This is a genomic window from Neorhizobium vignae (assembly GCF_000732195.1).
Taxonomy (GTDB): Bacteria; Pseudomonadota; Alphaproteobacteria; order Rhizobiales; family Rhizobiaceae; genus Neorhizobium; species Neorhizobium vignae.
The window spans coordinates 435,062-490,222 of the sequence record NZ_JNNU01000002.1 but is presented as its reverse complement, the minus strand read 5'-3'; the positions used below and the strand labels follow the sequence as shown (position 1 = coordinate 490,222).

General features: G+C 61.9%; 58 protein-coding genes and 1 other RNA gene (1 of these 59 running past the window's edge). 39 read left to right on the top strand and 20 right to left on the bottom strand.

Annotated features, from left to right (window positions below):
* Positions 1-171: 171 nt before the first annotated feature.
* Positions 172-393, top strand: a complete 222-nt coding sequence (gene rpmE, locus GQ59_RS02605) for a 50S ribosomal protein L31 (protein ID WP_037077078.1) — start codon at positions 172-174, stop codon at positions 391-393.
* 105 nt (positions 394-498) lie between these two features.
* A complete protein-coding gene (locus tag GQ59_RS02600) occupies positions 499-1,005 on the top strand; it encodes a P-loop NTPase family protein (protein WP_037077076.1) in 507 nt (168 codons plus the stop codon).
* A gap of 50 nt (positions 1,006-1,055) precedes the next feature.
* On the opposite strand, the gene rcdA is transcribed toward GQ59_RS02600, so the two are convergent.
* The 3 genes from rcdA to GQ59_RS02585 all read right to left on the bottom strand — a co-directional run bounded on the left by rcdA (position 1,056) and on the right by GQ59_RS02585 (position 3,521).
* Positions 1,056-1,568: a protease adaptor protein RcdA gene (gene rcdA / locus GQ59_RS02595; RefSeq protein ID WP_037077074.1), complete on the bottom strand. Its 513-nt coding sequence runs from the start codon at positions 1,566-1,568 to the stop codon at positions 1,056-1,058.
* Positions 1,569-2,034: 466 nt separating this feature from the next.
* On the bottom strand, positions 2,035-2,226 hold the full coding sequence (locus GQ59_RS02590; RefSeq protein ID WP_037077072.1) for a DUF1192 domain-containing protein: 192 nt from the start codon (positions 2,224-2,226) through the stop codon (positions 2,035-2,037).
* The gene (locus tag GQ59_RS02585) at positions 2,223-3,521 is read right to left on the bottom strand and encodes an MFS transporter (RefSeq protein WP_051903746.1); all 1,299 of its coding nucleotides are present in this window, start codon (positions 3,519-3,521) and stop codon (positions 2,223-2,225) included. The genes GQ59_RS02590 and GQ59_RS02585 overlap by 4 nt, the downstream gene beginning before the upstream one ends.
* Before the next feature lie 188 nt (positions 3,522-3,709).
* On the opposite strand from GQ59_RS02585, the gene GQ59_RS32630 reads away from it, so the two are divergent.
* On the top strand, positions 3,710-3,877 hold the full coding sequence (locus GQ59_RS32630) for a hypothetical protein (protein WP_167336289.1): 168 nt from the start codon (positions 3,710-3,712) through the stop codon (positions 3,875-3,877).
* Here GQ59_RS32630 and GQ59_RS02580 read toward each other — a convergent pair.
* From GQ59_RS02580 to GQ59_RS02560, 5 genes are all read right to left on the bottom strand, one after another.
* The gene (locus tag GQ59_RS02580) at positions 3,874-4,791 is read right to left on the bottom strand and encodes a PhzF family phenazine biosynthesis protein (RefSeq protein WP_037077071.1); all 918 of its coding nucleotides are present in this window, start codon (positions 4,789-4,791) and stop codon (positions 3,874-3,876) included. The genes GQ59_RS32630 and GQ59_RS02580 overlap by 4 nt on opposite strands.
* Before the next feature lie 111 nt (positions 4,792-4,902).
* Positions 4,903-5,349 (bottom strand): DUF6841 family protein, encoded by a 447-nt coding sequence (locus GQ59_RS02575; protein ID WP_037077069.1) that lies wholly within the window; start codon positions 5,347-5,349, stop codon positions 4,903-4,905.
* A 209-nt stretch (positions 5,350-5,558) separates the two neighbouring features.
* Positions 5,559-6,455: a fructose bisphosphate aldolase gene (locus GQ59_RS02570; RefSeq protein ID WP_037077067.1), complete on the bottom strand. Its 897-nt coding sequence runs from the start codon at positions 6,453-6,455 to the stop codon at positions 5,559-5,561.
* Positions 6,456-6,631: 176 nt separating this feature from the next.
* Positions 6,632-7,834 carry a phosphoglycerate kinase gene (locus GQ59_RS02565; protein ID WP_037077065.1) on the bottom strand — a complete coding sequence of 401 codons (1,203 nt, stop codon included), beginning with the start codon at positions 7,832-7,834 and terminating at the stop codon, positions 6,632-6,634.
* A gap of 170 nt (positions 7,835-8,004) precedes the next feature.
* Entirely contained in the window at positions 8,005-9,852 is a 1,848-nt protein-coding gene (locus tag GQ59_RS02560; protein ID WP_037077063.1) for a potassium/proton antiporter, read from the bottom strand.
* Positions 9,853-10,641: 789 nt separating this feature from the next.
* Between GQ59_RS02560 and GQ59_RS02555 the strand changes: the two genes are divergently transcribed.
* Together GQ59_RS02555 and GQ59_RS02550 are read left to right on the top strand one after the other, a co-directional pair.
* Positions 10,642-11,832, top strand: a complete 1,191-nt coding sequence (locus tag GQ59_RS02555; protein ID WP_037077060.1) for an AAA family ATPase — start codon at positions 10,642-10,644, stop codon at positions 11,830-11,832.
* Positions 11,829-12,437 (top strand): hypothetical protein, encoded by a 609-nt coding sequence (locus GQ59_RS02550; RefSeq protein WP_051903745.1) that lies wholly within the window; start codon positions 11,829-11,831, stop codon positions 12,435-12,437. Before GQ59_RS02555 ends, GQ59_RS02550 begins: the two co-directional genes overlap by 4 nt.
* A gap of 475 nt (positions 12,438-12,912) precedes the next feature.
* On the opposite strand, the gene gap is transcribed toward GQ59_RS02550, so the two are convergent.
* Both gap and tkt read right to left on the bottom strand, forming a co-directional pair.
* Positions 12,913-13,923 (bottom strand): type I glyceraldehyde-3-phosphate dehydrogenase, encoded by a 1,011-nt coding sequence (gene gap / locus GQ59_RS02545; protein ID WP_037077058.1) that lies wholly within the window; start codon positions 13,921-13,923, stop codon positions 12,913-12,915.
* Positions 13,924-13,997: 74 nt separating this feature from the next.
* The gene (tkt, locus tag GQ59_RS02540) at positions 13,998-15,980 is read right to left on the bottom strand and encodes a transketolase (RefSeq protein WP_037077057.1); all 1,983 of its coding nucleotides are present in this window, start codon (positions 15,978-15,980) and stop codon (positions 13,998-14,000) included.
* A gap of 342 nt (positions 15,981-16,322) precedes the next feature.
* Here tkt and GQ59_RS02535 point away from each other — a divergent pair, with 342 nt between their 5' ends.
* The 10 genes from GQ59_RS02535 (at position 16,323) to GQ59_RS02495 (ending at position 25,292) form a co-directional block, all read left to right on the top strand.
* Positions 16,323-16,595: a DUF4164 domain-containing protein gene (locus GQ59_RS02535; protein WP_037077054.1), complete on the top strand. Its 273-nt coding sequence runs from the start codon at positions 16,323-16,325 to the stop codon at positions 16,593-16,595.
* A 22-nt stretch (positions 16,596-16,617) separates the two neighbouring features.
* Complete coding sequence (locus tag GQ59_RS02530) at positions 16,618-16,995, top strand: cell division protein ZapA (RefSeq protein ID WP_037077052.1); 378 nt, start codon at positions 16,618-16,620, stop codon at positions 16,993-16,995.
* A 65-nt stretch (positions 16,996-17,060) separates the two neighbouring features.
* Positions 17,061-17,219, top strand: a non-coding RNA gene (ssrS, locus tag GQ59_RS30870) — 6S RNA.
* Between the two features lie 168 nt (positions 17,220-17,387).
* Positions 17,388-19,196 carry a diguanylate cyclase gene (locus tag GQ59_RS02525; protein WP_037078116.1) on the top strand — a complete coding sequence of 603 codons (1,809 nt, stop codon included), beginning with the start codon at positions 17,388-17,390 and terminating at the stop codon, positions 19,194-19,196.
* Positions 19,197-19,339: 143 nt separating this feature from the next.
* A complete protein-coding gene (locus tag GQ59_RS02520) occupies positions 19,340-20,839 on the top strand; it encodes a sensor histidine kinase (RefSeq protein ID WP_084682947.1) in 1,500 nt (499 codons plus the stop codon).
* Positions 20,836-21,279 carry a response regulator gene (locus GQ59_RS02515; RefSeq protein ID WP_007751932.1) on the top strand — a complete coding sequence of 148 codons (444 nt, stop codon included), beginning with the start codon at positions 20,836-20,838 and terminating at the stop codon, positions 21,277-21,279. Before GQ59_RS02520 ends, GQ59_RS02515 begins: the two co-directional genes overlap by 4 nt.
* Before the next feature lie 9 nt (positions 21,280-21,288).
* Complete coding sequence (locus GQ59_RS02510; RefSeq protein ID WP_037077050.1) at positions 21,289-22,317, top strand: sensor histidine kinase; 1,029 nt, start codon at positions 21,289-21,291, stop codon at positions 22,315-22,317.
* Positions 22,318-22,582: 265 nt separating this feature from the next.
* Positions 22,583-23,866: a hemolysin family protein gene (locus tag GQ59_RS02505; protein WP_037077049.1), complete on the top strand. Its 1,284-nt coding sequence runs from the start codon at positions 22,583-22,585 to the stop codon at positions 23,864-23,866.
* Positions 23,863-24,456, top strand: a complete 594-nt coding sequence (locus tag GQ59_RS02500) for a 5-formyltetrahydrofolate cyclo-ligase (RefSeq protein ID WP_037077048.1) — start codon at positions 23,863-23,865, stop codon at positions 24,454-24,456. The genes GQ59_RS02505 and GQ59_RS02500 overlap by 4 nt, the downstream gene beginning before the upstream one ends.
* An 11-nt stretch (positions 24,457-24,467) precedes the next feature.
* Positions 24,468-25,292 (top strand): TIGR00282 family metallophosphoesterase, encoded by an 825-nt coding sequence (locus tag GQ59_RS02495; RefSeq protein WP_037077046.1) that lies wholly within the window; start codon positions 24,468-24,470, stop codon positions 25,290-25,292.
* 9 nt (positions 25,293-25,301) lie between these two features.
* On the opposite strand, the gene GQ59_RS02490 is transcribed toward GQ59_RS02495, so the two are convergent.
* Entirely contained in the window at positions 25,302-25,628 is a 327-nt protein-coding gene (locus GQ59_RS02490; protein WP_037077044.1) for an HNH endonuclease, read from the bottom strand.
* Positions 25,628-26,227 carry a hypothetical protein gene (locus GQ59_RS02485; RefSeq protein ID WP_037077042.1) on the bottom strand — a complete coding sequence of 200 codons (600 nt, stop codon included), beginning with the start codon at positions 26,225-26,227 and terminating at the stop codon, positions 25,628-25,630. The genes GQ59_RS02490 and GQ59_RS02485 overlap by 1 nt, the downstream gene beginning before the upstream one ends.
* A 202-nt stretch (positions 26,228-26,429) precedes the next feature.
* Between GQ59_RS02485 and GQ59_RS02480 the strand changes: the two genes are divergently transcribed.
* On the top strand, positions 26,430-28,364 hold the full coding sequence (locus tag GQ59_RS02480) for a DEAD/DEAH box helicase (RefSeq protein ID WP_037077039.1): 1,935 nt from the start codon (positions 26,430-26,432) through the stop codon (positions 28,362-28,364).
* 118 nt (positions 28,365-28,482) lie between these two features.
* Here the strand turns inward: GQ59_RS02480 and GQ59_RS02475 are convergent, their stop codons facing one another.
* Positions 28,483-29,214, bottom strand: coding sequence for a dienelactone hydrolase family protein (locus tag GQ59_RS02475; RefSeq protein WP_037078111.1), 732 nt, complete (start codon positions 29,212-29,214; stop codon positions 28,483-28,485).
* Between the two features lie 203 nt (positions 29,215-29,417).
* Here GQ59_RS02475 and GQ59_RS02470 point away from each other — a divergent pair, with 203 nt between their 5' ends.
* On the top strand, positions 29,418-30,263 hold the full coding sequence (locus tag GQ59_RS02470) for an MBL fold metallo-hydrolase (RefSeq protein WP_037077036.1): 846 nt from the start codon (positions 29,418-29,420) through the stop codon (positions 30,261-30,263).
* A 25-nt stretch (positions 30,264-30,288) separates the two neighbouring features.
* Here the strand turns inward: GQ59_RS02470 and GQ59_RS02465 are convergent, their stop codons facing one another.
* Positions 30,289-30,801: a pyridoxamine 5'-phosphate oxidase family protein gene (locus tag GQ59_RS02465; protein WP_037077033.1), complete on the bottom strand. Its 513-nt coding sequence runs from the start codon at positions 30,799-30,801 to the stop codon at positions 30,289-30,291.
* Positions 30,802-30,984: 183 nt separating this feature from the next.
* On the opposite strand from GQ59_RS02465, the gene GQ59_RS02460 reads away from it, so the two are divergent.
* Positions 30,985-31,731, top strand: coding sequence for a YebC/PmpR family DNA-binding transcriptional regulator (locus GQ59_RS02460; protein WP_007759789.1), 747 nt, complete (start codon positions 30,985-30,987; stop codon positions 31,729-31,731).
* 58 nt (positions 31,732-31,789) lie between these two features.
* On the opposite strand, the gene GQ59_RS02455 is transcribed toward GQ59_RS02460, so the two are convergent.
* A complete protein-coding gene (locus GQ59_RS02455; protein ID WP_037077028.1) occupies positions 31,790-32,791 on the bottom strand; it encodes an LLM class flavin-dependent oxidoreductase in 1,002 nt (333 codons plus the stop codon).
* A gap of 129 nt (positions 32,792-32,920) precedes the next feature.
* Positions 32,921-34,333 carry a methyl-accepting chemotaxis protein gene (locus GQ59_RS02450; protein WP_051903744.1) on the bottom strand — a complete coding sequence of 471 codons (1,413 nt, stop codon included), beginning with the start codon at positions 34,331-34,333 and terminating at the stop codon, positions 32,921-32,923.
* 191 nt (positions 34,334-34,524) lie between these two features.
* Between GQ59_RS02450 and ruvC the strand changes: the two genes are divergently transcribed.
* The 11 genes from ruvC (at position 34,525) to GQ59_RS02395 (ending at position 40,312) form a co-directional block, all read left to right on the top strand.
* Entirely contained in the window at positions 34,525-35,034 is a 510-nt protein-coding gene (ruvC, locus tag GQ59_RS02445; protein ID WP_037078104.1) for a crossover junction endodeoxyribonuclease RuvC, read from the top strand.
* A gap of 55 nt (positions 35,035-35,089) precedes the next feature.
* Entirely contained in the window at positions 35,090-35,353 is a 264-nt protein-coding gene (locus GQ59_RS02440; protein ID WP_037077024.1) for an AbrB/MazE/SpoVT family DNA-binding domain-containing protein, read from the top strand.
* Entirely contained in the window at positions 35,334-35,750 is a 417-nt protein-coding gene (locus tag GQ59_RS02435) for a type II toxin-antitoxin system VapC family toxin (RefSeq protein WP_037077022.1), read from the top strand. Before GQ59_RS02440 ends, GQ59_RS02435 begins: the two co-directional genes overlap by 20 nt.
* A 12-nt stretch (positions 35,751-35,762) precedes the next feature.
* Entirely contained in the window at positions 35,763-36,380 is a 618-nt protein-coding gene (gene ruvA, locus GQ59_RS02430; protein ID WP_037077020.1) for a Holliday junction branch migration protein RuvA, read from the top strand.
* Between the two features lie 66 nt (positions 36,381-36,446).
* On the top strand, positions 36,447-36,731 hold the full coding sequence (locus GQ59_RS02425) for an AbrB/MazE/SpoVT family DNA-binding domain-containing protein (RefSeq protein WP_037077018.1): 285 nt from the start codon (positions 36,447-36,449) through the stop codon (positions 36,729-36,731).
* Positions 36,728-37,132, top strand: a complete 405-nt coding sequence (locus GQ59_RS02420; protein ID WP_037077015.1) for a type II toxin-antitoxin system VapC family toxin — start codon at positions 36,728-36,730, stop codon at positions 37,130-37,132. The genes GQ59_RS02425 and GQ59_RS02420 overlap by 4 nt, the downstream gene beginning before the upstream one ends.
* A complete protein-coding gene (gene ruvB / locus GQ59_RS02415; protein WP_037077012.1) occupies positions 37,129-38,169 on the top strand; it encodes a Holliday junction branch migration DNA helicase RuvB in 1,041 nt (346 codons plus the stop codon). The genes GQ59_RS02420 and ruvB overlap by 4 nt, the downstream gene beginning before the upstream one ends.
* Positions 38,170-39,069: a metallophosphoesterase gene (locus tag GQ59_RS02410; protein WP_037077009.1), complete on the top strand. Its 900-nt coding sequence runs from the start codon at positions 38,170-38,172 to the stop codon at positions 39,067-39,069.
* A gap of 5 nt (positions 39,070-39,074) precedes the next feature.
* Positions 39,075-39,584: an NUDIX hydrolase gene (locus GQ59_RS02405; RefSeq protein ID WP_037077006.1), complete on the top strand. Its 510-nt coding sequence runs from the start codon at positions 39,075-39,077 to the stop codon at positions 39,582-39,584.
* A 148-nt stretch (positions 39,585-39,732) separates the two neighbouring features.
* On the top strand, positions 39,733-39,954 hold the full coding sequence (locus tag GQ59_RS02400; protein ID WP_037077002.1) for a hypervirulence associated TUDOR domain-containing protein: 222 nt from the start codon (positions 39,733-39,735) through the stop codon (positions 39,952-39,954).
* Entirely contained in the window at positions 39,947-40,312 is a 366-nt protein-coding gene (locus tag GQ59_RS02395) for a hypothetical protein (RefSeq protein ID WP_037076999.1), read from the top strand. The genes GQ59_RS02400 and GQ59_RS02395 overlap by 8 nt, the downstream gene beginning before the upstream one ends.
* Here the strand turns inward: GQ59_RS02395 and GQ59_RS02390 are convergent.
* Genes GQ59_RS02390 through GQ59_RS02380 form a run of 3 tightly spaced genes read right to left on the bottom strand, consistent with a single transcriptional unit; the run spans position 40,296 to position 43,226 of the window.
* Positions 40,296-41,183 carry an NAD-dependent epimerase/dehydratase family protein gene (locus tag GQ59_RS02390; RefSeq protein WP_037076995.1) on the bottom strand — a complete coding sequence of 296 codons (888 nt, stop codon included), beginning with the start codon at positions 41,181-41,183 and terminating at the stop codon, positions 40,296-40,298. The genes GQ59_RS02395 and GQ59_RS02390 overlap by 17 nt on opposite strands.
* Entirely contained in the window at positions 41,180-41,992 is an 813-nt protein-coding gene (locus tag GQ59_RS02385; protein WP_037076993.1) for a glycosyltransferase, read from the bottom strand. Before GQ59_RS02385 ends, GQ59_RS02390 begins: the two co-directional genes overlap by 4 nt.
* 13 nt (positions 41,993-42,005) lie before the next feature.
* Positions 42,006-43,226, bottom strand: coding sequence for an NAD-dependent epimerase/dehydratase family protein (locus GQ59_RS02380; protein WP_037076991.1), 1,221 nt, complete (start codon positions 43,224-43,226; stop codon positions 42,006-42,008).
* Between the two features lie 122 nt (positions 43,227-43,348).
* On the opposite strand from GQ59_RS02380, the gene ybgC reads away from it, so the two are divergent.
* On the top strand, positions 43,349-43,816 hold the full coding sequence (gene ybgC / locus GQ59_RS02375; RefSeq protein WP_037076988.1) for a tol-pal system-associated acyl-CoA thioesterase: 468 nt from the start codon (positions 43,349-43,351) through the stop codon (positions 43,814-43,816).
* Between the two features lie 7 nt (positions 43,817-43,823).
* Here ybgC and GQ59_RS02370 read toward each other — a convergent pair whose 3' ends face one another.
* On the bottom strand, positions 43,824-44,504 hold the full coding sequence (locus GQ59_RS02370; protein ID WP_051903743.1) for a lysozyme inhibitor LprI family protein: 681 nt from the start codon (positions 44,502-44,504) through the stop codon (positions 43,824-43,826).
* A 350-nt stretch (positions 44,505-44,854) separates the two neighbouring features.
* Here GQ59_RS02370 and tolQ point away from each other — a divergent pair, with 350 nt between their 5' ends.
* The 9 genes from tolQ to glmM form a co-directional block, all read left to right on the top strand.
* Complete coding sequence (tolQ, locus tag GQ59_RS02365; protein WP_037076986.1) at positions 44,855-45,574, top strand: protein TolQ; 720 nt, start codon at positions 44,855-44,857, stop codon at positions 45,572-45,574.
* Positions 45,575-45,604: 30 nt separating this feature from the next.
* Positions 45,605-46,060, top strand: a complete 456-nt coding sequence (gene tolR / locus GQ59_RS02360) for a protein TolR (protein WP_037076984.1) — start codon at positions 45,605-45,607, stop codon at positions 46,058-46,060.
* Between the two features lie 10 nt (positions 46,061-46,070).
* A complete protein-coding gene (locus GQ59_RS02355) occupies positions 46,071-47,291 on the top strand; it encodes a hypothetical protein (RefSeq protein ID WP_037076982.1) in 1,221 nt (406 codons plus the stop codon).
* Positions 47,292-47,375: 84 nt separating this feature from the next.
* Positions 47,376-48,689 carry a Tol-Pal system beta propeller repeat protein TolB gene (tolB, locus tag GQ59_RS02350; RefSeq protein WP_037076980.1) on the top strand — a complete coding sequence of 438 codons (1,314 nt, stop codon included), beginning with the start codon at positions 47,376-47,378 and terminating at the stop codon, positions 48,687-48,689.
* A 170-nt stretch (positions 48,690-48,859) separates the two neighbouring features.
* Positions 48,860-49,393 (top strand): peptidoglycan-associated lipoprotein Pal, encoded by a 534-nt coding sequence (gene pal / locus GQ59_RS02345; protein ID WP_024164010.1) that lies wholly within the window; start codon positions 48,860-48,862, stop codon positions 49,391-49,393.
* 175 nt (positions 49,394-49,568) lie between these two features.
* Positions 49,569-50,621 (top strand): tol-pal system protein YbgF, encoded by a 1,053-nt coding sequence (gene ybgF, locus GQ59_RS02340; RefSeq protein ID WP_037076978.1) that lies wholly within the window; start codon positions 49,569-49,571, stop codon positions 50,619-50,621.
* Between the two features lie 7 nt (positions 50,622-50,628).
* Complete coding sequence (tilS, locus tag GQ59_RS02335) at positions 50,629-51,990, top strand: tRNA lysidine(34) synthetase TilS (protein ID WP_037076976.1); 1,362 nt, start codon at positions 50,629-50,631, stop codon at positions 51,988-51,990.
* A 103-nt stretch (positions 51,991-52,093) separates the two neighbouring features.
* Positions 52,094-54,028 (top strand): ATP-dependent zinc metalloprotease FtsH, encoded by a 1,935-nt coding sequence (gene ftsH / locus GQ59_RS02330; protein WP_037076974.1) that lies wholly within the window; start codon positions 52,094-52,096, stop codon positions 54,026-54,028.
* 230 nt (positions 54,029-54,258) lie between these two features.
* Positions 54,259-55,161: the 5' portion of a phosphoglucosamine mutase gene (gene glmM, locus GQ59_RS02325; RefSeq protein WP_037076972.1), read on the top strand. It continues 450 nt past the right edge of the window; 903 of the gene's 1,353 nt are visible here — the first part of the coding sequence; its start codon is at positions 54,259-54,261; its stop codon lies off the right edge, out of view.

Here is a 55,161-nt window from a genome sequence, read left to right as displayed (position 1 = left end):
GAAAGGCTCAATTCTCGGCCTTACGGGTACTTGTACTTCCGGCGACCTTCCTGTATAGGCTCCGCATCGAATTGGGAAGCCGTGACCAGACCGGTCTGCGGCTTCATTTATTAAAGAGGCCTCTCGCTCGCAATTGCGACAAATGGACCTCGCAAGCGCAGGAATATCGACATGAAGGCTGGCATCCATCCCGACTACCACGTGATCAAAGTGGTCATGACCGACGGCACCGAATACGAAACCCGCTCGACCTGGGGTTCGGAAGGCGCGACCATGAACCTGGAAATCGACCCCAATTCCCATCCGGCCTGGACGGGCGGGAACCAGCAGATGCTGGACCGTGGCGGCCGCGTTTCCAAGTTCAACAAGCGTTTCGGCGGCCTCGGCCTCTAATACGCTTCTTGGCGGACGAAATAAGAGAGCCTGGCGCGAGCCGGGCTTTTTTCGTTTGCGGTGTTTTTGACAGGGGAGGAGCCCTTGAAAGAGCAATCCGATAGTATGACCACGTTCCGGCGGATCGTGATCATGGGGAATGGCGGTTCCGGCAAAACCTGGCTGGCGCGGCGGCTGGCAGAGCCGCTTGGCTTGCCGCTCGTTCACCTTGACGACGTGCATTGGGAGCCGGGTCGCTACGGGATTGCGCGCGACAGGGCGGTCGTGCACGAGGATGTCCGGACGATAGCAGCGGGTGAGGCCTGGCTGATCGAAGGCGTCTACGGCCTCTACGTCGGCATCGCCCTGCCGAGGACAACGACGCTGATCTGGCTCGTTCTGAGCGAGGAGGAATGCGTGGCGAATATCATGCGCCGCGGCATTCAGGGCGGCGAGAGCCAGGAGTCATTCGACGGGCTGGTCAAATGGGTTTCGGAATACAGAGTTCGAAAGAACAACTGGAATTCGTTCGACGCTCACCTGAAGCTTTATGAAAGCTTCTCAGGTCAGAAGGCGCGACTGACGAACAGGGACGAGATTACCGCGTATGCGGAGAACTTTCTGCGGTCGTGAAAAAAGCCGGCACAAAATGTGCACCGGCTGTAATTAGGCAGAGCGTCAGATCAGTTGCCGAAGGCGGTGCGCAGCAGGTTGAGCTGGGCGCGAACGCTGTTTTCGTTGTCCGGCAGAACTGCCGGGTCGGCCGGACGGTAGATTTCGCGGTCCAGAATGGCGACGCGGTTCTGGAGGCGCAGCGAACGCTCGACGAGATCGCGGAAACCTTCCGGCAGATCGAGCCAGCCCGGAGCATTGCGGTCGACGTTGAAGCCGTCGAGGCGAACCTTGCTCTTTTCCGACATGACCTGTTCGCGGCTCATCTCGCCATTGTTGACGGCGCGCTGCAGAAGCAGCCAGGAGGCCATCTGCATGAGGCGGGTGGTCAGCCGCATGGACTCGGCCGCATAGAGAACCGATGCCATGCGCGGCAGAACCTTCGAAGCCGCACGGCCCGTACCGTCGAGATAGCTCGCGGTCTCCTCGACCAGCGACATACCTTCGGAGTAGAGCGCCTTGAACTGCGAAGACGCAGCGGCACGGCCTGCAAAACTTACGGTATTCAATCCCTGTTCGGACATCGAAATCATCCTGCTCAACGCAATCACATTCAGGCAATGACAACGGCGGATAAAAGTTCCCATGCCGTTCTGACTGACCTGAAGATGATACTTATAATGGAAATCCGCAAGGCGTTTCTTAAGGAAAGGTTAATACCCACAGGAAGTGGTAAACAACGACCATGTTCCTGAAATGAGACGCATTTTGGCGTCCAATACAACAGTTTGTTTCTGTATGAAAGCCGGCTGAAACTGGTGCCAGGGCGGAGTCAAAGGCGTAGAGCCTGGTCCGGGCCGGCGTCGCTCCAAAAAAGAAGAGCCGCGGAAACGCGGCTCTCAAGGTAAAACAGGGAGAAATCAGACCATTCGCCGAATGGTGAAACTGTCTGAGTCCAGGAAGCCTGAACGTCTCCATATTCTCAGATGATGATTAATATACTCTTAAAGCTAAGGGGAAATACTTAAATTCCCTGAGGGAGCCCGACGTTCAGGAACGGAACAGACTGTCGGCTGCGCGCCGACCTGCGGCCTTTGCCTCCTTCTCGGCTTCCAACCGGAGGATCTCCTGCCTCAGCAGGTCGATTCGCGATTCGAGCTCGTCCACGGACAGCATGGAGAGGTCGCTGCCGAGTTCGTGGGTGGTGGGTTTCTTCGGTCGGTCATCGTCGATGAAACTCATGATGCCTCCTTTCCGGCACTGGTTTCCGGCCTTGCATTGTCCGGCGTCGAGCCGCCGGTCTTGGCGCGCGGGTCGAGCGACAGGCTCTCGGGCGTGGCAAGCGGCGAGGTCGAAGCCGCCGCGGTCGTATAGGCGTCGCGGTCGGCGATCGGAACCGGCGCCCGCTGGCGGCTGCGGATGATAGCATAGGCGGCCACCAGAAGATGCGCCCCGGTCGTCACCGCAAACAGCGCATGCGGACCGGCCCAGGTCATGACCGGGCCGCCGAGCGTCGGACCGATGATCGTGCCGATGCCGTAGAGCAGAAGCAGGCCGCCGGAGACCTTGACGAAGTCCTCGGGGGCCGCGAAGTCGTTGGCATGGGCGACGGCGATCGGATAGAGCGCGTTGGCGGCAGCGCCGTAGATCGCCACCAGCACGACGATCTCGTAGGTGCCGGAGGGTCGGGTTGCGACAATCGCCAGGCCCGCGAGGGCCGCTGCGGCCGAAAGGCCGGCAAGCACGTGGCGGCGGTCCATGCGGTCGGACAGCCGACCCGCTGGAAACTGCATGATGGCGCCCGCGAAGAGCGTGATACTGACCATCGCCGCCACCGCGCCCTGGTCAAGCCCGGCGCGCGTGCCGAAGACCGCGCCGAGCGTGCCGTAGGCGCCGTTGGCGACGCCGATCAGCAGGATGCCGATGCAGGAGATGGGCGAGTTGCGGAAAAGGCCGCGCAGATCGAGGCGGGCGCGCTTCAGGGGCTGCGGCGAGGCCGCCTTGGACAGCGTCGTCGGCAGTGCGGCGAGGCTGTAGAGGATGCCGCAGATCATGAACAGCGTCGGCGTCGCGATATCCGCGAACGGCACCATCAGCTGGCCGCCCACGACACCGAAAAGGGTGATCGAGATGTAGAAGGAAAAGATCGTTCCGCGGCTTTCGCTGGTGGCGCGTTCGTTCAGCCAGCTTTCGATGATCATCGATGTCCCGGCGGTGCAGAAGCCGGTGATGGCGCGCAGCACCAGCCAGGTATTCTGGTCGACCATCAGCCCGGTCAGCAGCACGTTCAGGCATATCAGCGACAGGAAGCCGGAAAAGGCGCGGACATGGCCGATGCGGCGCACCACGTTGGGCGCCACGAAGCAGCCGATGACGAAGCCGGATGCCCATGTGGTGCCGAGCAGGCCGAGCACTTCGTTCGAATAACCTTCCTGAGCGCCCCGCACCGGCAGAAGCAGGCTCTGCAGGCCATTGCCGAGGAAGAGGAGAAGCGTACCGCAAAGGAGGGCGAGGATTGGAAGGAGGTTTCGTCTCATCTTTGCTACTGTCAGCTCTTTGCGTGAATGCGATCAATCACGGCTCCGCAGGCAAGCTTGTTGCATGCTGATGAACCGGGCGTTAACGAAAGCGAAGCGGATTACCTATTCCCCGAATCCCCTCCACATCTATCTGTGGTGGAGCGCAAAAATGTCCAGCCTATGGCGGATAAGATCGGCAAGACCAAATGACGAAGACAATCGCGGTCCTTCTGATCTTCGCCATGCTGGTGCAGATCATCAAGCCGCTCAACCTTCCGGGCTTGAGGCGCCGGGGCGATTTCTGGAAGCTGGCGATCGTCACCTTCGCGGTCTGGAGCGCCGCGCTGATCCTGCGCGAATTCACCACTCTCTAGACGTCGATCGAGCCCCGCATGACGGGCACGCAGCGGCCGGTAATGGTGACGTCGGTAACTGTGCCGGCCGTCTTGGCCACATCGAGCTCGATGATGCTGCGGCGGCCCATCTCGACCCCCTGTTCGATCGTCACATGCACCCGGGCGTCCTTCTCCGGCGCACGCGTTACCAGGAAGGCGGAGAGGGCGGCTGAGGCGCTGCCGGTCGCCGGATCCTCCATGATGCCGTCGAGCGGCGCGAACATGCGGGCGCGGATGGCGAACGGATTTTCCGGGCTACGGACATAAAGGAAGATGGGGAAGTCACCTTCGGGACCGGTATGTTTTGCGGCTGCCTCGTGGAAGACCGTGATGTTCGGCCGGGCGGCGGCAAGTGCCTCGAGGCCATCGAGTTCGGTGATCGCGAAGGCGAGGCCCACCGAGGCGAAGACCGGCTTGTGGGTGGTGGTGCGGATGTGTTTCTCGTCGATCGAAACGCAGCCGGCGATGAGCCCCGGTTCGATCTCGACCCCGGTCTCCAGCGGTCTCGGAGCGCGGATCGTCGCGCCGATCACACCGGCTGCCTCCCGCAGCAGCTTGATCTCCACCAGACCGGCGATCTCCTCGAATCGGAGCGTATCGGCGAGCGGCTTGCCGAACAGTTCGCGCTGCTGACCGAGCACGTAGGCGGTGCCGACATTGGGGTGGCCGGCAAAGGGAATTTCCATTGTCGGGGTAAAGATGCGTACCCGCGCGCTGTTTTCAGGGTTTTCCGGCGGCAGGACGAAGGTGCTTTCGGCATAACCGAATTCGATGGCGATCTTCTGCATCTGCCGGTCGGTGAGCCCGCGCGCATCCGGCACCACGGCGAGCGGGTTGCCGGCGAAACGTTCGGTCGTAAAGACATCGACGGTGACGAAATCAGCGGTCGGCATGGCGAAACTCTCCGGATGCGATGCCGGATTTAAAGCCTCATCGACCTTTCTGACCAGCCAATGTTTTTGATCCCGGTCATCAACGGAATGAAAGCGGGGGGCATCATCGGCTCAGGCAAGACCGTGGTCACGCATCGCCTTCTCCTCGTCGCCGGTGATATAGGCGAAAATCCTGGGGTCGCCATCGGCGATCGTCACCAGATAGAAGTTGGTGAACCGAACATTGCCGGCTTCGCCCGCCTTGTTGACGTAGGAGAAATCCCACCCGACTTCCGCAAGCGCGTGAAGATCGTTGAGGCAGGTGATTTTCACGCCGGTAATGTCCATCCGCTTGCCGCCGGCATCGCGATATCGGGCGAAGCCTTGCGGGATCACCTCCCGGAATGCCGCATCATTGGCTCCACCGAACACCGCCTGTGGTGTCGAGCCGACAAAATAGGCGGCGAAGAACGCTGCGACGCCGGAGACATCCACCGATGCCGCGTCCTTCAGGGCGTCGTTGCTGGTTCGGCCGTATTCCTCGAAAAGCCTGCGGACCTTTTCTTCAATTTCCGTCATGGGCAACCTCCATCATGCAATGAACGCTGTTTTGCCCGTTCGGTTCACGGCCGCTTCAAGGTCGCAGCAGACAGAAAGGCCGCTCCGTTTCCGGAGCGGCCTTCTTCCTCCTCCTTGAAAAGGCGCTCCTCAAGCGGCCTTTTCTAGATTCCTCTCAACTTCCCCCGGTAACACGTTGCCCGAGAACAGAGCCAGGCTCCGCAACCGCATCAGGACTTGTTGACGCTTGCGGCGTAGATCTGATCGATCGTTTTGGCCAGGCTCGCATTGAAGTCCGCGTCACTCATCGAGGCACGGAGGTTTTCCGCCAGAGCGCGCGAGAAACTTGCGATCATGCCGTGGTTATGGCTGAGCTTTTCGCAGGCGTCCGCAGTGCTGTAGCCGCCGGAAAGGGCGACGACGCGGACGACCGATTTATGGGCGACCAGCGGAGCGTAGAAATCGGCAACCGTCGGGATCGTCAATTTGAGCATGACGGTCTCGCCTGCGGGAAGCTTGTCGAGCTGCTGTGCGATCTCGTCGCGCAAAATCGCTTCAGCCTGTTCCTTTGTCGGGCTCTTGATGGAAACCTCGGGCTCGATGATCGGCATAAGACCCTGGCCGATGATCTGACGGGCAACCTGGAACTGCTGCTCCACGACGGCAGCGATGCCGGCCTTGTCGGCATGGCCGATCACCGACCGCATCTTGGTCCCGAATATCCCTTTTTCGCGACCGCGGATCAGGAGAGCATCCAGATCGGGCATCGACTTCATCGTCTGAACGCCGTTTTCCTCGGCATTCAGGCCCTTGTCGACCTTGAGAAACGGCACGACGCCGCGCTTTTCCCAGAGATAGGAGGGAACGGCCTGACCGTCGACGTCGCCGTCCATGGTCCGCTCGAACAGGATGGCGCCGATAACCTTGTCGCCTGTAAAGGCGGGCGCGCTCATGATGCGGACGCGCATGGCATGGATCAGGCGGAACATCTCATCGTCGCCCTGATAGTCGGACTCGGACACGCCATAAAGCCGCAATGCTCCGGGTGTTGAACCGCCGCTTTGATCCAGCGCCGCGATAAACCCGGGCGCAGAACTCATCTTGTTCAACATCTTCGCGTCCACCATACTACACTCCTGTCCCTAAAGTTGGCGCACAAAGCGCTCGTCGCTCCCAAGCTGTCAGTCGCGGATAACAGAAGTTATTTTAAAGGGAAATCCTCCGGTAAGCTATTGAAACGATTGAAATGCTTTCAATCGTTTAAAAGATCTAAAATTTTTTAAACCGGTTAACTCGGGAAAGATCAGGCGGTCTTGATCAGCACCGAGACGCCCGGCAGGTCCTTGCCTTCCATCCATTCCAGGAACGCACCGCCGGCGGTCGAGACATAGGAGAAGTCGTCGGCGGCGCCTGCGTGGTTGAGGGCCGCGACCGTATCGCCGCCGCCTGCAACCGAGGTGAGCTTGCCGGCCCTGGTCTGCTCTGCCGCATGCTTGGCGGCGGCGACCGTGGCCCTGTCGAACGGCTCGATCTCGAAGGCGCCGAGCGGGCCGTTCCAGACGAGCGTCGAGGCCTTGGAAATCCATTCGTTGACGGCCGCCACCGACTTCGGCCCGACGTCGAGCATCATGGCGTCAGCGGGGATCTTGCCGATATCCACCACTTCGTTGGCGGCACCAGCCTTGAACTCGCGGGCGACGACGCCGTCGACCGGCAGCACGATGGCGCAATTGGACGCTTTCGCTTCTGCCATGATCTTGCGGGCCGTGTCGGCAAGGTCGTGCTCGCAGAGCGACTTGCCGACATCGATGCCCTGTGCCGCGATGAACGTGTTGGCCATGCCGCCGCCGATCACCAGCGCGTCGACCCGTTTCACGAGGTTCTGCAGCAGGTCGATCTTGGTGGAAACCTTGGCGCCGCCGACGATCGCGACGACCGGGCGGGCCGGATTTCCGAGGCCCTTTTCGAGCGCTTCGAGCTCCTCCTGCATGGTGCGGCCGGCATAGGCGGGCAGGTGATGGGCGAGGCCCTCGGTCGAGGCATGGGCGCGGTGGGCTGCGGAGAAGGCGTCGTTGACGAAGATATCGCCGTTTTTGGCGAGCGCCTCGGTGAAACCCGGATCGTTCTTTTCCTCGCCCTTGTGGAAGCGGGTGTTTTCAAGAAGCAGGATGTCGCCGTTCTTCATGCCGGCGACTGCCTGTTCGGCTTCCGGACCGATGCAGTCGGAGGCGAAGAGGATCTTGTGGCCGAGGACCTGGTTGACGGCAGAGACGATCAGCGACAGCGACATGTCGGCGACCGGCTCGCCCTTGGGACGGCCGAAATGGGCAAGCAGGATGACCTTGGCGCCCTTCTTGGCAAGTTCCAGGATGGTCGGGGCGACGCGTTCGATGCGGGTCGCGTCGGTGACCTTGCCGTCGGAAACGGGAACGTTGAGATCGACGCGCACGAGCACACGCTTGGCTGCGATATCGGTGAGGTCGTCAAGGGTTTTGAAGGCCGGCATGATGCTAATCCATTTACTCGGAAAGTTCGTAGCGGACCTTACTATGCCTGACCGGCGACGCAAGACGATTGGTCGCAACCATTTCCATTCCGTCTGTCGCGGATAGGCTGCATGCCGATTCCAACGCGACAACGCGGCGGGTGGAGGACTCTGTTTGAGCTTTCGCCACTCTATGCCGGGCCCTCGGGCGGCACGGCGCCCGGCTTCACCGGCACGTTCTTGCCACGGTATTTGCGGACCAGATCGCGGACGCGGTGGGCGATCTCGCGCATGTTGATGAAGATCGGCAGGTTGGTCGCCGGCTCCACCGGCTCCAGTGAGATGCCGATGCTGCGGACATGTTCGTGCTCGTCGAGTTCGCGCACGATCAGGATGATCGAGCCGAAGCGGATGCGGTCGGCATAGTCCGCGCGGCCGCCGAGCCGCGAGGTAACCAGGTCGCCGACGGTCATGTTCTGCTCGTTGGCGGAGAGCAGGCCGGGGCCGTAGGCGGCATCGAGTTCCCTGGCGGGCCTCGTCGGCGAGATCGCAAAGGCGCCGAAAAATTCCGCGTCGTCCTCGTCGACCGGCACCTGGCTTGCGAAGATGCGGTCGAGCAGTTTCGAATAGGCGGGCGATATGAACAGGTAGACCTGGTCGTTCTCCTTCAGCCGGCCGGCATACTGGTAACGCATGCTGCGGCCGTCGCGGATGACGAGCGAGGGCATCGCCCAGCGGGGAATGCGCTCGCCCTGCAGGATCGGGCTGTCCTTCATGACGCGGTAGGAGATCAGCTCGTGATGGGCGGTGCCCGGCAGGTCGAGCTCGATCTTGTCGACGGCGCCGATGCGCGGCGGAATGATGAGGCCGAGTTTCTGGGCGACCGGCTTGATGGTCCAGCCCTGGACGAGGAGGGAGACCAGCACGATGATGAAAGTGACGTTGAAGAAGAGCTGGCCATTTTCGACGCCGCTCAAGACCGGCATGATCGCAAGCAGGATGGAGACGGCGCCACGCAGGCCGACCCAGGCGAGGAAGCTGGTCTCCTGCTGGGTGAAATCGTAAGGCAGCAGGCTCAGCCAGACCGCGATCGGCCGGGCGACGAAGATCAGAAAGAGCGCCAGCCCGATCGCCGGCACAAGGATGGCCGGGAATTGCGAGGGCGTGGCGAGCAGGCCGAGCACCAGGAACATGATGATCTGCGCAAGCCAGGTCAGTCCCTCGTTGAAGCGGATGATCTGGGGTTTTGCGAACATCTTGCGATTGCCGGAATAGATGCCGGCCACATAGACCGCCAGGAAGCCGCTGCCGCCCATGGCGCCGGTGAAGGAAAAGACCAGCAGGGCGAGCGTCAGCACGAAGATCGGCGCCAGGCCCCGGTCGGAGGTGAAGCGGTTCAGCACCCAGACGATCATCATGCCGCCCAACAGGCCGCAGATGACGCCGAGCCCCATTTCCTCGACGAACAGGAACAGGAAGTGCAGGTCGAGGCCGGAAAGGCCCTGGCCGGTCGCCAGAAGCTCGGCGAGCGCGATCGTCAGGAAGATCGCCATCGGATCGTTGGTGCCGGACTCGACCTCCAGCGTCGAGCGCACCTTGTCGCGGATGTTGATGCCGCTGACACGCAGCAGGAAGAAGACGGCGGCCGCATCCGTCGAGGCGACGATCGATCCCAGCAGCAGGCCCTCGAGCCAGTTGAAGTCCAGGAGGATCGTCGCGCCGAGGGCGAAGATGCCGGTCGTCAGCAACACCCCGACCGATGCAAGCGTGATCGCCGGAGCCGCGGCTATTCGAAACGAATGGATGGGGGTCATGAAGCCGGAATCGAACAGCACGATCGCCAGCGCCAGCGAGCCCAGCATGAAGGTAAAGGAATAGTTCTCGAAATTGATGCCGAGGCCGTCGACGCCGGCGAGCAGGCCGATCGACAGGAAGATCAGCAGGAGGGGAGCGCCGAAGCGGAAGGCGAGGAGGCTGGACAGGGCAGCCGCCAGCACCAGGACCGTGCCGACCAGCAGGATGATGTAAAACGCCTCCACCGATAAGTCCCTTCCTTCGCACCTCTCGCCGACACGATCCCCGTCCGCAGCCCCGGAACCGGAACTGTGCCACGCCGCGACACGGCCATGCAAGAATGGGGCAGATCCCGGCCGAGGGCCAGGCGAATCGACTGATCGATTAGGCGGGAACAATTCCGGCAAGAGAAGGGCAGGGGCGGGAAAAAGATGGACTCGTGCCTTGGTGCCGCTGGCTTTTCACTTTTCTGCCCAGCGTCCTATCCCAAAACCGGTGCCCACTTTTGGGGACGCTGGATGATCGGAGAGCCCACACGAATGCGGAACCTCGATAGATTTTGATAGATGGCTCCGCATTCGCGTGGCCTTCGGCGTCTTGTCAGGGCTTCCGGCCCCTACAGGTGATCACCTCGCCTCGCTGCGCGGCTTCGTTCGCGATCTCCTTTCGGGAAACCTTGCCACTTGCACGGCTCAACCGAACCCGGCCCGGCGGCCAGGGGGAGGCTTGATAGGGTTGAGGTTGCCCTAACCCATGGCTTTCACCTCTTCCACCATCCTCGCACGTTACGGTTCGGGTGGAAGCGCCGGCCCCCGCCTGCCCGCGAACGTCTCGCGAAACACTCCGGTGGTGGGAGCGGAGGGGATTGTAGGCATGGGTCGGAGGGGTGGGGATGATCGAGGGTGAAAAAATCTGGTGGTGAGTTGTGCTGCGGAACTCTGCTTTGTGTCCTTGGCGCGCGGCGTCCACAAGCTGGATTGTAGAAATGGCCGAGGCTGTATAGGTTTGACTGAGTAACTTAAAGGGCCATCGCCTTGCGTATATCGAGAATTAAAATCAAGAATTGGCGGAATTTCCGAAGTGCCGAGGTAAAAAACATCTCGGATGTCGTTTACCTGTTGGGACCAAACGCGTCAGGCAAATCCAACTTTCTTGACGTGATGCGGTTCCTTCGCGATCTTGGAAAATCGAAAGGCGGTGGACTTCAAGAAGCTGTTGAGGGACGAGGCGGAATTTCGAAAATTCGGTGCTTGCACGCACGAAAAGATACAGAGGTTCTGATCGATATCGATGTTGTCCATAAAGAGGGATTAGGTGGTTGGAACTATGTTATAGGTTTCAATATTCCGAGCTCCGGGTTTGAAAAGAGTCGTCGCGCTTTCATCACAAAAGAGATTGTGAATCGTATCGGCGAAGATGGCGAGAAAACAAACTTACTACAACGCCCAAATTCTGAAGATGCGCGAGACGAGGATCAACGTCAACAAAGCTATCTTGAGCAGGTCAATAGCAACAAGGAATTTCGCGCTCTGGCGGAGTTCTTTGGATCAATAACATATTACCACCTCGTTCCTCAGCTTCTCAAGTTTGGGGACGAAATCAGCGGCCGAACGCTTGAAGATGATCCATTTGGCCAAGAATTCTTGTTGCGTGTCTCCGCGACGCAGGAGCGAACACGGAATTCTCGGCTGAAGAAGATAGAAAAGGCATTGCGATCAGTAGTCCCGCAAATGGAGGACTTGAAATTCCTAAAAGACGAGGTCACGGGTAGACCCCATCTGGAAATCAAGTTCAAGCATCATCGTCCGCGTGGTGCGCGACAGAGGGAGGATCAGTTCTCCGACGGAACTCTTAGATTGATCGCGCTTTTTTGGTTGCTTCAAGAAACGGGCGATTCACCATTGCTACTTGAGGAGCCCGAGCTTTCACTTAATGAAGAAGTGGTCCGGCAATTGTCGTATTTGATAGATACTGTGCGACGTCGGAGGTCGGGTGGTTTTGGACGGCAAGTCTTCATCTCTACTCACAGCTCCGCTCTTCTGTCGAATCCTGGAATTGATGCAGACGGTATAATCGTCATTGAGCCCTCAGACGACGGTTCAAATACCAGAAAGGTAAATGAGGCTGAAAACGCCGCGTTGTCGGCCGGACTCTCTCCGGCAGAGGTCGTGCTTCCCCATGCACGCGGTGTCCCTGTTGGCATGCAACTGAAGCTTGATCTATGATTGTGTACTACTGTGTCGAAGACCCTTTGAGCGGTGCCGTCATTGTTCGTCTGCTACGCGACTTGCTGGGCGAAGTGTATTTGACAGAACTGCAGCCAAACCAAGGTGGTTTCGGCTGGATAAGGAATAAGTTCGGCAATTACTGCAGGCTCGCTCAGCACTATCACGTGTTCATTCTAACCGACCTAGACCGTGCAGGCTGCCCACCGAGTCTTAGAAAAAGTTGGATAGATTACGCCAAACTGACTGAGCCGCTTCCAAACAAAATGAGTTTCAATATCGCGGTGACCGAAGTCGAAGCATGGTTGTTGGCAGATCACGGCAACTTAAGCAAATATCTCGGAGTACCGACTCACGCGCTGCCGAACGACACACAAATCGCCGATCCGAAAGAGTATCTGTTACATTGCGTTCAACAGCATGGAAATCGTCAAGCAAGGGCTGAACTGCTACCAACTGGTACCGCCAAGGTCGGCCTCGGCTACAACGCATACCTCAGCCGATTTGCTAGCGAGCATTGGGACTTTAATGGTGCTGCCCAACGGAATGCCAGTCTTCATCGAGCCGTGGAACGGATAGCGGCCACTCGGCGGGAAGCTTCATAATTGCTGGGCGAAACATATCGTTCGGGCGGTCAGAGGTGTTTCTTTGCACGGTTAGAAAGTATCCCGACGTAAGGCGTGATTGTAACGGCAAAATCTTGAGTTCTAAACAACAAACGCGTTGTGTCAAAGCCTCATGGTCCCGCTGCGCTGACCTCAACCAGGCCTAAAGCTCCCATCGCGCCCTCCCGGAAGTCGACGTTAGTATAGGCGTTGGCAACGGCAGCCTCAGGCCGGAAAAAAACTGGCGGGCAAGGCACAAACGAATGTCCGCTTTGGTGGGGCGGTGCCCCAAACGGACAGTCCCGTCACTGCCCAATGACGCCATGGGCGCTCCACGGCCGCTGACTTCGCTCCGAACGCACTTCTATCGAAGCCAGCATCACCGTCACCGACATCCCCGTAAACAAAAACCCCCTCCCTTGCGGGAGGAGGTCCATATCTTGCCGATGCCGCCCGAAGGCGGCCCGGTTAGGTTTCAGATCAGCTTCGAGAACGCAACAGCCGTGTCGGCCATGCGGTTCGAAAAACCCCATTCGTTGTCGTACCAGGTGAGGATGCGGACGAAATTGCCTTCGAGCACCTTGGTCTGGTCGATCGCGAAGATCGAGGAATGGCTGTCGTGGTTGAAGTCGCGGGAGACGAGCGGCTCTTCGGTGTAACCGAGGATGCCCTTCAGCGCGCCGTTGGACGCGGCCTTGATCGCTTCGTTGACTTCGGCAACCGTGGTCGTCTTCTTGGCGACGAACTTGAAGTCGACGACCGAGACGTTCGGGGTCGGCACGCGGATCGAGGTGCCGTCGAGCTTGCCTTTCAGGTGCGGCAGGACCAGGCCGACGGCCTTGGCGGCGCCGGTCGAGGTCGGGATCATCGACAAGGCGGCTGCACGGGCGCGATAAAGGTCCTTGTGCATCGTGTCGAGGGTCGGCTGGTCGCCCGTGTAGGAGTGGATCGTGGTCATGAAGCCATGATCGATGCCGATCGCGTCGTCCAGGACCTTGACCACCGGAACCAGGCAGTTGGTGGTGCAGGATGCGTTGGAGATGACCAGGTGTTCCCTCGTCAACTGGTCGTGGTTGACGCCGAAGACGACGGTGAGGTCGGCCCCGTCGGCAGGCGCCGAGACGATGACGCGCTTGGCGCCGGCGGTCAGGTGCAGGGCGGCCTTGTCGCGGGCGGTGAAGATGCCCGTGCATTCGAGCGCGATATCGACGCCGAGTTCGCCATGCGGCAGGGTCGCCGGGTCCTTGATCGCGGTCACCTTGATCGGCTTGCCGCCGCCGACGGTGATCGTGTCGCCCTCGACCTTCACATCGGCCGGGAACTTGCCGTGGATGGAATCGTAGCGGAGCAGGTGGGCATTGGTCTCGACCGGGCCGAGGTCGTTGATGGCGACGACCTCGATGTCGGTGCGGCCGGATTCGACGATTGCGCGCAGAACGTTACGGCCGATGCGGCCAAAGCCGTTGATGGCAACTTTCACAGTCATGTCATTCTCCCGAAAATGTGCGGTCTGTCTTGGCGGGGCGCGCTAGACGCGCCCCTTTCATGGTCAGTCTTTGCTCAGGCGAGCTGTTTTTCGGCTGCGGCGACAACCGCTTCCGCGGTGATGCCGAAATGCTTGAAGAGGTCCTTGGCAGGGCCCGAGGCGCCGAAGGACTTCATGCCGATGAAGGTGCCGCTCGGACCGATGAAGTGATCCCAGCCTTCGCGGACGCCCGCCTCGACGGCGATCTTGACCGGCGCATTGCCGATGATCGCGTCCTGGTAGGATTCCGGCTGGTCGAAGAAGAGCTCGACGCAGGGGACGGAAACGACGCGGGTCGCGATGCCCTTGCCGTCCAGCGTCGCCTGGGCCTTCAGCGCCAGTTCGACTTCCGAACCGGAGGCGAAGATCGTCACCTTGGCGTCGGCCGCGGAGACGAGTTCGTAGGCGCCCTGGGCGCAGAGGTTCTTCTCTTCATAGGTCTTGCGGGCCGGCGCCAGGTTCTGGCGGGTCAGCGCCAGGCCGGACGGGCGGTGCTTTTCCTTGAGCGCCAGCTGCCAGCATTCGGCCGTCTCGGTCTCGTCGGCCGGGCGGAACATCAAGAGGTTCGGGATGGCGCGCAGTGCCGCGACCTGCTCGACCGGCTGGTGGGTCGGGCCGTCTTCGCCGACGCCGATCGAATCGTGAGTCCAGACATGCACGACGCGGATGCCCATCAGGGCTGCGAGGCGCACGGACGGACGGCAGTAATCCGAGAAGATCAGGAAGCCGCCGGAATAGGGGATCAGGCCGCCATGCAGCGAGATGCCGTTCATGGCGGCGGCCATCGCATGTTCGCGGATGCCCCAGTGCATGTAGCGGCCGGAGAAATCGGTCGGGGTGATCGACTTCATCTGGCTGGTCTTGGTGTTGTTGGACGGCGTCAGGTCGGCCGAACCGCCGAGCGTTTCGATGACGATGCCGTTGATGACTTCGAGCGCGTCCTCGGAGGCCTTGCGGGTGGCGACCGTCGGGTTGTTCTCGGCGATCTTCTTCTTGAAGGCGTCGATGGCGCTGTCGAAATTGCCCGGCAGGTCGCCGGCGAAGCGGCGCACGAACTCGGACTTCTTGGCGGTTTCGGTCGAGGCCAGACGATCCTCCCAATCCTTGCGGGTCTTGGTCGAGCGCAGGCCTGCGAGGCGCCATGCATCGAGAACGTCGGCCGGAACGCTGAAGGCTTCCGCCTCCCAGTTCAGCGCCTTGCGGGCGGCGGCGATTTCCTCGGCGCCAAGCGGCGAGCCGTGGACCTTGTGGGTGCCCTGCTTGTTGGGCGCGCCGAAGCCGATGATGGTTTTGCAGGCGATGAAGGTCGGGCGGTCGGACTTCTGTGCGGCTTCGATCGCAGCCGAAATCTGGTCGACGTCATGACCGTCGATCTCGATCGTGTTCCAGTGGGCGGACTTGAAGCGCATCACCTGGTCGGTCGAGTCCGACAGGGAGACGGCGCCGTCGATGGTGATCGAGTTGTTGTCCCAGAAGAGCACGAGCTTGTTGAGCTTGAGGTGGCCGGCAAGCGCGATGGCTTCCTGGCTGATGCCTTCCATCAGGCAGCCGTCGCCGCACAGCGCATAGGTGAAATGGTTCTGCAGGTCGGAGCCGAATTCCTCTTCCAGCTTGCGCTCGGCGATCGCCATGCCGACGGCGTTGGCAATGCCCTGGCCGAGCGGACCGGTGGTGGTCTCGATGCCCGAGGCATGGCCGTATTCCGGGTGGCCGGCGGTCTTGGAACCGAGCTGGCGGAACTGCTTGATGTCCTCCATCGTCATGTCCTCGTAACCGGTGAGGAACAACAGCGAATAAAGCAGCATCGAACCGTGGCCGGCCGACAGCACGAAACGGTCGCGGTCCGCCCAGAGCGGGTTCTTCGGGTCGAATTTCAGGTAGCGGGTGAACAGCACGGTCGCGATGTCGGCAGCGCCCATCGGCAGGCCGGGATGGCCGGAATTGGCCTTCTCTACAGCATCCATGGCGAGGAATCGGATCGCGTTCGCCATCCGGTTATGTTTGTCGAGAGAGGTCATGGCTAATCCGCTTTTTACGGGTGTCGGTCACGGTCCTCGTGGGACCACTTGGAGGGCGGCCCGGGGACCACCTAAGAGCGGCTGATCCTTAGCAGGTGCAACGCGCAAGTCAACAAAAGCGCCGTCTTTCCGAACGGGTGATGACGAACTTTCCTGCAGCTGCCTGAATTCCATGCAGCATGTGGCAAGAGGCAGAAACATAGGGGACGATCCACAGTTAGGACGCTTTTGAAGGCCCTGGATTGATTGACCGGCTTGCGGGCGGTGAATAGTCTTCCGCCCTTGTTGGAGAGGCCGATCGTATCGATTCGGCGCATTTCGCGTATCGACAGGAAGCTTCGCATGCCGTCGGAAAAGACGATCGACATGGTGATTTCGGAACTCAGGACGGCGATCGGCGGTCTGGAGAGCGCCGTCGATGCGCGTATCGAACGCCAGCGTGAGACCCAGGATGTGGAAGGCGAGGTCCGCCGCGTGCATGCGGACCGGGCACGGCTCGCGCAGGAACTCGATCAGTCGCAGTTTCGCGCCAATCGCCTGGAAGAAGTCAACCGGGAGGTCTCCCGGCGTCTGGTGACGGCGATGGAAACCATCCGCGCCGTGCTCGACCGCTGATGCAGGATCAAAAGGGAATGCCATGGCCCAGGTAACGGTAATGATCGACGGCAAGGCCTATCGCATGGCCTGCGAGGAAGGGCAGGAAGACCACCTGACCGAACTCGCCGACCGGTTCGACCGTTATGTCGGCCACCTCAAAGGCCAATTCGGCGAGATCGGCGATCTGCGCATCACCGTGATGGCCGGCATCATGATCATGGACGAGCTTTCGGAAGTGACCCGCAAGCTCGGCCTGCTCGAGGCGGAGGTCGCGTCGCTCAAGTCCAATCGCGACGGCGCGCTCGAAACACAGCAGCGCAACGAGCAGCTTGTGGTCTCGGCGCTCGGCGAACTCGCCTCGCGGCTCGACGGACTGACCGCCAAGCTCAACGGCCGGATGCCGGCGCAGGTGAACTGATCCGAAGTCGATAATAAAGACTTTCCGCCACTGGTGCGGGCTGGCAATCCCACATATATTGACGACGCGGTCTGCGCCTCACGACAGGAACCACAATCCCTGGGGCCATACTCGATCCAAAGGGAGCTGTCCCTGGCCAGGCCCGTGGGCTTGGACACACGGCGCCCACCTACGTTTGTAGGCACCCAGGATCGTAAACATCCATCGGTTGCCGTGGATCGCACTTATTTCTTCCTCCGATTTCAGCCGTTGCTCGATCAGCCGCCTCCGCGCGGGCGGATGTATTTAAGGGAATTCTAATTTATTTACCATGCCGCAGACTTGGGCGGCCCGATCGCGGTTTGGGCGAGGCTCTTAATCCTCTTTTCAAACGACGGCTTTATCTTCCCGGCATGCGTATCAACGAGATCACCAACTGGGCTTATGGCGTCACCGTCCTCCTGACCGTGTTGTCGGGCACGGCCTTCCTGCTGTCTGCCGGAAGCGCCAACCAGGAGCGGATCGCCGTCGAGGAACACCTCTCCCTCAATGAGCTTTCGGAAGGGCTGGCGCTCGGCGCGGAAGTGCGCACCGATGAAGCCCGGCTTTACGTGATGCGCGGCGAGGATCGCCATCTCCAGGCTTTCCTGCGCAAGGAGGCCGAGGAGCAGGAGCTCGAACAGGCGATCAAGGGCATAAAGGCACTCGGTGCCTCGGATGCCGAGTTTGCCGCGCTGGTCGAGGTGGGGCAGGACGCGGACGCTCTCGACCGGCTCGAGAACGCCGCCATAGCCGCTTACCAGAACGGCGACCGGGCCGGGGCCCAGGAGGCATTGTTCGGTCCCGAGCATGACCGCCTGCAGACCGGGCTGCTCGAAACCGTCACCCGCTTCCGCGAACTGGTTAAGGCGCGCACCGAGACTGCGGTCGCGCTCGCACAGTCGCGCAGCGACTGGTGGGGGCTTGCCGCCAAGACGATGCTCGCCATCACCGCAGCGCTGTTTCTCGGGGTTCTCTATTTCGTGCTGAAGCGCCGCGTTGCCATGCCGCTCACCCGCATGACCAGCATCGTCACCCGGCTCGCCCGGCAGGACTATGCCGTGGAAGTGCCGCTCGACCGCCGGCGGGACGAGATCGGCGAGATGAACCAGGCCATCCACATCTTCCGCGAAAACGGGTTGGAGCGGGATCGTCTCGATGCCGAGCGGCGGGCCGACCAGCTGACCAAGGATCTCATTCTGCAGATGATGCATCGCCTGCAGGCCTGCCAGACGCAGGGCGAGCTGGCGGAGGTCGTCTCCCGTTTCGCGCCGCAGATCTTTCCGAACCTCGCCGGCCAGCTCTATGTGCTGAACGACAGCCGGACGATGCTCACCGAGATCGGCTCCTGGCTCGATCCGCAGCTTTCGGCCACATCCTTCCCGACCAGCGCCTGCTGGAGCCTGCGCCGAGGACGGCCGCACCTGAGCAGTCACGGCCATGGCGATATTCCCTGCCAGCATCTCGGCGAAAGCGATGTCGCCGGGCTCTGCGTTCCCCTGACGGCGCAGGGCGATACGATCGGCCTTCTCTATTTCGAAGAGCGTCCCGGTCATGAGATGGCGGCGGAGGGCTCGCGCCTCTATCTCGAACTGATCGCCGAGAATATCGGCCTTGCGGTCGCCAACCTGCAGCTTCGCGACAGGCTGACGAACCTTGCCGTGCGCGACGCCCTGACCGGCCTTCTCAACCGCCGCTGCCTCGACGAGACGCTCGCGCGCCACGGGCGCGACCACGCGAGCCAACCGCTCGCCTGCCTGATGATGGATATCGACCGCTTCAAGCGCTTCAACGACGAGTACGGGCACGATGCCGGCGACATGGTGATGCAATATGTCGCGCAGATGATGCTCGATACTGTGGGCCAGGCGGGGACCTGCTACCGCTTCGGCGGCGAGGAATTCACGATACTCCTGCCGGATGCGGCGGAACCAGCCGCCTTCGAGCTTGCGGAACGGCTGCGCCAGAAGATCGCCACCACGCCGCTTTCACATGGCGGACGCATCCTCGGCCTCGTGTCGGTTTCGATCGGCGTCGCGGGCGCGCCCGTCGAGGGGCCGGTGTCGACGCTGCTGACGCGGGCCGATGCAGCGCTTCTGGAGGCCAAGGCCGGCGGGCGGAATCAGACCGTTCTTGCAGGCGCTGTAAAACTCAAAGACCAAGCGACCCGCACTTCCGCGTGAACAGTTCGGCGGCGAAAGCTGCCGCGGCAGCCGATATCCACTCCCGATCGGTTCATTCTTCGGCCCTTGCTTGACAACGGACGTCGCAGCGACAAGTTCTCTCTCCCGTTCACTTGCCCTCCCGTTCTTGCCGCCCGGTATCCATGCCCTTTACGAATTCCACCTTCGCCCGATCCTCGCTGCTGATGCTTCTGGTCGGAGGCGTCGTCCTGGTGGCGATCGTGCTGTCGTCCTTTTTTCTCGCACGCACGACGCAGGTCTATTTCCAGGACGTGGTGAAGCTGCGCGAGCTTCGAAGCGCGGCGGCCGACATGCAGCTTTTCCTGCGTGCGGCCGAATCCGGCCAGCGTGGTTTCGTGCTGACGCAGGATGCCGAGTTCCTGAAGCCCTATACGACCGCGAGCGCGGTTATTCCGCGACTGCGCGAGCGGCTGAAGACATCCGCTGCCAATCTGGGCGGCATGCAGGTTCCCTTTGCCGAACTCGATCCGCTCATCGACGACAAGCTCGCCGAGATGCAATCGACTGTGGAGATGGTGCAGAAGGGAAATGCCGTCGGGGCGATCGAAGTCATCCGCGGCGCCTACGGTCGCCAGCTGATGGAGGGCATCACGGCGATCCTCGGCAAGCTGCTCCGCGACATGGACGGACGGATCGGGACGGGGATCGACGACCTCAACGATTCTGCGTCGGCGCTGCAATGGATCACCATTGGCGGCGGCCTGATGATCATCCTCGTCATCGGCGGCGCGATCCTGATCGTCGGGCAGCATGTCCGCGAGCTTCAGCGCGCGCGGTCGGAGGTCGAGGAGCTCAATGCCGGGCTGGAGGAGCGCGTCAACGAGCGCTCGGAGGATCTGATCCAGGCCAATCGCGAGATCCAGCGCTATGCCTATATCGTCTCGCACGACCTGCGTGCGCCGCTGGTCAACATCATGGGGTTCACCAGCGAACTCGAAACGATGCTGAAATCGATCCGCACCTACGTGCTGGCCGACGGCACGCCGCTTTCCGAGAGCGAGGTGAACGAGGCCCGTGTCGCCGTCGAGGAGGATCTGCCGGAGGCGATCGCCTTCATCCGCTCGTCCACCAAGAAGATGGACGGGCTGATCAACGCCATCCTGAAGATTTCCCGCGACGGGCGGCGCGAGCTGAAGCCGGAGAGGATCGATCTCGGGGCGTTGCTGGAAGCGACGGCCGCGAGCGTCTATCACCAGGTCAGCGAGGCCGGCGGCGAGGTGAATATATCGGTCGGCCAAGCGCGGGGCCTTATTACCGACCGATTTTCCATGGAACAGATTTTCGGCAATCTCTTCGACAATGCGGTGAAGTACAAACATCCGGATCGGCCGTTGAACCTTTCCGTCAAGGCCATGGCGATCGGCCGTGCCGGGATCAGAATAGAGGTTGCGGACAATGGCCGGGGCATCGCTCCGGAAGATCACGAGAGGGTTTTCGAGCTTTTCCGCCGCTCGGGAGTTCAGGACCAGCAGGGCGAGGGCATCGGGCTCGCGCATGTGCGGTCATTAGTCAGAAATTTAGGCGGTGAGATTACGGTCACGTCCACAATGGGCGGCGGGACGACATTCGTCATCCGGCTCCCCGCGGATTTGTCCCAGTATGTCAGGAGTAACGGGTCATGAAGGCTGCCGGTAAAGAAGTCACCATCGTGATGATCGAGGACGATGAAGGCCATGCGCGCCTGATCGAGAAGAATGTCCGCCGCGCCGGCGTCAACAACGAGATCGTTCCTTTTACCAACGGCAATGCGGCTCTCGATTTTATTCTTGGCGCGGACCGTTCCGGAAACTCGAATCAGGACCGCCATCTGCTGATCCTTCTCGACCTCAACCTGCCGGACATGTCGGGTATTGACATCCTCGAGAAGGTGAAGTCCAACCCACACTCGAAGCGTCTGCCGGTGGTCATCCTCACGACCACGGACGATGAGCGGGAGATCCAGCGCTGCTACGATCTCGGCGCCAACGTCTACATCACCAAGCCGGTGGACTACGACAGTTTTGCGCATGCCATCCGACAGCTCGGACTGTTCTTTGCCGTCATGCAGATACCCGGACAATAACGAGACGCGATGCCGCAGACCATACTCTATGTCGATGACGATCTCGCGCTTGCCCGACTGGCGGAACGCCATTTCAGGCGCGCCGGATATGAGGTTGTCCATGCCGTCAATGCGGCATCGGCAATGGACGCGGTTGAAAAGGGCGGTGTCGATGCGATCGTCCTCGATCACTATCTCAAGACCGAAACCGGGCTCGATATCCTTCACAGGCTGAGGGATCAGGGCTCGGCCATTCCTGTCATCTACGTCACCGGTTCCAGCGACGCGACGATCGCCATCGATGCGCTGAAGAGCGGCGCGTCCGACTATGTCATCAAGACGGTCGGCGACGAGTTCTGGCCGCTGATGGAGAGCGCAATCGCGCAAGGCATCGCCAATGCCGAGCTACGGCGCGCCCAGGAAAAGGCCGAGCAGGAGATCCGCCTCGGCAAGGAGCGCGCCGAGGTTCTGCTCGCCGAGGTGAACCATCGCGTCGCCAACAGTCTGGCGCTGGTCGCGGCGCTCATCCGCCTGCAGGCGTCCAGCAGCAAGAACGACGACGTGAAGGCCGCGCTTTCCGAGACGCAGGCGCGCATCAGCGCGATCGCCGGCATGCATCGCAGCCTCTATACCTCCGATGACGTCCGGCATGTGGAGATGGACAAATATCTGGGCACCCTGGTGCGCGAGGTGCAGGGCTCCGTCAACGACGACCAGGGCCCGTCGATCCGCCTCGATGCCGAACCGCTGTCGCTGACCTCCGACCGCGCCGTCTCGGTCGGCATGATCGTTACGGAACTGCTCACCAACGCGCTGAAATACGCCTATCCGGCCGGCACCGAAGGCGAAGTGCGGGTGCTGCTCAAGCGTCAGGACGAGGGCAGCGCGCTTCTTGCCGTCGAGGACGACGGGATCGGCTGGCGCGAGGGCGATGCGCCCAAGGGCACCGGGCTCGGCAGCCGCATCGTCAAGTCGATGGCCGCGACGCTCGGCTCGACCATCCACTATGTGCCCTCTCTTTCGGGCACCCGCGCCGAGTTGACGGTCAGCCTCCACTAGGCCGGGCGACAAGCAGCGGTGCGGGTTTTGCGACGGCCCGAGCCGTTCATTTTGTTCCAACCATTGCAATGCCCGAATGGCGACCCTATGATTTCGGGATGCGAGTGAAGGTGCATAGCTCCGAGAACCGGCCTCGGTTCTCTGAACTGTGCGCGAAACATCGCGGACGAAGCGCTTCGGCGCGGTCGTATTGAGGCGGGCCGTTCCTCGGAGCGGCACATTCGGTTTCGCGTGCAGGCATATTGTTCCAATCAAAGAGTTTCTCTTGTTAACCGAAATACTCATCGTCATTGCCCTCACCGTTTTGAACGGTGTCCTCGCGATGTCGGAACTTGCCGTCGTCTCCTCCCGCCCGGTGCGGCTTCGGATCATGGCCGAGCAAGGCAATCGCGGCGCAGCAACAGCCATAAGCCTTGCGGAAGATCCCGGCCGCTTCCTTTCGTCGGTCCAGATCGGCATCACCCTTGTCGGCGTGCTCTCGGGCGCATTCTCGGGCGCCACGCTCGGTGCGCGGCTGACCACCTGGCTGGAAGCGCAGGGGATGTCCGAAAATCTCGCCGACTGGCTGGGCGTCGGCACCGTCGTCGTTTTCATCACCTATCTGTCGCTGATCGTCGGCGAACTGGTGCCGAAGCAGATCGCACTGCGGGCCCCGGAGGCGGTTGCCGCCCGTGTCGCGCCCGCCATGAAGATGCTCGCGACTGTCGGCGCCCCGATCGTCTGGTTCCTCGATGTTTCCGGCCGGCTGGTGCTGACCGTGCTCGGCCAGCGGGGCGAGCAGGGCGAGCGCGTCACCGACGAGGAAATCCGCACCGTGCTTGCCGAAGCCCAGAGCGCCGGCGTCATCGAGACGGAAGAATCCGCGATGATCTCCGGCGTCATGCGGCTTGCCGACCGCACCGCCCGCGGCCTGATGACGCCGCGCCGCGATGTCGAGGTCATCGATATCGAGGACGGCCCGGACGAAATCCGCGAACAGCTTCGTGCCACGCAGCGCTCCCGCCTGCCGATCCGCAACGGCAGTTCGGACGAGATCATGGGCACGCTTTTTGTCAAGGACGCCTATGATTTCATCGCCGGCGGCAAGATGCTGGATATCCGCGGCATCATGCGCGAAGCGCCCGTCGTCTCCGATCTGACCGGAGCCCTCGACGTCATCCAGGCGCTGCGCCGCGCGCCGGCCCATATGGTGCTGGTCTATGACGAATACGGTCACTTCGAAGGCATCATCACCTCGGGCGACATCCTCGAGGCGATCACCGGCGTCTTCCAGGAGGAAAACGACGAGGAACCTGCGATCATCGCCCGCGACGACGGTTCTTTCCTGATCGCCGGCTGGATGCCGGTCGACGAATTCGCCGACCAGATGGGGTTTTCGCTCGGAGACGATCCCGGCTACGAGACGGTTGCGGGCTTCGTGCTCGACGAGATGAAACGCCTGCCGGAACTCGGCGAGAGTTTCACCAAGAACGGCTGGACCTTCGAGGTGATCGACCTCGACGGCCGCCGCATCGACAAGCTGCTCGTCAGGCGGTCGGACAAGGTATGACGGACGTCTTGAAGACCAAGGTGGAGCTTCGTGCCGCGCGGCTTGCCGCGCGGGACGCCATTGCGCCGGTCGAGCGCATCGAGAAGAGCCTGGCCATCGCGTCGTACGGGGCCGAAGCAATCAGCCTCGACGCCGGCGCGATCGTTTCGGGCTTCCTGCCGATCCGCTCGGAAGTCGACGTGCGGCCGCTGATGGCGCATCTGAGGGACCGCAGCGCGCGGCTCTGCGTGCCCGTCATTCTCGACAAGAAGACGATCATCTTTCGCGAACTGGTGCGTGGCGCCGAACTGGTGGCGGGCGTGTTCGGCACGTTCGGCCCGGGGCCGGATGCGGCTGAACTCGAGCCGCAGGTGATGCTGGTGCCGCTGTCGGCTTTCGATGCGGCGGGACACCGGATCGGTTATGGCGGCGGTTATTACGACCGGGCGATCCATCGCCTGCAGCAAAAAGGACTGAACCCGAAGCTGATCGGGATTGCCTTCGACTGCCAGGAAGTGGCATCAGTTCCCATTGAACCTCACGATATCAGACTAGACGCTATCCTGACGGAGAGCGGTTACCGGCCCTTTGAAGACATGGGCCGCGCATAGATTGGATAAGAATGCGCCTTTTGTTCCTGGGTGACATGGTGGGCAAGACCGGCCGCGTGGCGGTGTGGGAAAAGCTGCCGGGCCTCGTCGCCGACCTGAAACTCGATTTCGTCATCGTCAACGGCGAGAATGCCGCCGGCGGTTTCGGCATTACCGAGGATATCTTTCTCGAGACGATCAATGCCGGCGCCGACGTGGTGACCACCGGCAACCATGTCTGGGACCAGAAGGAGGCGGTGAGCTTTGCCGGCCGCCACGAGCAGTTCCTGCGCCCTGCCAACTATCCCGCCGGCACGCCGGGCAAGGGATCGGGCATCTTCTACGCCCGCAATGGCGCGCGCATTCTGGTCGCCAACATCATGGGCCGGGTGTTCATGCATCCCGAACTCGACGATCCCTTCAAGAGCGCCGAGACGATCCTTGCCGCGGCGCCCTTAAAGGAGCAGGCGGACGCGATCATCTTCGACTTCCATGCGGAGGCGACCAGCGAAAAGCAGTGCTTCGGGCATTTCGTCGATGGCCGCGCCAGCCTGGTGGTCGGCACCCACACGCATGTGCCGACGGCCGATTGCCAGATCCTCAACGGCGGCACCGGCTACATGTCGGATGCCGGCATGTGCGGCGACTACGACTCGTCGCTCGGCATGGATAAGGAAGAACCGCTCAACCGCTTCATCTCGAAAATGCCGAAGGGCCGTTTCGAGGCGGCGACCGGACCCGCGACCATCTGCGGCCTCGGCATCGAGATTTCCGATACGACCGGGCTTGCGGAAAAGATCGAGCCGCTCCGGATCGGGCCGCGGCTTGCGGAGACGATCCCGTCGTTCTGGCGGTAGGTTTCGACACTAACGACGGCGGTTGCTGCGTTTCGTGCCGTCGTAAAAGCCGGGCGGCTTCTTGGCGACCCAGTTGACGAATTTGCTGATCTCGGGATGGTCAAGGAGGGCCTCGATCGTCGAATACGACTTTTCGAGTTCCGCCTCGCTGAACAGGGCATGGATCTGCCGGTGGCAGATGCGGTGGAGAAATTGCGTCTGCCGCCCACCTCGGCTCTTGGGGACGAGATGATGCTCGTCGCGCTGATCGTCAGGGATCAGCCGATTGCACAAGGGGCATATTTCAGGTTCCGGCTGCTCGTACCACGAGACGACGTCGTATTTGCGCTTTCTCATTATCGATCACCGGTGCGGGCCATCCATCTCTCGAATTCCGCGGTGGTCTTCACACCATGATCCAGCACCGCGTCATAGACGAGTGCGCTCGGGGCCGGCTTGCCGCCCTTCGGTGTCATGGCGGCGAGGTCGGCCTTGATGACGAGGATCGTTTCCCGCATCGCGTCGGTCAAGCGGGGCAGGAGCGTCTTCAGATGTTTAAGGTCCGGCTGGCGGTCCGGTTCGTCGACGAACCAGATGTCAAGATTCCAGTCTTCGCCGGTTTCCGTCCGATAGGTGGCGCCGAGATAGAGACCGTCGGGATAGTCCTGCGGCGCGGTGTTCCAGAAGCCGGAGTCGTTGCGGAACCTGAGCGCGCCGATGCGTGGATGAAGCGTCAGGTCGCGGCCGATGCCGGCAACGGCGGCATGGGTCGCGCCATCGAGCGTCTCGCAGACGGTGGTGATGTCGATATCGCGGCGGACCATCACCCCAAGCGCGGAGCTTCCGACGCGCACCGGATTTCCCACGGCGCGCAGGATATCGTCGAGGCCGAGGGTGCTGACGACCGCATCGGCCTGTGCTTGAAGCTCGGCCTGCTGTTCCAGAATACGGGACATATTTTCTCCGCTCGGCTTCCCCGTGCACGGGTGGATCTACGTCAGATATTAAGCCTATGGCGTCAATAGCGGCCTTGGTCGGGGCCTCCCGCAGACATGCTCTTTGACATTTGCCCTGCAAATAAGTAGGAACGGCGCAAGTTCGGCTGCGAGTGTTGCAGCCACAGCGCTTTGCGCGCGAAAATCCGAAAGACAGATTTAGATGACCGACTACAACGGCGCCGTTCCGGCGATCGCCAAGGCATTGGCGAAACGGGGCTATGTTACGCTGACCCCCGTCCAGAAATCCATGCTCGACCCGGCTCTCATCCATTCCGATGCGCTGGTTTCGGCGCAGACCGGTTCGGGCAAGACCGTTGCCTTCGGCCTGGCTATTGCTCCGACCCTGCTCGGCGACGCGGAGAAGTTCGGCCCGGCGCGGCAGCCATTGGCGCTCGTCATTGCCCCGACCCGCGAACTGGCGATGCAGGTCACGCGCGAGCTGGAATGGCTTTACGAGATGACCGGCGCGGTCATCACCAGCTGCGTCGGCGGCATGGACATCCGCAGCGAACGGCGCGCGCTCGAGCGCGGCGCCCATATCGTCGTCGGTACGCCCGGCCGTCTCTGCGACCATATCCGCCGCAACGCGCTCGACATGTCGGAGCTCAAGGTCGCCGTGCTCGACGAGGCGGACGAGATGCTCGATCTCGGTTTCCGCGAGGACCTGGAATTCATCCTGGAATCGGCCCCCGCCGAGCGCCGCACCCTGATGTTCTCGGCAACAGTTCCGGCCGCCATCGCCAAGCTTGCCAAGAGCTACCAACGCGACGCGGTGCGCATCGCGACATCTGCCGAGGAAAGGCAGCATGTCGATATCGAATACCGCGCGCTCGCCGTCGCATCGGCTGACCGCGAAAATGCGATCATCAACGTGCTTCGTTATTATGAAGCGACCAATGCGATCGTGTTCTGCTCGACCCGCGCGGCCGTCAATCATCTGACGGCGCGGTTCAACAACCGCAATTTCGCCGTCGTCGCCTTGTCCGGCGAGTTGACGCAGAACGAGCGGACTCATGCGCTGCAGGCGATGCGCGATGGACGCGCCCGCGTCTGCATCGCGACCGACGTCGCCGCCCGCGGCATCGACCTGCCGGGTCTCGACCTGGTCATCCATGCCGACCTGCCGTCCAATCCGGAAACGCTGCTGCATCGCAGCGGCCGCACGGGCCGCGCCGGGCGCAAGGGCATCAGCGCCCTGATCGTACCGGTCAATGCCCGCCGCAAGGCCGAGCGCCTGCTTGGCGGTGCCGGCATTTCCGCAACCTGGGCCCGCCCGCCGTCGGCCGAAGAGGTGACGCGTCGCGACGACGAGCGTCTGCTGGCCGATCCGATCTTCACCGAAAAGCCGCGCGAGGAGGAGCAGGACCTCATCGCAAAGCTGGTCGAGAGCCATGGCGCAGAAAAGCTGGCAGCCGCGTTCGTCAGTCTCTACCGCACCAAATACTCGGCCCCGGAGGACCTGATCGAGATCTCCGTGCAGCAGGATACCCGCAAGCCGCGCGAGCGGACCGGCGGTGAGGGCGACTTCCCGATGACGCCGCGCCCGTCGCGCGACGAATTCGGCCCGGCCGTATGGTTCTCCCTGTCGGTCGGCCGCAAGCAGAATGCCGAGCCGCGTTGGCTGATCCCGATGCTCTGCCGCAACGGCAACGTCACCAAGCGCGAGATCGGCGCCATCAAGATGCAGCAGGACGAAACCTTCGTCGAGATCGCCGCCGATCACGCCGACGCCTTCATGCAGGCGATCGGCAAGGACAAGGCGCTGGAACGCGGCATCCGCGTCACCCGCCTGACCAGCGCCCCGGACCTCAGCCGTCCGGCCCCAGCCAAGCCCTATGTCAAGAAGTCCTACGACGACCGCCCGAAAGAGCCTCACGGCGATGACTGGTCGAGGGGCAAGCCGCGGAAGAATACGTCCAACGCGGCAGGCCCTGGCGGCCCCAAGGCAGCCGAGGCACGCGACGGAAAGCCCTTCAGCAAGGAAGCCAAGCCGTTCCGCAAGGACGCCCAGCCCTTCAAGAAAGACGACAAGCCTTTCAAGAAGAAGGACAAGCCGAAACTGGCCAACAGCAGCAATTTCGAGCGCCGGAAGTAGGCTGGATGCCACGCAATCCCTGTTTGGGGTGATGCTGCGTCACTGCCCGGATTGCTGGACATTCAGTGCTAGACGTTCAATGAAATCAGGGGCGGCCCGAAGCCGCCCCTTTGTCGTTTCAGAGGGTCTCTTCGAACAACGTCAGCAGGCGCTTGAAGTGGCGTTCGGAACCGTCCTTGTCGTAGACGCTGTGGTCCGGCACGGTCCAGCCATGCGCCATGCCGACATAGTTTTCGACCGCATGATCGACGCCGCCGATGCGAAAAGCTTCCGCGAAGCGGGCTGACTGTTCCGGCGGAAAACTGTTGTCGATGCCGGCGACGCCCACATAGACGCGTGCCTTGATCTCACCCGCCAGCCTGTGCGGGCTGTCTTCGGCGTCGCTTGCGAGATTGCCGCCATGGAAGCTCGCCGCCGCCTTGATGCGTTCCGGATAGTGGGCCGCGGCGGTGATCGCGCGGGCACCGCCCATGCAGTAACCGACCGTTCCGATCGCGCCGGTAACGCCTTCGGCCTCCAGCGCTTCGATGAAAGCGGCGCCGTCCTGCGCCGTCAGTGCCTGGGTGGCGGTCTGCATCATCGCCCTGATCCGGGTCTTCGAGGCTTCCTCGCTGAAGGCGGTCCGGGCGTTGAACGGACCATATTCGCCGGACCGGTAATAGAGGTCGGGAACGAGCACGGTGTAACCGGCATCGGCGATGCGCTGGCCCATCCAGTAGAGGGCCTCGCGGGGTCCGAAGGCATCCATGTAGAGGATGACGCCCCTGGTCGTCGCCGCGCCGTCTTTTGGCTTGATGACCGCGGCTTTGGCCACGCCGTCCCGGGTCTTGATTGCAATGTCGTGCTTCATGAAAAAATATCCCCAAGCTTTCTCGATCCGGCTGCCGGCGGGCTTATGTCGGGCGCTGCCGATACTTTTCAATAATCAATTCCATGACCTCCACCAATGACAGAATTGTGAGGCCAGCCTTCGCGATTGCGGCTGGACCGGCCTTTCGCGTTGCCGCATGTTTTCGCCGGGAATGAGCATGAACGCAGTTCTTTGGGATCAGCATGATGCTACGGGCTCTCGCACTCGGTCTTTCCGGCCTCCTCCTGTCGGCTTTCACAGCGCTCGCCCAGGACGGCCTGCCCATCAGCCAATGCCAGGCGATTGCCCAGAAGCTGCCCGGCGTCACCTTCGCAAGCTTCAGCCCCTCCGACCTGCAGCTCGTCCAGGCGAGGAGGAACCTGGCGCTGGCCGAGAGGGAAGAGGTGAAGATCACCTTTGTCGGTCATTCCACCTATTTCATAGAAACGCCCGAAGGGATCGGCATTGCCACCGACTATAGCGGCGCCTACCGACCGTCGCGGCTGCCTGACGTCGCGACCATGAACAAGGCCCATTCCACCCACTACACGCTCAGCCCCGATCCCGGGATCAAGCACGTTCTGCGCGGCTGGAGCGATGTCCCGGGCGAGAAGGCGCAGCATCGCGTCATGGTTGGGGATGTGTATGTCCGCAACGTCGTGTCGGATATCCGCAACTGGGGCGGCGGCATCGAGGAAAACGGCAATTCGATCTTCATCTTCGAGGTCGCTGGCCTCTGCATCGGCCATCTCGGCCATCTGCATTTCGAGCTGAATGAGGCGCAGTATACCGAGATCGGACGCCTCGACATCCTGATGGTGCCCGTTGATGGCGGCCTGACGATGGGGGCGGACAGCATGAGCCGGGTGGTTCAGAGGCTGCGTTCGTCGCTGATCCTGCCTATGCATCGCTGGGGGCCGCCGCTCGACAATTTCATCGCCATGTTCGACGCCAGGTTCGATATCGCCTACGCCAGGGAACCGACGATCCGGGTGTCGATGCGCAGCCTGCCGAAAAAGCCGACGATATTGGTGCCGCAGGGGCTGTGAACGCCCCCTGCGGCATGACCGTGACCTAGTGGAACTGCGGGAAGGCGAGGTGCTGCTTGACGCCGACGTCCGGCATCTTCTCGTCATGCAGGTTGGCCTTGGCGATTTCCCAGCCGAATTTCAGCGTGCTGTCGGTTGACGCCCAGATCTCTGCGTCGTCCACCCGGAAGGCGAGCAGCGTGAGAAGCGGATCTTCCTTGCCGTGCTCGAACCAGGCAGCCGTCACCGCACTCCAATATTCGTCAATCTTGGCGCGGTCGTTGCGGACTTCCAGCGTGCCGGACAGGCAGGCATGGTAGTCGTGGCTCTTGCCGATCACGACGAAATGCGCGCGGCTGCCGGCCTGGATGGCGCGCACCAGATCCGTGTCGGACTTGGTGAAGAACCAGATGGTGTTCGACTTCGGATCGGCATTCGGCGCCATCGGCTGGAAATGCATGTGCGAACCCTCGATGCCCAGCATGCCGGCATGGATATTGTTGATCTCGTCCCAGAGCTGGCGTTCGGGCGCTTCGCGGGCTTCGGTCAGGCTTGCCATGGATTATCTCCTTTGTTGTTCGTCTCGGTGAACAAACGGCAAGGCTTTGGCTTTGTTCCGGGCCTTGTCTCGGAGAGGCGGTATCGGGAAAAGCCTCGACTTAGCCAGGAAATGCCCTTGAACGGCTTCGGCTTCGAAATTATAAGGCGCCATTCCAGAACAAGTTAAAGTGTCAGGGGTGCCATGGCTGGCCATTCACAGTTCAAAAACATCATGCACCGCAAGGGCAAGCAGGATTCGATCCGGTCGAAGATGTTTTCCAAGCTTGCGCGCGAAATCACCGTCGCGGCCAAGACGGGTCTGCCTGATCCGACCATGAACGCGGCGTTGCGCTTGGCGATCCAGAACGCCAAGGCGCAGTCGATGCCCAAGGACAATATCGACAGGGCGATCAAGAAGGCCTCCGGTTCGGATGCGGAAAACTACGATTCCGTCCGTTACGAAGGTTACGGCCCGGGCGGCACCGCCGTCATCGTCGAGGCGCTGACCGACAACCGCAACCGCACCGCCTCCAACGTCCGCTCGATCTTCACCAAGGCCGGCGGCGTGCTCGGCGAAACCGGCTCGGTTTCCTTCTCCTTCGACCATGTGGGCGAAATCACCTACAAGGCGAGCGTCGGCGATGCGGACAAGGTGATGGAAGCGGCGATCGAGGCGGGTGCCGACGACGTGACCACCGACGAGGACGGCCACACGATCATCTGCGCTTTCGAAAGCCTCGGCGAAGTGTCGAAGGCGCTCGAAGCGACACTCGGCCAGGCCGAGACGGTCAAGGTGATCTGGCGGCCGCAGAACACGATCGAAGTGGATGAAGAAAAGGCTCAGTCGCTGCTGAAGCTCATCGACAACCTTGAAGACGACGACGACGTGCAGAGCGTCTATTCGAACTTCGAGGTTTCCGAAGAAGTCATGGCCAAGCTTTCGGCCTGATCCGTTCTCGACCTCACGGCTTTACCGGGCGGGCTGGCATGACCAGCCCGCCTTTGTTTCAGGCTCGAACTTTTTCCATCATCGGCAACGTCGCGAACAATTCGACCGATCGCAGCCGGGCGTCGACATCGTGGATCGGCATGGAGATGATCAGTTCGTCGGCGCCGGTTTCTCCCAGGAAATCCCTGAGCTTTGCCTCGACGGTCGCAACGGAGCCGACTGCTGCGTAACGCAGCGTGTGCTCGACGTTCATCTTTTCCATCGGCGTCCAGAAACCTTCCATGCTGTCGACTGGCTTGGGGAAGCGGGTGCGGACGTTCTTGCGCAGGTTGACGAACTGCTGCTGCGACGAGGTGAAGTGGCGCTGCGCCTCGGCATCCGTCTCGGCTGCAACGCCCATGACACCGACCATCATGTAGGGCTTGTCGAGTTCGAGCGACGGCTGGAAGCGGTCGCGGTAGATCGAGATCGCTTCCATCAGCATGTCGGGTGCGAAATGCGAGGCGAACGCATAGGGCAGGCCAAGCGCCGCGGCGAGGTGGGCGCTGTAGACGCTCGATCCGAGCAGCCAGATCGGCACATGCGAATCCATGCCCGGGGTGGCGAGCAGGCCCTGATCCTTTTCGGGCGTGCCGAGCAGGCGCTGTAGTTCCAGAATGTCGTGCGGAAAACTCTCGGCCCCGGCATCGAGATTGCGGCGCAGCGCGCTTGCGGTGCGCATGTCGGTTCCCGGCGCCCGGCCGAGACCGAGATCGACGCGCCCCGGCAGCAGCGCTTCCAGCGTGCCGAACTGTTCGGCGATGACGAGCGGCGAATGGTTGGGCAGCATGATGCCGCCGGAGCCGACGCGGATGGTCTTGGTGGCGGCACCCACATGGCCGATGACGATCGCGGTTGCGGCACTCGCAATGCCTGGCATACCATGGTGCTCGGCAAGCCAGACGCGTTTGTAGCCCTGCTCCTCGGCCTTGATCGCCAGACGGCGGGACTGGTCGAGCGCATCGCTCACGGAATAACCTTCACCGACGGGTGAAAGATCGAGAATGGAAAAGGGGATCATCGGCGCGTCCTGGAGGCGGAATAACTGACAGGGTGTTCCAGTTATTTAGGCAGCCTCGTCCAGGAATACGACCCCTGCGGCCGACAGAAAAAGAAGCGCCCGAAAACCGCGCGCAGCGGAGCCCCCATATCACGACTTGACCAGCCGCAGGTACGAACCGGGTTTCACCGGTTTGAGGCTCTCCGGTACCGTCACGCCTCCCGCATGGAGGATCGTGACGGGCGTGAAGCGCCCTGCATGATGATCGATCGCGCCGATATCACGGTTCATGCGGCCGAGCTTTGTCGTCAGCGCATCCAGCGCGCCGATCTGGTCGCGGCTCGCCCTGCCAAGCGTCGCCATCGTGGTTCTGACGGCTGCGGCCGCTTCGATCTCCTGGCTCGAGCTTGCCGCGAGTGCCGCGACGTGACCGTGCAAGGCATCCGCGTAGATCGTCATCGCATCCAGCTCTGCGCCCACCTTCTCGACAGACTTGCCTCCGAGTTCGGCCGCTTCGGCCGACCTTCGGGACAGGCCGGAGATTTCCTTTGCCGCCTCGGCGGCCCGCTCGGCAAGTCCGCGGATTTCCTCCGCCACGGTCTTGAAGTCGATCTCGGCCTCACCCGGATGGGCCGCTTCGAGGCCGGCATTGAGGGCGAGCATATTGGCCTGGAAGGCGATCTCCCGGATCGTAGCGGTGGCTGGCTCGATCCTGAGCGACGCCTGGCGGATGGCTTCCATCGCCGCCGTTGCGGCTTGTATTATCTCCTTGGGCGGGCGCATGTCGAGCCGGGCATTGTTGGCGATTTCGGCCGCGTGCCGGGCCTGCATCCTTCGCACGCTCAGCGTTTCGGCAAGCTTGCCGACATCCGCAGCTGTCTTGGCGATGGTTGCCGTCAGCCGGCCCCCGGCCTCGGCGGTTTTCGTCAGTTCGTCGCGAGCCTCGACGCAGTCCGTGTGAAGGCCGTGGGCGCAGCTGCCGATCATTCCGAGCACGTCTTCCAGGATCGTCAGGGCATGGTTGAAATCCGCACGCAGGCCCTCGTATCTCTCGGGGAACGGCATGTCGATCCGCACGGTCAGATCGCCGACCGCCAGGCGCCGCAGGCCGCCGTCCAGCGCCTCGACCACTGTCCTCAGCGCGCGTGCTTCCTCTCCGGCGGCCTCGAGATCGCGCAAGCGAGCTTGCGCCTCCTCCGCCTCCTGCCGCTCGCGCGCTTCTTCGTCCTTGACGAGCCGGGTGAGATGATTGCGGCAAAGCTGCTCCAGCGCCCTGTAGATCGAGCCGATTTCATCGGTGCGGGCCAGGTGTTCGCGCGGCACCGCGGTCCTGCCGGCGGCGACCTCCGAGACGGTTCCGGCGATGGTGCGCAACGGATTGATGAGGGCTCCGGCAAGGAAGATGGTGACGAGGGTCAGCGTTACCAGCGAAGCGGCGATGCATAGCATCTCGAAAGACGTCAGCTCGCCGGCGGCGTAAAAGAGGAGGCCCGCGAGAATCCCATTCTGCGCCAGCACAAGCCCGATCACCTTGACGGATAGGGAATGATGTCTGCCTGTCATGGCTGCCTCCTCACATTGCGTCCAAGCCGCGATTTGCAACGCGCGAGGCGCAGGGGCGTTGCCGACCGGCGACCCGAAAGGGGGCAAACCTTCCCGACATGGTTACCGGAGGGTAAACGGCCCTCCATTCGCGTTTTCGGTTTGTTCACATTCTCGTGGCACTGGTTGGGGCATCAGGATAGGGTATGGGCATGACAGGCACGATTCGCATCATCGGCATCGACCCGGGGCTCCGACGCACCGGCTGGGGCATTATCGAGACGCTCGGCAACAGCCTGAAATTCGTCGCGTCGGGCACCGTGACCTCCGACGGCGACATGGACCTCGCCTCCCGCCTCTGCCAGCTGCATGACGGGCTCGCGGAAGTGGTGCATGCCTACCAGCCGGACGAGGCGGCCGTCGAACAGACCTTCGTCAACAAGGACGCCGTCGCCACGCTGAAGCTCGGCCAGGCGAGAGGCGTCGTCATGCTGGTGCCGGCACGAGCCGGGCTGCCGGTTGCCGAATACGCGCCGAATGCGGTCAAGAAATCGGTGATCGGCGTCGGCCACGGCGAAAAGCAGCAGATCCACATGATGCTGAAGATCCTGATGCCGAAAGCGGAGTTCAAGGGCAATGACGCGGCGGACGCTCTGGCGATTGCCATCTGCCACGCCCACAATCGCGGCGGCCAGCGCATGCGCGCGGCACTCGCAGGCTAGTTTGTTCTTGACTTGTTCTGGGTTGGCCGATAAGTAATACCTCAGAGGTATTACCATGCGCGTGACGGAAAAAGGCCAGGTTACGATCCCCAAGGAAATCCGCGACCGGTTGAATATCGGGCCGGGTTCGGAGGTGGATTTTGTCGCGGACGACAAGGGAGCGAGGCTGGTCGTCGTCTCGACCGGCAAGATCGAATCTGCCGAAGATTTCGAAGCTTGGCTCAAAAGCCGATCCGGGATGTTCGACACGGACGGAATGACCACCGATGAATTCATGGAGTGGTTGAGAGGGCCGCGCGATGACCTCGGTCCTCGTTGATACGAACATCTTTATCGACGTCTTCGGACCGGAGACCTCATTCAAGGAATGGTCGTCGCGGATTATCCTGAACCTTAAACCGGACGTGCAGTTTATTTTGACGCCGATCGTCTGGGCGGAGCTCGCCAGCATGGCGCCGCGCGAGGAAGACTTGATGCTACTGTTGTCGCGCCTCAGTCTCGTGCGGGAGCCCGTGCCGTTTTCTGCCGCTTATCAGGCAGGCATGGCGCATGTGCAATATCGCAGGGCCGGCGGCCTTCGCGAGCGAACCCTGCCGGATTTCCTGATCGGCGCCCACGCGCTGGTCCGTTCCCATCGCCTCCTGACCCGTGATCCCGCCCGTTACCGCGCCTATTTCCCTTCGCTCGACATCATCTCCCCCGAAACCCATCCCTGACGGACATCTTTCATGATCGGCAAGCTCAAAGGCACTATCGACGAGATCGGCGACGACTATGTGCTCGTCGACGTTCACGGCGTCTGTTACGAGGTCTTCTGTTCGTCGCGGGTGCTGTCGAGGATGGGTTCGGTCGGCGAGGCGGTGGTGCTGTTCATCGAGACCTATGTGCGCGAGGACCAGTTCAAGCTCTTCGGCTTCCTGACGGCGCTGGAGCGGGAATGGTTCAACCTGCTGCAGAGCGTGCAGGGCGTCGGCGCCAAGGTGGCGCTTGCGGTGCTCTCGACCCTGACGCCCTCAGAGCTCGCCAACGCCATCGCCCTTCAGGACAAGACGACCGTCTCGCGTGCGCCCGGCGTCGGGCCGAAGGTCGCGGTGCGCATCGTCACCGAGCTCAAGAACAAGGCGCCCGCGTTTGCCGGCGAGGCATCGGGCAATATCGGCCTCAAGCAGGAACTCGGCGAGGGGGTGGCCGCGGCGCCGGTCGCCGATGCCGTCTCGGCGCTCACCAATCTCGGGTACTCGCGCGACCAGGCCGCGAACGCGGTTGCGGCGGCGCTCAAGAACGGCGGAGAGGGGGGCGACAGCGCCAAACTCATCCGGCTGGGGCTGAAGGAACTGGCGCGGTGATTTGCTGATCTGTCGGAAGTTTGATAAAATTTCCTTCGAATGGCAATTTGTCGGAACAGGTGATGTATGTGGTGGGAAGTTACGCTTTCGCCGAAGGGCCAGGTGACCATTCCGAAGGAGATGCGCGAAGCTCTCAACCTTCAGCCGGGAGACCGTATGATTTACTCACTGGTCAATGGAGAGGTCGTCATCACGCCTAAGAACGTCAACTTCAACGACCTCGCGGGGCTCCTTGGAAAACCGCCGAAAGGGCGGGCGACGCTCGATGAGATCGATGCCGCCGTGCTGGAAGCCGGCGGTGCGAATGCGGTCGATACGCAGGATGATAAAGAAGCGGATGCGGCCGCATGACCGTTTTTGGGCTCGACACGAATGTCGTTCTGCGGCTTTTCCTCGATGATGACCCATCGCAGCGGGCAGCAGCGCTCAAATTTGGGGAAGGCCTTGGAAGAGGTTATTCCGCTTTTATCACCCTGATTGGTCTGCTTGAGCTTGATTGGGCCCTCAGGTCACAATACGGATTCAGCAGGAAGCACGTGACACTTGCCATCGACAGGCTGCTTCACACGAGAGGGCTTATGGTCGAGAACCATACGCTTGTCGTAAAGGCGCTTCGACTTGTCGAGGCCAACAATGCAGACTTTGCCGATGCCGTCATCGCCTGCCGCTCGTTGGAGGAAGGCTGTGAATCGACAAAGACCTTCGATCAAAAGGCGGCACGCAAGGTGCCCGGAATGGAACTTCTCGCATGAGTGAACCCGCCCGCCTGATAACGCCGGAAAAGCGGGGCGAAGACCTGGATATGACGCTGCGCCCGCAGTCGCTGGACGAGTTCACCGGCCAGGCGGAGGCGCGCGCCAACCTGAAGGTGTTCATCGAAGCGGCGAAGAACCGCGGCGAGGCGCTGGACCACGTGCTGTTCGTCGGCCCGCCGGGGCTTGGCAAGACGACGCTGGCGCAGATCATGGCCAAGGAACTCGGCGTCAATTTCCGCTCGACCTCCGGCCCGGTCATCGCCAAGGCAGGCGATCTTGCGGCTCTGCTCACCAATCTCGAGGAGCGGGACGTGCTCTTCATCGACGAAATCCACCGGCTCAACCCGGCGGTGGAAGAAATTCTCTATCCGGCGATGGAGGATTTCCAGCTCGATCTGATCATCGGCGAAGGGCCGTCGGCGCGGTCGGTGAAGATCGATCTGTCGAAATTCACGCTGGTTGCCGCCACCACCCGGGCCGGCCTGCTCACCACACCGCTGCGCGACCGGTTCGGCATTCCCATCCGATTGTCCTTCTACACGGTCGATGAGCTGGAACTGATCGTCCGGCGCGGTGCACGGCTGATGAGCCTTCCGATGACCGACGCAGGCGCTCGCGAGATTGCCAGGCGCGCGCGCGGCACGCCGCGCATCGCCGGGCGGCTCTTGCGCCGGGTGCGCGATTTCGCCGAGGTGGCGAAGGCCGAGGCGGTGACGAAGGAGATCGCCGACGAGGCGCTGACCCGTCTTCTGGTCGACAATATGGGTCTCGACCAACTCGACAAACGCTACCTCAACATGATCGCCGTCAATTTCGGCGGGGGCCCGGTCGGCATCGAGACGATCGCCGCGGGCCTGTCCGAACCGCGCGATGCGATCGAGGACATCATCGAACCCTACATGATCCAGCAGGGTTTCATCCAGCGCACGCCCCGAGGCCGCGTTTTGACCGCAAACGCGTGGAAACATCTGGGAATGCAGCCGCCGAAGGATCTCGAGGCAGCACAGTTCCGGATGAATCTCGAGGATGAATGAGTGCTCACAAGGCGGACGTTGCTCAAGGCCTTTGCCGGAGGAGTTGCGACCCTGTTCGCTCTGGCCGCTTATCCTTTCGTGGAGGTGATGGCACGGCCGCGGCTGACGCAATATGCCGTCACGCCCAGGCGATGGACGCCGGGATTGAAGCTGCGCGTTGTCGTCCTTGCGGATATCCATGCCTGCGAGCCGAGGATGAGCCTTGACCGGATCGGGTCGATCTGTTCGGCGGCCAATGCGCTGAACGGGGATGTCATCCTGCTGCTCGGCGATTACGTGTCGGGAATGAACCTGCTGACCGAGCATATCCCGTCGGCGGATTGGTCGCGGGCGCTCTCGGTGCTGAACGCGCCCCTTGGCGTTCATGCGGTGCTCGGCAACCATGACCATTATGATGATTTGTTCTTCCAGAGAAATCCCCTCACTGAGAATATCGCGGCGGCTGCACTGAGGACCGTTGGAATACCGACCTACATCAACGAGGCCGTCAGGCTGGAGAAAGACGGGCAATCGTTCTGGCTGGCGGGCCTCGGCGACCAGATGGCTCCGCGTTCCGTCAAAGATTTCGAGCAGATAAGGACGAGGGGAATCGATGATCTTCCTCGAACGCTCGCGCAGATTGACGACGACTCGCCGGTGCTGCTCATGGCACATGAGCCGGACATATTTCCGCAGGTGAGCGAGAGGGTCAGTTTGACGCTTTCGGGTCATACACATGGCGGTCAGATCAATATTCTGGGTTGGCAGCCCGCCGCTGCATCGCAGGGCTCGCGGCGTTATCCGGCCGGACATTATCGTGAGGGGGAGCGTGATCTCATCGTGTCCCGGGGCCTCGGCTGTTCCATTCTGCCGGTGAGAGTGGGCTCGAGGCCGGAAATCGTCGTGATCGAACTGGGGTAGACCGCATGGGGCGCACTCGCATCCGCATCAAGACCAAGGGCAAGCGCATCTTCCAGATGCGGATCGCTGGGCTCGGGTTCCGTGATGGCCATGTGCTGGTGCATCGCGCCGTCGACGAAGCCTTCTGGACCTTTCCGGGCGGGAGGGCGGAGATCGGCGAGACATCGGAAGAGACGCTAAAACGCGAGATGGTCGAGGAAATCGGCGTCGAGGTGGCGGTCGGGCGGCTGCTCTGGTCGGTCGAGAATTTCTTCCACTACGAAGACCGTGACTGGCATGAGCTCGGTTATTATTATCTCATGGACATCCCCGAGACGTTTCCCTTTCATCCGACGGATATCGTCCACCGCGTCAAGGACGAGCACGATCTGGAATTCAAATGGGTGCCGGCGACGACCGCAGCGCTCAGGGCGCTCGACATCCCGCCCTACTTCATCGCCGAGGAGATCGAGAACCTGCCGGTCAGTCCGCGCCACCTCGTCTGGCGCGACGGCGACCTCGACTTGAAGTCTTAGATTCGATCTTTTTCCGCATTCGGCCGGACTTGAGAGGTCGCCATCGGCGCCCTTCGGCTGGCGCGTGCCGAAAACGCTTCCGCGCGCCGCCATTCCGGCGGGAACATCTGCCTGTTGCTTTCCGTTTCTCCCTCGAAAGGAGAATGCCATGCAGAAGATCGAGATCGGAAACGAGGTCGCGTGGACCTGGGGGCGATCCGAGGCCAACGGCAAGGTTGCCGAGAAATTCACCAGCGACGTAGAGCGCAAGATCAAGGGCAAGACGATCAAACGCAAAGCGGATGCCGATGAGCCCGCGTTCCTCATTCGCCAGGAAGACGGTGACCGCGTTCTCAAGAGCGAATCCGAACTGAGGAAGACCCATGGATAGCGAAATCCCCGATCATATCCCGCCCGCCGAAGTGGCGCAGGCCGCTGAAAAAGGGTTGAAGCTCCGCTCTCAATATCGCCGAGGCGGCACGATGGTGGGCGTGGCCAGAGCCCGGGATCTCAAGAACCGCAAGTCGATCTCGGAAAAGACGGTGCGGCGGATGGTGAGCTATTTTTCCCGTCACAAGGCGGACAAGCGCGCCGAGAACTTCGGCGACGATGACAATCCCTCGACCGGTTATATCGCCTGGCTGCTCTGGGGCGGCGACGCCGGCCAGAAATGGGCCGAGGAGCACAAGAAGGCGATCGAAAAGGCAAAGAACGAGGCGAAGATGCGTCGCTTTACGCAGTCGCATTGAAAGCGGCTGCAAGATCCGCGATCGTCTGCTGCAAGAGCGCCGCTCCGCCCGGCTGCCAGCCGAGCGCCCTCAGTTTGTTCGTCGACATGACGTTGACGGGGCCGTGATCGGCCGGCGGCGGCAGGTTGTGATGGGTGACCGGCAGGTGGCCGAGGATTTCGCGGGTATCCGTCAGAATGTCCGAGGCGTTGAACACCTGGCCGGCGATCTTGCCGGTCTCGGTTTCCAGCATGAGACGAACGGCGGCGGCGACATCGCGGCCGTGCGTCTCCGTTCCCGCACGCGACGGAACAGGCCGACCCGCCAGGTAATCCGAAAAGAGAGCGTCCCATTTGTTGGGGCGCAGATTGCCGTAAACGCCGGTGAGCCGCAGAGACGAGGTGGCAAAGCCGGGGGCCGAAAGCTCTGCCAGTGCTCCCTCGGCCCAGAGTTTGATCTCGCCGTAGAGCCCGTCCGGCTTCAAAGGCAGGTCTTCGTCAAGCACCGTTCCGGCGGGTTGCCCGTCATAGACGGCCCTGCTCGACAGGAAGACCGCCCGGCGGGTGCCGGCCTTCCTGGCGGTCTCGAACAGTTTGACGGTGCCATCGAGGTTCAGCCGCCGGAAGCGATCGGGATCATCGCCTTCGCCCCCGCGGTATTTTCCGGGCAAATGGTGGAAGGCCGCATGGACGAAGAAATAGGCATCGTCGAAAGCTTCGATCTGGTCGAGGTCGGGATCAAGCGAAAGGGAGGCGAACTCGACGGGTTTGGAAAAGAAGCCAGGCGCCGGCGGGCTGCGCCCTCCGACAATCACCTGGTATCCGGCATCGATAAGGCCTTCGACGATGTAGCGACCGACCAGGCCCGTCCCGCCCGATATCAGCACCTTCATGGCGTCTCTCCCGGCTTCGACAAGGTGGAGAGGGCGGGGATCTCGCGATCCTCGTAAAATGCATGCCAGAGGTCGATCAGTGGCCGCAGCCGCTCGGCCTTCGGATGGTCCTTCTCCCAAGGCTTCTCATACTGGTAATGCAGCACGCCGATGCTCTCCCAGTTCCAGAGATCCGGCATGTTGAACCAGACATATTGCAGCATGTTCATGAAAACCGATAGGCCGTGCCAATCCGGGAAGAAGCTCTCCAGAAACGTCTGGTCGGTGCGCCGCCAGAAGGCGTCCGGCCGGTCCAGCGCCGCGAGCATCCTGTCGAATGTCTCGTCGGAAGGTTTGGCGACGAAGACGCCGGAGTTCAGGCGATGGAAGTCGGAGAGGTTTTCGTAGACGTTCGGGGCGGCGGAAAATTCCGGGTAGGAAAACAGTTTGTCGATCGGCTTCAGCACCAGCGCGTCGGCGTCAATGAACACGCAAGTCTCGTATTCGGTGAGCTGCCAGAGCCGGAGCTTGCAGAAATTGTCGAGCGGTGTGTGGAAATCCGGCTTGCGGCCCTTGGTGAAGGGCGCGGTGCCGTGGAGGGTTTTTCGCTGATGCCGCTCGTTGAAGGCGTCGGAGAGGGGCAGGTGTTCCACCGCGATCAGGCGGCAGCCGAGGGCTTCGAGCGGGGCGAGGGCAGGGCGCTCAACGCCGCCGGTGTGGAGGACGACGATATCGGCCTCGGTCCCGGTGCGGCGGATGGAGCGCGCCAGCGCGGTTGCCCCCATGGCGTAGTCGGCGTTGGTGACGAGGGTGACGAACGCGTTGGTCATGGGGCGGGGTGCCTCACGACACAGACTTCAACCTCACACCCTCGGGATCATGCTCCACCTTCGCCGCAATATCCCTGGTCCAGGCGGAAACGGCCGGAACGCGTGATCTATCAACGCGATAGGCGTATTTCTTCGCGACGTCGACGATCTCGCCGAGCAGTCCCTCGCCGAGCGTTGTCGGTTCGAGACCGAGGCCGAGGAATTTTTCGTTCTTCACCACCAGCTCGTTTTCCGGCGCTTCCTTGCGGGGGTTGGGCAGCCAGGCGATCCTCGAACCGGTCATCTTCGAGATCATCTCGGCAAGGTCGCGCACCCGGTGGGTCTCGGTCATCTGGTTGAAGATCTCGACGCGGCTGCTGCGGGCGGGCGGGTTGTTCAGGGCGATCTCGATACAGCGGACCGAATCCTGGATGTGGATGAAGGCGCGGGTCTGGCCGCCTGTGCCGTGGACGGTGAGCGGATAACCGATGGCCGCCTGGATGAGAAAACGATTCAAGACCGTCCCGTAATCCCCGTCATAGTCGAATCTATTGATCAATTGCGGGTGGCGGCGGGTCTGTTCGGTATGGGTGCCCCAGACGATGCCCTGATGCAGGTCGGTGATCCGCAAGCCGTCGTTCTTCGCGTAGAACTGGAAGAGCTGCTGATCGAGGCACTTGGTCATGTGGTAGATCGAGCCTGGATTGCTCGGATAGAGAATTTCCTGGGAAACTGTGCGGCCGTCGGCCGTTTCGATGCCGACCGGGAGGTAGCCTTCCGGGATCGCCGCGCCGACCGTCGAATAGCCGTAGACGCCCATCGTGCCGAGATGCACGAGATGCGCGTCGAGATCGAGTTCCACCAGCGCGTTCAAGAGGTTATGGGTGGCGTTTACATTGTTGCTGACGGTGTAGTTCTTGTGCCGGTCGCTCTTCATCGAGTAGGGCGCGGCCCGCTGTTCGGCGAAGTGGATGATGGCGTCAGGGCGGTGCTTTGAAAGCCAGCCCTTCAGGAGCTCGTAGTCCCTGGCGAGATCGATCAGATGGAAATGGATGCGGCGGCCGGTTTCGGCATGCCAGATGCGGGTGCGTTCCTGGATGCTGTCCATCGGCGTCAGCGACTGGACGCCGAGCTCGGTATCGATCCAGCGGCGGGAGAGATTGTCGAGGATGTGGATTTCGTGACCGGCGTCGGACAGGTGAAGCGATGTCGGCCAGCCGACGAAACCGTCACCGCCCAGGACTGCAATCTTCATGGGTTACTCTCCGCTGGTTTTCGACTTATTTCCTGATAGGGAGGATATGTGACAGGACGTCAAAACTGGGGCGGCATTGCGCGCATATCCAGTGGAGTAGCGGAAATTTCCAAGGCAAGGCCATGAAGGAATACAATTTTTTGTTATCGGGCGAGTTGATGGAAGGCGGTCATCGGCTGGCCCAGCGCGTCTATTATGAAGACACGGATTTTTCCGGCCTCGTCTACCACGCCCGTTATCTGCATTTCCTGGAGCGCGGCCGTACCGACTATCTGCGGTGCCTCGGCTGCGAGCAGAGCGCGCTGCTTTCCGCCGACGAGGAGGGGCTGGTCTTCGTCGTCCACCGGATGGAGATCGACTTCAAGCAGCCGGCCCGCATGGACGACATCCTGATCATCCAGACGGTGACGGAAAAGGCGGGTGGCGCCAAGATGGTGCTCAGCCAGGAGATCCGTCGCGGCGACACGCTGCTGATCGCCGCGAAAGTGGTGATCGCCGTCATCAACAAGAACGGGCGTCCGCGCCGACTGCCGGAAAGCGTGGCGGAGAAGTTTCTCGGGCGCCCGGCCGAGCAGGTGGATCCGGTCTAGACGGGACCTATGGACCGCCGCAGGCATGCTGCGAATCGGCCATCGCCCAGCTCTGCCCGGTGCGAGCGTTGGTGACGAAATATTCGCGGCCCCGGTCGTCGCCCTGCGGGCAGCGTTTGGGAATGGAGATCAGGCACATGGTCACCTTGTCGCCGGGCTTGGAGGCGATCAGCCCATCCTCGCGGGCATAGGAAACCTGATAGCCCTCATTGGCGTATTCGATGCCGGTTCCGGCGTCGTAATCCTCGTCCTTGACGGAATCCTGGCCGACCCGCGGATGGACCGCGGTGACGTTGGTGACGGAGCATTGGCCGATCTTGGCGGGCAATGTCGGGGAGGGTTTGGCCCGGCCGCCCGCGATCGTGCTGGCGGTGATGTCTGCCGGGATGCTCTTAGGCCCGCCGAGCTCTCCCAGGACCGCAACATAGGTGCTCAGAACGCAGGATCGGTCGGAGCCGCAGGCTGACCGGTCGCTGGTGAAGTCGCGCATAACCTGGCGGGTCTCCGCGCTCTTCTCCTGTTTAGCCTTTTCCTCGACCCGCGGAAGCATCGTGTCGAGCGCTGAAAGCAGGGGATCGTTGCAGACGATCAGTTCATCAGGCGAGGGGACGCCCTTGCAGTCGAACGAGGCGGCATGGGCCGGCACCGCGATCAACATCGTCAAGGCTATCATCACTGCGCGCCACATGGTGTGCCCCCGGGAATCCGATTCTCACAGTGTCATAACCCGTGAATGAGAAAAAACTAAGTTGGAAGTTGCCGGCTTTCCTTGTTCCAACTTCAAGTGATCTGGGAACTCGCGATTGCAAGACCTGTCTAAACCTTTCGTTAACGATAATGGTGTCTTACTGAGACATGAGGAATTTGTGCAACGCACGCCTTCCTTTGACCAAAATTGAAAGCGAGAAGCCAAGCTTGAAGCTCAGGGTATCTTGGGGTTAGGGCTAAGCGCTTCCGGCGATCAAAGACATACTCGCGAGAGCGCGCTTTTGAACCGCCCGGTCCTCAAAGCCGGGCGTTTGGATTCGGGGATAGTAGATGGAACAGGTAGGTTTGGCGGCAGCGGCGAGCGAAGTGAGCCTCTGGTCGCTGTTCATGCAGGCCGGTCTGGTCGTCAAGCTGGTGATGATAGGTCTCATCGGCGCATCGATCTGGACCTGGGCGATCGTGATCGACAAATATATCAGCTTCGGCAAGGCCAAGCGCCAGTTCGACCAGTTCGAGCAGGTCTTCTGGTCCGGCCAGTCGCTGGAAGAACTTTACCGCACCCTGTCGGAACGGACGAACACCGGTCTTGCCGCGATTTTCGTCGCCGCCATGCGCGAGTGGAAGAAGAGTTTCGAGCGCGGCGCACGGTCGCCGATCGGCCTGCAGATGCGTATCGACCGGGCGATGGACGTCACCATGTCGCGTGAAGCGGAAACCTACGAGGCTCGCCTCGGTTCGCTGGCGACGATCGGCTCGGCCGGTCCGTTCATCGGTCTGTTCGGCACCGTCGTCGGCATCATGACCTCGTTCCAGGCGATCGCCGGGTCGAAGTCCACCAACCTCGCAGTCGTCGCACCGGGTATCGCCGAAGCGCTGCTCGCCACCGCGATCGGCCTCGTCGCCGCCATTCCCGCGGTCATCGCCTACAACAAGTTCACCGCCGACGCCGGCAAGCTCTCTGGCCGCATGGAAGGTTTCGCGGACGAATTCTCCGCCATCCTGTCGCGTCAGATCGACGAGAAGCTGCAGCCGCGCCAGGCGGCGCAGTAAAAGCCTCTCGGGCTCAAGGAGTAACGTCTCATGGGTATGTCGGCCGGAGGAGCAAAGTCATCGGGTGGCGGTCGTCGCAGGCGCGGCGGACGTCGCGGCGGTGCGATCAGCGAAATCAACGTGACGCCGCTTGTCGACGTCATGCTCGTGCTGCTCATCATCTTCATGGTGGCGGCACCGATGATGACCGTCGGCGTGCCGATCGACCTGCCGGAAACGCAGGCGAAGGCGATGAACGCCGACACCCAACCGATCACCGTCTCGGTCAATCCGAAGGGCGAAATCTACCTGCAGGAAACGCCGATCGGCCTCGACGAGATCGTGCCGAAGCTTCAGGCGATTGCCACCACAGGCTATAACGAACGTATCTATGTGCGCGGCGATACGACCGCGGCCTACGGCGTCGTCATGAAGGTCATGGCCCGCATTTCTTCTGCCGGGTACAAGAATATCGGCCTCGTGACCCTGCAGGAACAGGAGAAGTGATCGCGGCGCCATGAAGGTCAGTCTCGGCACATCGCTGGTCCTACACACGCTGGTACTCGGCTTGGCGCTCGTTTCGCTGAGCGCGCCCGCGACTTTCGACGTGGCCGAAGTCGACGCGCTTCCCGTCGACATCGTCTCCGTGGAATCGATCACCCAGACCCAGCAGGGTGACAAGAAGGCGCCTGCCAGCCAGAAGCCTTCGCCCAAGGAAACCAAGAACCAGAAGATCGTCGAGAACGCCCAGAACGCCGGCGAGAACGACGTCGACCTGAAGACGCCTCCGACGCCGACCACCAAGCCGCAGCCGACCGAAACCACGGCGGCTCCGAAGCCGGTGGAACGGCCGACGCCGACCCCGACGCCGGCACAGAACCAGGTCAAGGACATCGTCAAGGAGGAGACGGCTCCGAAGCCGACCGAGATGGCCGCCCTGCCGCAGCCCAAGCCGGAGATCACGCCTCCGAAGCCGGAACCTACTCCGCCGAAGCCCGAGCCTACGCCGCCAAAGCCGGAGGCCGCCAAGCCGACCCCCGCGCCGGTGCAGACCGAAAACGTGTCCGAAACGGGTGAACTGCCGCAAGCGGTTCCGACGCCTGTTTCGAAGCCGCAGCCGCCGAAGCCCGAACCGCCGAAGGAGCAGGCCAAGCCCGTTGAAAAGCCGGCCGAGACGAAGCCGGATACGGCCAAGGCAGCCGAGACGGCCAAGACCGACAACAAGGCGACCGCATCCGTCAAGCCGTCCGACAAGAAGGAAGGCAAGCAGCAGGAAACCGCCAAGTCATCGTCTTCCATGGCGAGCGATTTCAACGCCGACCAGATCGCCGCTATGCTCAATAAGCAAGAGGCCGCCGGCGGTGGCGCCAAGCGTTCGACGCAGGTCGCCAGCCGCGGCGATACCAAGACGATCGGCACCGGCCTCAGCTCCAGCGAGATCGACAACGTCAAGGGGCAGATCCAGGGCAACTGGTCGCTCGTCGGCGGGCTGACCGGCGTTTCCGAAGTGCGTGTGAAGATCCGCGTCCAGCTCGATCAGTCCGGCAATATCGTCGGCGAGCCGGAGGTGACGGCGACCGGTGGACCGGAAGGAACCCGGCGTGCGGTCGAGGGCAGCACGCGCCGCGCCCTTCTGAAATCCGCGCCGCTCAAGAATTTGCCCGCCGCAAAATATGAAGGCGAAAAAGGTTGGAACGTTTTGGTGCTGAACTTCGATCCGTCGGAGTTCGCATTGTGAGCCGGCAGGTATGGAACCGATGCAGAAACAGATGACGCGGAACCTGCCCCGAAACTCTCGTGTTAAGCTGAAAGGCTTGTGTAAATGATCAAGAGCTCTTTTTTCCGCGCCGTGATGGTGGCCGCGGGGATGTTGACGGCCTTCATGGCCGCCACCCCGGCCAACGCTGTTGTCGAGATCAACATCAACAAGGGTAATGTTCAGCCGCTGCCGATCGCGGTGACGGATTTCCTGTCGAACAACGAGCTCGGTGCCCAGATTTCCCAGGTGATCGCCGCGGACCTGCAACGCTCCGGGCTTTTCGCGCCGATCAACAAAAGCGCGTTCATCGAAAAGATCGCCGACCCCAACAAGGCACCGCGCTTCGAAGACTGGAAGGTCATCAATGCGCAGGCGCTGGTGACAGGCCGTATCACCCGCGAAGGCGACGGGCGCCTGCGTGCCGAGTTCCGCCTTTGGGATACGTTTGCCGGCAGCCAGATGACCGGCCAGCAGTTCTTTACCCAGCCGGAAAACTGGCGCCGCGTCGCGCATATCATCGCCGATGCGATCTATAAGCAGATCACCGGCGAGAACGGCTATTTCGATACTCGCGTCGTGTTCGTTTCCGAAAGCGGGCCGAAGACCGCCCGCCAGCGCCAGCTGGCGATCATGGACCAGGACGGCTTCAACGTCCGCATGCTCACCAACACCAAGGATATCGTGCTGACGCCGCGCTTCTCGCCGAGCCGGCAGGAAGTCACCTACATGTCGTTTGAGGGCAACCAGCCGCGGGTCTACCTGCTGCAGCTGGAGACCGGACAGCGCGAGGTAGTCGGCAATTTCCCGGGCATGACGTTTTCGCCGCGGTTCTCTCCGGATGGCCAGAAAGTCATCATGAGCCTGCAGCAGGAAGGCAATTCCAACATCTATACGATGGACCTGCGGTCGCGCACCACGACGCGGCTCACCTCCACGGCTGCGATCGACACCTCGCCGTCCTATGCACCGGATGGCGGCCGCATCGCGTTCGAAAGCGACCGCGGCGGACGGCCGCAGATCTACGTGATGAATGCCGATGGTTCGGGCCAGACCCGCATCTCCTTCGGCGACGGCTCCTATTCGACGCCGGTCTGGTCGCCGCGCGGCGATCTGATCGCCTTCACCAAGCAGTCGGGCGGCAAGTTCTCGATCGGCGTCATGAAGCCGGACGGTTCAGGCGAACGCATCCTGACCAGCGGCTTCCACAACGAGGGCCCGACCTGGGCGCCGAACGGCCGCGTGCTGATGTTCTTCCGCCAGAATGCCGGCGCCGGCGGTCCTCAGCTCTATTCCATCGACCTGACCGGCTACAACGAACTCCAGGTCAAGACGCCGTCCTACGGTTCGGACCCGGCCTGGTCGCCGCTGCTTGAATAGGTAATTGAGGCAAAAGAGGCGTATTTGCGCCTCTTTCCCGCCCCAATCTGCTGAAAATGAACGAAAATGGTCATCGGGAATATTTTGTTAACCATAAGAATTTGATCATGGTTAACCGAACCCGGTTAGAATCTGGAAACTCTGAAATACTGATCAAGGAGAGACCGGCCATGAGCCGCATCGATACTTCGGCGATGAGCCGCATGCAGATCCTCGCCCGCAATCCTGCCGTCATCGCGCTGACGCTGGCACTTGCGCTCGCCGGCTGCGCCAACAAGAAGAACCTGCCGAACAATGCGGGTGAGCTCGGCCTCAACGGCGCCGGCGCCGCAACCCCCGGCTCGACCCAGGACTTCACCGTCAATGTCGGCGACCGCATCTTCTTCGACACCGATAGCACCTCGATCCGCGCCGACGCCCAGCAGACGCTCGACCGTCAGGCCCAGTGGCTGGCCCGCTATCCGAACTACGCGATCACCGTCGAAGGTCATGCCGACGAACGCGGCACGCGCGAATACAATCTGGCGCTCGGCGCCCGCCGCGCTGCCGCCACGAAGGAATATCTCGCTTCGCGCGGCGTTCCGGCGAATCGCATGAAGACCATCTCCTACGGCAAGGAGCGCCCGGTTGCCGTCTGCGACGACATTTCCTGCTGGTCGCAGAACCGCCGTGCCGTCACCGTTCTCGGCGGCGCCGGTATGTGATCCGCGCCACAGGCGGATAATAAAAGGCGGTCTTCGGGCCGCCTTTTTGTTTTTTCCATAGTTTGGCCCTGTTTTCCGGGATTTTTGACGGGGAGCTCGGTTGCTTTTTGCCGGCAGTTGGAAAAATCTCCTCTCGCGCCAATCCGGCGCAGACTAAAGAGCAGGACGGACAAAGATGAAGAAACTTGTCTTGGCAGCAATGCTGGGGCTGATGGCGACGAGCGCCCCGGCCGGGGCTTTGTCGCTGCCGAAACTCTTCCAGGGCAGCAATCAGCCTGCTGCAGAACAGCCGCGGGAAACCACTCAGCCCCCGGTCATTCTGGCGCAGAGCAATGAGGCCGTCCGTATCCAGCAGCTCCAGGAAGAGGTCCGCCAGTTGAACGGCCGGATCGAGGAAATGAGTTTTCAGCTGCTGCAGATGCAGGAGCAGCTGCGCAAGACGCAGGAAGACAACGAATTCCGCTTCCAGGACCTGGAAAAGAAGAAGCGCACCGAAGTGGACGACGCGGCCGGGAAACCGGCCGTGGCGTCCAACCGCGCTCCCTCCGCCCAGCCCCCGTTGCCGCAAACGACTGCTCCCGCCCAATCCTCCGACGATGTCGCACGGATCATCGAATCGCCGTCCGGTCAGGGCGTTGGCGGAGCAACCGCACCTGGCCGAGCGCCGCCTCCGACGACGCTCGGTTCGATGGATCTCGACCAGAACGGCAATCCGCGCGGCGCCAGCCGCAACGACCGTGCCAACAATGCCGCCGGGCTTCCGGGCGTCGAGACCGGCTCGCAGACGACAGGCAGGACGCCGGCACCGACGGGCAGAACCGATCCGCAGCAGACCGCGTCGCTCGGCAGCGAGAACGATGCCTATCAGACCGCCTACAACCATGTTCTGGCCGGCGACTACCCGCTCGCCGAGAAGGAATTCAACGGTTATCTGGCCGCCTATCCGAAGGGCGCCAAGGTGGCGGATGCGAGCTTCTGGCTCGGCGAATCGCAGTATTCCCAGGGAAAATACAACGACGCCGCCAAGACCTTCCTCAACGCGCACCAGACCTACGGCAAGTCGCCCAAGGCGCCGGAAATGCTGCTGAAGCTCGGCATGTCGCTTGCCGCACTCGACAATACCGACACGGCCTGCGCAACCCTCAAGGAAGTCACCCGGCGTTATCCGAGCGCGCCCAAGGCCGTGCTCGCCAAGGTGGGCAGCGAACAGAAGCGCCTGGCCTGCTGATCCTCCCGTGACCGCGGGACCGAAGATCCTGTCCCCCGAACAGGCGGCCGAACGGCTGATCGCCGATCTCTCCAGACCAGCGCGCCTTCTCGTCGCGATTTCCGGTGGCAGCGATTCCTGCGGGCTTCTGGTCGCCCTTTCGAAATCCAATCTCCCCGGCTCCGGCCTGTTGCTTCTCGCGTCGACGATCGATCATGGGCTGAGACCCGGATCGGCGGACGAGGCACATGCCGTGGCAGCCCTTTGCGGCCGGCTGGGTATTCCGCATTTCATCCGCCGCTGGGAGGGCGAGAAGCCGCGAACCGGCATTTCCGCGGCGGCCCGCGAGGCGCGCTACCGGCTGCTGCTCGAAGTTGCCGACGAGGTCGATGCGACGGCGATCGTTACCGGCCACACGCTCGACGACCAGGCCGAAACGATTGCCATGCGTGCCGCCCGCGGCGAAGGCGATGAAAATTCCGGGCTCGCCGGCATGGCCAGGGCGGTGCTCCTCGATCGCCGCCGCTGGCTGCTGCGACCGTTTCTTGAGACGCGTCGGTCCGATATCCGTGACTTCCTGACCAGGGAAGGGCAGGGCTGGATCGACGATCCCAGCAATCTCGATCCGCATTACGAACGGGTGCGGGTACGCGGACGGCTGACGCGGGAGGATCGGTTTGACGCAGCAGCCCAGGCCATCGCCGCCGCGCGGCGCACGGCGCTTTCCGACGAGGCGGCGCGGCTTGTGCGGGAGCATGTGACGATCCGCCAAGGCGTGCTGGCGCATCTTGCCCCAGTGGGCCTACAGGGGGACGAGGCCGTGCGGCGCCATGCGCTCTCCTTGCTCGCAGCGGTGCTCGGGGGGAGGGAGCATGCGCTCGGCAGCGACAGCATGAACCGGATCATGGCCTTTCTCGACGGTGGCCAGCCGGGCCGCCTGACGGCCGGCCGGGTGATCTTCGACCGCCGCCGCGACGGGCTTTATCTCGTCCGCGAGAACCGCGGCATACTGCCGCTGCACGTTTCTCCCGGCGATACGGCAATCTGGGACGGTCGCTACCGGATCACCAACCGGGATTCTGCCGACATCGTCGTCGGCCCGACCCCGCCGGATCGCGACGAAGCATCGGCGCTGTTTCCCGACGTGCCGCCCGCAATCGCCATGCGCGCCGTCGCTGCGATGCCTTTCATCGAATCCAATGCCCTCCTTTCGACGGAGGATCGCAAAAACAAAGGAGTGGCCGAACGAAGTATCGTCCAGCCTCTCCTTGCGCCTTTCGACCGTTTTTTGCCGCAGTTCGAGCTTACCCTTGGCATTCAGTTCGCGGTTTTGCTCGGATGCGACGTTTTCCCCCGGCTACCAGTTAAGGATTCCTCGCGGAAAAGGTAGGCGGCGACACCGGTTCGCCTTGGCAAGGACTTGCCGCAACCCTATGTTATGCGGCAAGCAAGGCGGCCGCCAAGAAGCTGGCCGTCGCAGTCCGGGGAGTTCAATGAACCCAAACTTTCGTAATATCGCCCTCTGGGTCATCATAGCCCTCCTGCTGGTCGCATTGTTCAGCATGTTCCAGACGGCACCGTCGCAGACCACCTCGCGTGAGGTCCCCTATTCGCAGTTCCTGCGGGATGTGGATTCGGGACGAGTGCGGGATGTCGTCGTCACGGGCAACCGGGTGCTCGGCACCTACAATGAAAACGGCTCGGGGTTTCAGACCTATTCGCCCGTCATCGACGATTCGTTGATGGATCGGCTGCAGGCGAAAAACGTCACCATCGTCGCGCGCCCGGAAACGGACGGATCCTCGGGTTTCCTCAGCTATCTCGGCACGTTGCTGCCGATGCTGCTCATCCTTGGCGTCTGGCTGTTCTTCATGCGGCAGATGCAGGGCGGTTCGCGCGGCGCGATGGGCTTCGGCAAGTCCAAGGCCAAGCTTCTCACCGAAGCGCATGGTCGCGTGACGTTTGAAGATGTTGCTGGCGTCGATGAAGCCAAGCAGGATCTCGAAGAAATCGTCGAATTCCTCCGCGACCCGCAGAAGTTCCAGCGTCTCGGCGGCCGTATTCCGCGCGGCGTGCTGCTTGTCGGTCCTCCGGGCACCGGTAAGACGCTGCTCGCCCGTGCGATCGCCGGCGAAGCCAACGTTCCCTTCTTCACCATTTCCGGTTCCGACTTCGTCGAAATGTTCGTCGGCGTCGGTGCAAGCCGCGTGCGCGACATGTTCGAGCAGGCGAAGAAGAATGCGCCCTGCATCATCTTCATCGACGAAATCGACGCGGTCGGCCGTCATCGTGGCGCCGGTCTCGGCGGTGGTAACGACGAACGCGAACAGACCCTCAACCAGCTCCTCGTCGAGATGGACGGTTTCGAAGCCAATGAAGGCATCATCCTGATCGCCGCGACCAACCGTCCCGACGTTCTCGACCCGGCGCTGCTGCGTCCAGGCCGTTTCGACCGTCAGGTCGTCGTGCCGAACCCGGATATCGTCGGCCGCGAGCGCATCCTCAAGGTACACGCCCGCAACGTGCCGCTGGCTCCGAATGTCGACCTCAAGGTCCTGGCCCGTGGTACGCCCGGCTTCTCCGGGGCGGACCTCATGAACCTCGTCAACGAAGCCGCCCTGATGGCCGCGCGCCGCAACAAGCGCATGGTTACCATGAGCGAGTTCGAAGATGCCAAGGACAAGATCATGATGGGCGCCGAGCGTCGCTCGTCGGCCATGACCGAAGCGGAAAAGAAGCTCACCGCCTATCACGAAGCCGGCCACGCCACGACCGCGATCAACGTGCCTGTCGCCGATCCACTGCATAAGGCGACCATCATTCCGCGCGGCCGCGCGCTTGGCATGGTCATGCAGTTGCCGGAAGGCGACCGCTATTCGATGAGCTACAAGTGGATGGTCTCGCGTCTGGTCATCATGATGGGCGGCCGCGTCGCCGAGGAGTTGACCTTCGGCAAGGAAAACATCACCTCCGGCGCATCCTCGGACATCGAGCAGGCGACCAAGCTTGCACGCGCGATGGTCACCCAGTGGGGCTTTTCCGACATGCTCGGCCAGGTCGCCTATGGCGAGAACCAGCAGGAAGTCTTCCTCGGTCATTCCGTCTCGCAATCGAAGAACGTCTCGGAATCGACTGCCCAGAAGATCGACACCGAGGTTCGCCGTCTGATCGACGAAGCCTATACCGAGGCGCGCCGCATTCTTACCGAGAAGCACGACGACTTCGTCGCGATTGCCGAAGGCCTGCTCGAATACGAGACGCTTTCGGGCGAGGAGATCAAGGCGCTGATCAAGGGCCAGAAGCCTTCGCGCGATCTCGGCGACGATGCACCTCCGACCCGCGGTTCGGCTGTTCCCTCGGCTGGCTCCAAGAAGGACGAATCGAAGGGCGGGGAGCCGGAAAGCGGTCTGGAACCGCAGCCGCACTGATCCTTAGCCGACTGAATCCAAAAGCCGCCGTGGAGCAATCCACGGCGGCTTTTGCTTGGAAGGTTTTGTTATAAGTAACGGGATATAATCGATTTTGATGCTAATTTATGTGCTTGTGCCGCTAAACTGTGGCATGAGCCAAGCTTCAGGCCGGTTTTACCGTCTAACATACTGCGGGTTCGATCCCTGCAAGGACCGCGACGTTCAGGCGCGATGACGAAGGAGCTTATATGACACGCCGCTATTTTGGCACTGATGGCATTCGCGGAAAGTCCAACATCCATCCGATGACGCCGGATCTTGCGATGCGCGTCGGCATCGCCGTCGGCACGATCTTCCGCAACGGCAATCATCGCCACCGGGTGGTGATCGGCAAGGATACGCGCCTCTCCGGCTATATGCTGGAAAACGCCATGGTGGCGGGTTTCACCGCTGCCGGCCTCGACGTCTTCCTGCTCGGGCCGATCCCGACGCCGGCTGTCGCCATGCTCACCCGCTCGCTGCGCGCCGATGTCGGCGTGATGATCTCCGCCTCGCATAATCCTTACGAAGATAACGGCATCAAGCTGTTCGGTCCCGATGGCTACAAGCTCTCCGACGAGCTGGAAATGCGCATCGAGGACCTGCTCGACAGCGACCTGCACTCCCAGCTCGCCAAGTCCGGCGATATCGGCCGGGCGAAGCGCGTCGAGGGCGACATCTACCGCTATATCGAACATGTGAAGCGCACGCTGCCGCGCGACGTCACGCTGCATGGCCTGCGGGTTGCGATCGACTGCGCCAATGGTGCGGCCTACAAGGTGGCTCCGCTGGCGCTCTGGGAGCTCGGCGCCGAGGTTGTGACGATCGGCAACGAGCCGAACGGCACGAACATCAATCTCGACTGCGGCTCGACCAGCCCCGAAGCGCTGCAGAAGAAGGTGCATGAAGTGCGTGCCGATATCGGCATCGCCCTCGATGGCGATGCCGACCGCGTCATCATCGTCGACGAGCGCGGCGAGATCGTCGACGGAGACCAATTGATGGCCGTCATCGCCGAGAGCTGGGCCGAGGACCAGAAGCTGAAAGGCGGCGGCATCGTCGCGACCGTGATGTCCAATCTCGGCCTTGAACGTTTCCTCAACGGCAAGGGC

Excerpts from the sequence above, each read along its gene's own strand:
- rpmE (WP_037077078.1), top strand. The coding sequence starts at position 172 with ATGAAGGCTGGCATCCATCCCGACTACCACGTGATCAAAGTGGTCATG.
- GQ59_RS02600 (WP_037077076.1), top strand. The coding sequence starts at position 499 with ATGACCACGTTCCGGCGGATCGTGATCATGGGGAATGGCGGTTCCGGC.
- rcdA (WP_037077074.1), bottom strand. The coding sequence starts at position 1,568 with ATGTCCGAACAGGGATTGAATACCGTAAGTTTTGCAGGCCGTGCCGCT.
- GQ59_RS02590 (WP_037077072.1), bottom strand. The coding sequence starts at position 2,226 with ATGAGTTTCATCGACGATGACCGACCGAAGAAACCCACCACCCACGAA.
- GQ59_RS02585 (WP_051903746.1), bottom strand. The coding sequence starts at position 3,521 with ATGAGACGAAACCTCCTTCCAATCCTCGCCCTCCTTTGCGGTACGCTT.
- GQ59_RS32630 (WP_167336289.1), top strand. The coding sequence starts at position 3,710 with ATGACGAAGACAATCGCGGTCCTTCTGATCTTCGCCATGCTGGTGCAG.
- GQ59_RS02580 (WP_037077071.1), bottom strand. The coding sequence starts at position 4,791 with ATGCCGACCGCTGATTTCGTCACCGTCGATGTCTTTACGACCGAACGT.
- GQ59_RS02575 (WP_037077069.1), bottom strand. The coding sequence starts at position 5,349 with ATGACGGAAATTGAAGAAAAGGTCCGCAGGCTTTTCGAGGAATACGGC.
- GQ59_RS02570 (WP_037077067.1), bottom strand. The coding sequence starts at position 6,455 with ATGGTGGACGCGAAGATGTTGAACAAGATGAGTTCTGCGCCCGGGTTT.
- GQ59_RS02565 (WP_037077065.1), bottom strand. The coding sequence starts at position 7,834 with ATGCCGGCCTTCAAAACCCTTGACGACCTCACCGATATCGCAGCCAAG.
- GQ59_RS02550 (WP_051903745.1), top strand. The coding sequence starts at position 11,829 with ATGATTGTGTACTACTGTGTCGAAGACCCTTTGAGCGGTGCCGTCATT.
- gap (WP_037077058.1), bottom strand. The coding sequence starts at position 13,923 with ATGACTGTGAAAGTTGCCATCAACGGCTTTGGCCGCATCGGCCGTAAC.
- tkt (WP_037077057.1), bottom strand. The coding sequence starts at position 15,980 with ATGACCTCTCTCGACAAACATAACCGGATGGCGAACGCGATCCGATTC.
- GQ59_RS02535 (WP_037077054.1), top strand. The coding sequence starts at position 16,323 with ATGCCGTCGGAAAAGACGATCGACATGGTGATTTCGGAACTCAGGACG.
- GQ59_RS02530 (WP_037077052.1), top strand. The coding sequence starts at position 16,618 with ATGGCCCAGGTAACGGTAATGATCGACGGCAAGGCCTATCGCATGGCC.
- GQ59_RS02525 (WP_037078116.1), top strand. The coding sequence starts at position 17,388 with ATGCGTATCAACGAGATCACCAACTGGGCTTATGGCGTCACCGTCCTC.
- GQ59_RS02520 (WP_084682947.1), top strand. The coding sequence starts at position 19,340 with ATGCCCTTTACGAATTCCACCTTCGCCCGATCCTCGCTGCTGATGCTT.
- GQ59_RS02515 (WP_007751932.1), top strand. The coding sequence starts at position 20,836 with ATGAAGGCTGCCGGTAAAGAAGTCACCATCGTGATGATCGAGGACGAT.
- GQ59_RS02510 (WP_037077050.1), top strand. The coding sequence starts at position 21,289 with ATGCCGCAGACCATACTCTATGTCGATGACGATCTCGCGCTTGCCCGA.
- GQ59_RS02500 (WP_037077048.1), top strand. The coding sequence starts at position 23,863 with ATGACGGACGTCTTGAAGACCAAGGTGGAGCTTCGTGCCGCGCGGCTT.
- GQ59_RS02495 (WP_037077046.1), top strand. The coding sequence starts at position 24,468 with ATGCGCCTTTTGTTCCTGGGTGACATGGTGGGCAAGACCGGCCGCGTG.
- GQ59_RS02490 (WP_037077044.1), bottom strand. The coding sequence starts at position 25,628 with ATGAGAAAGCGCAAATACGACGTCGTCTCGTGGTACGAGCAGCCGGAA.
- GQ59_RS02485 (WP_037077042.1), bottom strand. The coding sequence starts at position 26,227 with ATGTCCCGTATTCTGGAACAGCAGGCCGAGCTTCAAGCACAGGCCGAT.
- GQ59_RS02480 (WP_037077039.1), top strand. The coding sequence starts at position 26,430 with ATGACCGACTACAACGGCGCCGTTCCGGCGATCGCCAAGGCATTGGCG.
- GQ59_RS02475 (WP_037078111.1), bottom strand. The coding sequence starts at position 29,214 with ATGAAGCACGACATTGCAATCAAGACCCGGGACGGCGTGGCCAAAGCC.
- GQ59_RS02470 (WP_037077036.1), top strand. The coding sequence starts at position 29,418 with ATGATGCTACGGGCTCTCGCACTCGGTCTTTCCGGCCTCCTCCTGTCG.
- GQ59_RS02465 (WP_037077033.1), bottom strand. The coding sequence starts at position 30,801 with ATGGCAAGCCTGACCGAAGCCCGCGAAGCGCCCGAACGCCAGCTCTGG.
- GQ59_RS02460 (WP_007759789.1), top strand. The coding sequence starts at position 30,985 with ATGGCTGGCCATTCACAGTTCAAAAACATCATGCACCGCAAGGGCAAG.
- GQ59_RS02455 (WP_037077028.1), bottom strand. The coding sequence starts at position 32,791 with ATGATCCCCTTTTCCATTCTCGATCTTTCACCCGTCGGTGAAGGTTAT.
- GQ59_RS02450 (WP_051903744.1), bottom strand. The coding sequence starts at position 34,333 with ATGACAGGCAGACATCATTCCCTATCCGTCAAGGTGATCGGGCTTGTG.
- ruvC (WP_037078104.1), top strand. The coding sequence starts at position 34,525 with ATGACAGGCACGATTCGCATCATCGGCATCGACCCGGGGCTCCGACGC.
- GQ59_RS02440 (WP_037077024.1), top strand. The coding sequence starts at position 35,090 with ATGCGCGTGACGGAAAAAGGCCAGGTTACGATCCCCAAGGAAATCCGC.
- GQ59_RS02435 (WP_037077022.1), top strand. The coding sequence starts at position 35,334 with ATGACCTCGGTCCTCGTTGATACGAACATCTTTATCGACGTCTTCGGA.
- ruvA (WP_037077020.1), top strand. The coding sequence starts at position 35,763 with ATGATCGGCAAGCTCAAAGGCACTATCGACGAGATCGGCGACGACTAT.
- GQ59_RS02425 (WP_037077018.1), top strand. The coding sequence starts at position 36,447 with ATGTGGTGGGAAGTTACGCTTTCGCCGAAGGGCCAGGTGACCATTCCG.
- GQ59_RS02420 (WP_037077015.1), top strand. The coding sequence starts at position 36,728 with ATGACCGTTTTTGGGCTCGACACGAATGTCGTTCTGCGGCTTTTCCTC.
- ruvB (WP_037077012.1), top strand. The coding sequence starts at position 37,129 with ATGAGTGAACCCGCCCGCCTGATAACGCCGGAAAAGCGGGGCGAAGAC.
- GQ59_RS02405 (WP_037077006.1), top strand. The coding sequence starts at position 39,075 with ATGGGGCGCACTCGCATCCGCATCAAGACCAAGGGCAAGCGCATCTTC.
- GQ59_RS02400 (WP_037077002.1), top strand. The coding sequence starts at position 39,733 with ATGCAGAAGATCGAGATCGGAAACGAGGTCGCGTGGACCTGGGGGCGA.
- GQ59_RS02395 (WP_037076999.1), top strand. The coding sequence starts at position 39,947 with ATGGATAGCGAAATCCCCGATCATATCCCGCCCGCCGAAGTGGCGCAG.
- GQ59_RS02390 (WP_037076995.1), bottom strand. The coding sequence starts at position 41,183 with ATGAAGGTGCTGATATCGGGCGGGACGGGCCTGGTCGGTCGCTACATC.
- GQ59_RS02385 (WP_037076993.1), bottom strand. The coding sequence starts at position 41,992 with ATGACCAACGCGTTCGTCACCCTCGTCACCAACGCCGACTACGCCATG.
- GQ59_RS02380 (WP_037076991.1), bottom strand. The coding sequence starts at position 43,226 with ATGAAGATTGCAGTCCTGGGCGGTGACGGTTTCGTCGGCTGGCCGACA.
- ybgC (WP_037076988.1), top strand. The coding sequence starts at position 43,349 with ATGAAGGAATACAATTTTTTGTTATCGGGCGAGTTGATGGAAGGCGGT.
- GQ59_RS02370 (WP_051903743.1), bottom strand. The coding sequence starts at position 44,504 with ATGTGGCGCGCAGTGATGATAGCCTTGACGATGTTGATCGCGGTGCCG.
- tolQ (WP_037076986.1), top strand. The coding sequence starts at position 44,855 with ATGGAACAGGTAGGTTTGGCGGCAGCGGCGAGCGAAGTGAGCCTCTGG.
- tolR (WP_037076984.1), top strand. The coding sequence starts at position 45,605 with ATGGGTATGTCGGCCGGAGGAGCAAAGTCATCGGGTGGCGGTCGTCGC.
- GQ59_RS02355 (WP_037076982.1), top strand. The coding sequence starts at position 46,071 with ATGAAGGTCAGTCTCGGCACATCGCTGGTCCTACACACGCTGGTACTC.
- tolB (WP_037076980.1), top strand. The coding sequence starts at position 47,376 with ATGATCAAGAGCTCTTTTTTCCGCGCCGTGATGGTGGCCGCGGGGATG.
- pal (WP_024164010.1), top strand. The coding sequence starts at position 48,860 with ATGAGCCGCATCGATACTTCGGCGATGAGCCGCATGCAGATCCTCGCC.
- ybgF (WP_037076978.1), top strand. The coding sequence starts at position 49,569 with ATGAAGAAACTTGTCTTGGCAGCAATGCTGGGGCTGATGGCGACGAGC.
- ftsH (WP_037076974.1), top strand. The coding sequence starts at position 52,094 with ATGAACCCAAACTTTCGTAATATCGCCCTCTGGGTCATCATAGCCCTC.